The 57,477-nt window shown below is 72.9% G+C and carries 43 protein-coding genes (2 of these 43 only partly in view); 17 read left to right on the forward strand and 26 right to left on the reverse strand.

The annotated features are described in order from the left end of the window. Together AACH11_RS05330 and lysA are read right to left on the reverse strand one after the other, a co-directional pair. Positions 1-27: the start of a GatB/YqeY domain-containing protein gene (locus AACH11_RS05330; protein WP_341373161.1), read on the reverse strand. It extends 423 nt beyond the left edge of the window; only the first 27 of its 450 coding nucleotides appear in the window; it begins with the start codon at positions 25-27; its stop codon lies beyond the left edge, outside the window. Between the two features lie 134 nt (positions 28-161). Further along, positions 162-1,433: a diaminopimelate decarboxylase gene (lysA, locus tag AACH11_RS05335; RefSeq protein ID WP_341373162.1), complete on the reverse strand. Its 1,272-nt coding sequence runs from the start codon at positions 1,431-1,433 to the stop codon at positions 162-164. 76 nt (positions 1,434-1,509) lie between these two features. Between lysA and AACH11_RS05340 the strand changes: the two genes are divergently transcribed. Beyond that, on the forward strand, positions 1,510-2,526 hold the full coding sequence (locus AACH11_RS05340; RefSeq protein ID WP_341373163.1) for a LysR family transcriptional regulator: 1,017 nt from the start codon (positions 1,510-1,512) through the stop codon (positions 2,524-2,526). A gap of 109 nt (positions 2,527-2,635) precedes the next feature. Here AACH11_RS05340 and rpsU read toward each other — a convergent pair whose 3' ends face one another. The 6 genes from rpsU to AACH11_RS05370 all read right to left on the reverse strand — a co-directional run bounded on the left by rpsU (position 2,636) and on the right by AACH11_RS05370 (position 10,888). Continuing rightward, complete coding sequence (gene rpsU, locus AACH11_RS05345; RefSeq protein ID WP_012346814.1) at positions 2,636-2,848, reverse strand: 30S ribosomal protein S21; 213 nt, start codon at positions 2,846-2,848, stop codon at positions 2,636-2,638. A 244-nt stretch (positions 2,849-3,092) separates the two neighbouring features. Further along, entirely contained in the window at positions 3,093-4,094 is a 1,002-nt protein-coding gene (cobA, locus tag AACH11_RS05350; protein ID WP_341373164.1) for a uroporphyrinogen-III C-methyltransferase, read from the reverse strand. A gap of 468 nt (positions 4,095-4,562) precedes the next feature. Continuing rightward, positions 4,563-5,507, reverse strand: a complete 945-nt coding sequence (gene ybiB, locus AACH11_RS05355) for a DNA-binding protein YbiB (RefSeq protein ID WP_341373165.1) — start codon at positions 5,505-5,507, stop codon at positions 4,563-4,565. A 163-nt stretch (positions 5,508-5,670) separates the two neighbouring features. Beyond that, positions 5,671-8,574, reverse strand: a complete 2,904-nt coding sequence (locus tag AACH11_RS05360) for a nitrate reductase (protein ID WP_341373166.1) — start codon at positions 8,572-8,574, stop codon at positions 5,671-5,673. 108 nt (positions 8,575-8,682) lie between these two features. Continuing rightward, complete coding sequence (locus AACH11_RS05365; protein ID WP_341373167.1) at positions 8,683-9,606, reverse strand: type IV pili methyl-accepting chemotaxis transducer N-terminal domain-containing protein; 924 nt, start codon at positions 9,604-9,606, stop codon at positions 8,683-8,685. A gap of 34 nt (positions 9,607-9,640) precedes the next feature. Next, the gene (locus AACH11_RS05370) at positions 9,641-10,888 is read right to left on the reverse strand and encodes an NAD(P)/FAD-dependent oxidoreductase (protein ID WP_341373168.1); all 1,248 of its coding nucleotides are present in this window, start codon (positions 10,886-10,888) and stop codon (positions 9,641-9,643) included. 480 nt (positions 10,889-11,368) lie between these two features. Here AACH11_RS05370 and AACH11_RS05375 point away from each other — a divergent pair, with 480 nt between their 5' ends. After that, on the forward strand, positions 11,369-13,120 hold the full coding sequence (locus AACH11_RS05375) for a bifunctional protein-serine/threonine kinase/phosphatase (protein WP_341373169.1): 1,752 nt from the start codon (positions 11,369-11,371) through the stop codon (positions 13,118-13,120). Here the strand turns inward: AACH11_RS05375 and AACH11_RS05380 are convergent. Beyond that, complete coding sequence (locus AACH11_RS05380) at positions 13,083-14,357, reverse strand: MFS transporter (RefSeq protein ID WP_341373170.1); 1,275 nt, start codon at positions 14,355-14,357, stop codon at positions 13,083-13,085. The two genes, AACH11_RS05375 and AACH11_RS05380, sit on opposite strands and share 38 nt — an antisense overlap. 578 nt (positions 14,358-14,935) lie before the next feature. Here AACH11_RS05380 and AACH11_RS05385 point away from each other — a divergent pair. From AACH11_RS05385 to AACH11_RS05395, 3 genes are all read left to right on the forward strand, one after another. Next, positions 14,936-16,372 (forward strand): ANTAR domain-containing protein, encoded by a 1,437-nt coding sequence (locus tag AACH11_RS05385; protein WP_341373171.1) that lies wholly within the window; start codon positions 14,936-14,938, stop codon positions 16,370-16,372. 196 nt (positions 16,373-16,568) lie between these two features. Next, positions 16,569-17,603 (forward strand): GGDEF domain-containing protein, encoded by a 1,035-nt coding sequence (locus tag AACH11_RS05390; protein WP_341373172.1) that lies wholly within the window; start codon positions 16,569-16,571, stop codon positions 17,601-17,603. Positions 17,604-17,742: 139 nt separating this feature from the next. Beyond that, positions 17,743-19,239, forward strand: a complete 1,497-nt coding sequence (locus tag AACH11_RS05395; RefSeq protein ID WP_341373173.1) for a Do family serine endopeptidase — start codon at positions 17,743-17,745, stop codon at positions 19,237-19,239. A gap of 38 nt (positions 19,240-19,277) precedes the next feature. Here AACH11_RS05395 and AACH11_RS05400 read toward each other — a convergent pair whose 3' ends face one another. From AACH11_RS05400 to AACH11_RS05415, 4 genes are all read right to left on the reverse strand, one after another. Continuing rightward, entirely contained in the window at positions 19,278-20,063 is a 786-nt protein-coding gene (locus tag AACH11_RS05400) for a retropepsin-like aspartic protease family protein (RefSeq protein WP_341373174.1), read from the reverse strand. 7 nt (positions 20,064-20,070) lie between these two features. After that, the gene (locus AACH11_RS05405) at positions 20,071-20,571 is read right to left on the reverse strand and encodes a YajQ family cyclic di-GMP-binding protein (RefSeq protein ID WP_341373175.1); all 501 of its coding nucleotides are present in this window, start codon (positions 20,569-20,571) and stop codon (positions 20,071-20,073) included. A gap of 93 nt (positions 20,572-20,664) precedes the next feature. After that, positions 20,665-23,172: an ATP-binding protein gene (locus AACH11_RS05410; RefSeq protein WP_341373176.1), complete on the reverse strand. Its 2,508-nt coding sequence runs from the start codon at positions 23,170-23,172 to the stop codon at positions 20,665-20,667. 93 nt (positions 23,173-23,265) lie between these two features. Then, positions 23,266-23,877 carry a putative pterin-binding protein gene (locus AACH11_RS05415; RefSeq protein WP_341373177.1) on the reverse strand — a complete coding sequence of 204 codons (612 nt, stop codon included), beginning with the start codon at positions 23,875-23,877 and terminating at the stop codon, positions 23,266-23,268. A gap of 370 nt (positions 23,878-24,247) precedes the next feature. On the opposite strand from AACH11_RS05415, the gene murB reads away from it, so the two are divergent. Then, positions 24,248-25,303, forward strand: a complete 1,056-nt coding sequence (gene murB, locus AACH11_RS05420) for a UDP-N-acetylmuramate dehydrogenase (RefSeq protein WP_423228693.1) — start codon at positions 24,248-24,250, stop codon at positions 25,301-25,303. Between the two features lie 89 nt (positions 25,304-25,392). On the opposite strand, the gene AACH11_RS05425 is transcribed toward murB, so the two are convergent. The 5 genes from AACH11_RS05425 to AACH11_RS05445 all read right to left on the reverse strand — a co-directional run bounded on the left by AACH11_RS05425 (position 25,393) and on the right by AACH11_RS05445 (position 32,285). Then, complete coding sequence (locus AACH11_RS05425; protein ID WP_341373178.1) at positions 25,393-27,921, reverse strand: ATP-binding protein; 2,529 nt, start codon at positions 27,919-27,921, stop codon at positions 25,393-25,395. 215 nt (positions 27,922-28,136) lie between these two features. Beyond that, positions 28,137-30,362 (reverse strand): prolyl oligopeptidase family serine peptidase, encoded by a 2,226-nt coding sequence (locus tag AACH11_RS05430; protein WP_341373179.1) that lies wholly within the window; start codon positions 30,360-30,362, stop codon positions 28,137-28,139. A 63-nt stretch (positions 30,363-30,425) separates the two neighbouring features. Continuing rightward, positions 30,426-30,986, reverse strand: coding sequence for a YaeQ family protein (locus tag AACH11_RS05435; RefSeq protein WP_341373180.1), 561 nt, complete (start codon positions 30,984-30,986; stop codon positions 30,426-30,428). Positions 30,987-31,143: 157 nt separating this feature from the next. Beyond that, positions 31,144-32,028, reverse strand: coding sequence for a segregation and condensation protein A (locus AACH11_RS05440; RefSeq protein WP_341373181.1), 885 nt, complete (start codon positions 32,026-32,028; stop codon positions 31,144-31,146). Between the two features lie 47 nt (positions 32,029-32,075). After that, a complete protein-coding gene (locus AACH11_RS05445) occupies positions 32,076-32,285 on the reverse strand; it encodes a DUF3460 family protein (protein ID WP_341373182.1) in 210 nt (69 codons plus the stop codon). Positions 32,286-32,411: 126 nt separating this feature from the next. Between AACH11_RS05445 and AACH11_RS05450 the strand changes: the two genes are divergently transcribed. Beyond that, positions 32,412-33,419, forward strand: coding sequence for a CYTH domain-containing protein (locus AACH11_RS05450; RefSeq protein WP_341373183.1), 1,008 nt, complete (start codon positions 32,412-32,414; stop codon positions 33,417-33,419). 12 nt (positions 33,420-33,431) lie between these two features. Here the strand turns inward: AACH11_RS05450 and AACH11_RS05455 are convergent, their stop codons facing one another. From AACH11_RS05455 to metG, 3 genes are all read right to left on the reverse strand, one after another. Beyond that, a complete protein-coding gene (locus AACH11_RS05455; RefSeq protein ID WP_341373184.1) occupies positions 33,432-34,019 on the reverse strand; it encodes a hypothetical protein in 588 nt (195 codons plus the stop codon). A 107-nt stretch (positions 34,020-34,126) separates the two neighbouring features. Beyond that, positions 34,127-35,875, reverse strand: a complete 1,749-nt coding sequence (locus AACH11_RS05460; RefSeq protein ID WP_341373185.1) for a SulP family inorganic anion transporter — start codon at positions 35,873-35,875, stop codon at positions 34,127-34,129. A 197-nt stretch (positions 35,876-36,072) separates the two neighbouring features. After that, on the reverse strand, positions 36,073-38,226 hold the full coding sequence (gene metG, locus AACH11_RS05465) for a methionine--tRNA ligase (RefSeq protein ID WP_341373186.1): 2,154 nt from the start codon (positions 38,224-38,226) through the stop codon (positions 36,073-36,075). A gap of 180 nt (positions 38,227-38,406) precedes the next feature. Here metG and apbC point away from each other — a divergent pair, with 180 nt between their 5' ends. Beyond that, a complete protein-coding gene (gene apbC, locus AACH11_RS05470; protein ID WP_341373187.1) occupies positions 38,407-39,504 on the forward strand; it encodes an iron-sulfur cluster carrier protein ApbC in 1,098 nt (365 codons plus the stop codon). 149 nt (positions 39,505-39,653) lie between these two features. Next, positions 39,654-40,712 (forward strand): SGNH/GDSL hydrolase family protein, encoded by a 1,059-nt coding sequence (locus tag AACH11_RS05475; protein ID WP_341373188.1) that lies wholly within the window; start codon positions 39,654-39,656, stop codon positions 40,710-40,712. A gap of 48 nt (positions 40,713-40,760) precedes the next feature. Here AACH11_RS05475 and AACH11_RS05480 read toward each other — a convergent pair whose 3' ends face one another. The 4 genes from AACH11_RS05480 to AACH11_RS05495 form a co-directional block, all read right to left on the reverse strand. Continuing rightward, on the reverse strand, positions 40,761-41,774 hold the full coding sequence (locus AACH11_RS05480) for a recombination-associated protein RdgC (protein WP_341373189.1): 1,014 nt from the start codon (positions 41,772-41,774) through the stop codon (positions 40,761-40,763). Positions 41,775-42,363: 589 nt separating this feature from the next. Next, the gene (gene ahpF, locus AACH11_RS05485; protein WP_341373190.1) at positions 42,364-43,929 is read right to left on the reverse strand and encodes an alkyl hydroperoxide reductase subunit F; all 1,566 of its coding nucleotides are present in this window, start codon (positions 43,927-43,929) and stop codon (positions 42,364-42,366) included. A gap of 296 nt (positions 43,930-44,225) precedes the next feature. Continuing rightward, on the reverse strand, positions 44,226-44,801 hold the full coding sequence (ahpC, locus tag AACH11_RS05490) for an alkyl hydroperoxide reductase subunit C (protein WP_341373191.1): 576 nt from the start codon (positions 44,799-44,801) through the stop codon (positions 44,226-44,228). A gap of 91 nt (positions 44,802-44,892) precedes the next feature. Then, positions 44,893-47,550 (reverse strand): DEAD/DEAH box helicase, encoded by a 2,658-nt coding sequence (locus tag AACH11_RS05495; protein WP_341373192.1) that lies wholly within the window; start codon positions 47,548-47,550, stop codon positions 44,893-44,895. Between the two features lie 153 nt (positions 47,551-47,703). On the opposite strand from AACH11_RS05495, the gene AACH11_RS05500 reads away from it, so the two are divergent. From AACH11_RS05500 to AACH11_RS05520, 5 genes are all read left to right on the forward strand, one after another. Next, positions 47,704-48,411 (forward strand): riboflavin synthase subunit alpha, encoded by a 708-nt coding sequence (locus AACH11_RS05500; protein ID WP_341373193.1) that lies wholly within the window; start codon positions 47,704-47,706, stop codon positions 48,409-48,411. 51 nt (positions 48,412-48,462) lie between these two features. Then, complete coding sequence (locus tag AACH11_RS05505) at positions 48,463-49,215, forward strand: SDR family NAD(P)-dependent oxidoreductase (RefSeq protein WP_341373194.1); 753 nt, start codon at positions 48,463-48,465, stop codon at positions 49,213-49,215. Between the two features lie 133 nt (positions 49,216-49,348). Further along, positions 49,349-50,752, forward strand: a complete 1,404-nt coding sequence (gene nosR, locus AACH11_RS05510) for a response regulator c-di-GMP phosphodiesterase, NosR family (RefSeq protein WP_341373195.1) — start codon at positions 49,349-49,351, stop codon at positions 50,750-50,752. A gap of 55 nt (positions 50,753-50,807) precedes the next feature. Continuing rightward, a complete protein-coding gene (locus AACH11_RS05515) occupies positions 50,808-52,952 on the forward strand; it encodes a PAS domain S-box protein (protein WP_341373196.1) in 2,145 nt (714 codons plus the stop codon). A 20-nt stretch (positions 52,953-52,972) separates the two neighbouring features. Then, positions 52,973-54,307, forward strand: a complete 1,335-nt coding sequence (locus AACH11_RS05520; RefSeq protein ID WP_341373197.1) for an EAL domain-containing protein — start codon at positions 52,973-52,975, stop codon at positions 54,305-54,307. 63 nt (positions 54,308-54,370) lie between these two features. Here AACH11_RS05520 and AACH11_RS05525 read toward each other — a convergent pair whose 3' ends face one another. Next, the gene (locus AACH11_RS05525) at positions 54,371-55,657 is read right to left on the reverse strand and encodes an aromatic ring-hydroxylating oxygenase subunit alpha (RefSeq protein ID WP_341373198.1); all 1,287 of its coding nucleotides are present in this window, start codon (positions 55,655-55,657) and stop codon (positions 54,371-54,373) included. 234 nt (positions 55,658-55,891) lie between these two features. On the opposite strand from AACH11_RS05525, the gene xseB reads away from it, so the two are divergent. The 3 genes from xseB to dxs all read left to right on the forward strand — a co-directional run. Continuing rightward, the gene (xseB, locus tag AACH11_RS05530; RefSeq protein WP_423228694.1) at positions 55,892-56,203 is read left to right on the forward strand and encodes an exodeoxyribonuclease VII small subunit; all 312 of its coding nucleotides are present in this window, start codon (positions 55,892-55,894) and stop codon (positions 56,201-56,203) included. Continuing rightward, positions 56,200-57,120: a polyprenyl synthetase family protein gene (locus AACH11_RS05535; protein WP_423228695.1), complete on the forward strand. Its 921-nt coding sequence runs from the start codon at positions 56,200-56,202 to the stop codon at positions 57,118-57,120. Before xseB ends, AACH11_RS05535 begins: the two co-directional genes overlap by 4 nt. Before the next feature lie 71 nt (positions 57,121-57,191). Then, a protein-coding gene (dxs, locus tag AACH11_RS05540) for a 1-deoxy-D-xylulose-5-phosphate synthase (protein ID WP_341373199.1) crosses the window boundary here: on the forward strand, positions 57,192-57,477 show its start. It continues 1,628 nt past the right edge of the window; only the first 286 of its 1,914 coding nucleotides appear in the window; it begins with the start codon at positions 57,192-57,194; its stop codon lies off the right edge, out of view.

Here is a 57,477-nt window from a genome sequence, read left to right on the forward strand (position 1 = left end):
GGTGATGCGGTCCTTCAGGCTGCTCATGCTTGCGTGCTCCTCGGTGGAATCGGAAATGGAAAACCGCCGATTGTCGCGCGCCGGCCGCCGGGACGTCCGCCTGCGTCATCGGCGGGCCCGGACGGCCTGCGGCCCAGGCGCCGGATCTCAGGCGCCGAATCTCAGACGCCGAGTTCGAGCGCCAGCAGTTCGTCGACCGTCTGGCGCCGACGGATCAGGCGCACGGTGTCGCCGTCGACCAGCACCTCGGCGGCCAGCGGGCGGCTGTTGTAGTTGCTCGACATCGACGCGCCGTAGGCCCCGGCGTCGTGCAGCACCAGGATGTCGCCGACCTGTGCCGCGGGCAGGGCGCGCGTCAGCACCAGGCCGCCGTCGCCCTGCGTGAAGACGTCGCCCGATTCGCACAGCGGGCCGGCGACCACGGTCTCGGCCCAGTCCGCGGCCGCGGGCAGGGCGCGGCCGTCGGCGGCGATCAGGCTCATGCCGTGGTGGGCGCCGTACATGGCCGGGCGCATCAGGTCGGAGAAGCCGGCGTCGACCAGCAGGAAGCGGTTGGCGCCCATGGTCTTGCTGGCGCGCACCTCGGCCAGCAGCACGCCGGACTCGGCCACCAGATAACGGCCGGGTTCGAGCTCCAGGTGCACCGCATGGCCGAGGTGGGCGGCGATGCGCTGGCGCGCGCCGTCCCACAGGCCGAAGTAGTGGGCGGTGTCGATGCGGGCGTCGCTGTCGCGGTAGGGGATCGACAGGCCGCCGCCGGCCGAGATCGCCTGCACGTCGGCGCCCGAGTCGACCACCAGCGCGACCATCGCGTCGCAGACCTGGGCCAGATGGCCGTAGTCCACGCCCGAGCCGATGTGCATGTGCAGGCCGACCAGGCGCAGCCCGTGCTGCGCGATGGCGGCGAGCGCCTGCGGCAGATCGGTGTGCCAGATGCCGTGCTTGCTGTGCTCGCCGCCGGTGTTGGTCTTGCGGCTGTGGCCGTGGCCGAAACCGGGGTTGATGCGCAGCCACACCGGATGGCCGCCGTCGGCGTCCGGCGCGCCCTGGGCGGTGCCCAGCTGCTGCAGCATGTCGATCGAGCCGGCGTTGACCGGCACGCGGTGGCGCACCACCGTCTCCAGCGTCGCGCGGTCGAACACGTCGGCGGTGAAGACGATGCCGCTGGCGCCCTGGGCGTCCACGGCCGCGGTGTAGCCGGCGGCCAGCGCGCGCTCGATCTCGCCGCGGCTGACGGCATCGACCACCACGCCCTGCTCGCGCATCAGGCGCAGCAGGTGGATGTTGGAGTTGGCCTTCTGCGCGAAACGGATGGTGTCGAAGGCGCGCAGGTCGGCGATGCGCTGGCGGATCGTGGCGGCGTCGTACACCCACAGCGGGGTGCCGTGGTCTTGCGCCAGCTGGCGCAGCAGGTCGTCGGCGAACGGGTTCATGGGGCGCGATGATGCCGCGCCCCTGTCATGCCGTGAATTGCTTTTCTGTCGATCAGGCATTCAAAATGGATATGCCATGCCGACCGCCCCACGCCTGACCCACCGCCAGATCGAGCTCTTCCGCGCCGTCATGCGCACCGGCCAGCTCACGCGGGCGGCCGAGCTGCTGCACAGCTCTCAGCCCACGCTCAGCCGCGAGCTGGCGCGGCTGGAGCAGGTGCTGGGCTTCGCGCTGTTCGAGCGCCTGAAGGGCCGGCTGCGGCCGACGGTGCGGGCGCTGGCGCTGCTGCAGGAGGTCGAGGCCTCCTTCGTCGGCCTGGAGCGCATCGCGGCCACCGCGCTGGCGCTGCGCGGCCATGCGCTGGGCCGGCTGGAGCTGGCCGCGCTGCCGGCGCTGACCCAGGTGCTGCTGCCCGAGGCGCTGGCCCGGCTGGCGCGCGACGAGCCCGAGGCCGCGGTGACGATCACGCCGCTGGAGTCGCCGGCCCTCGAATCGGGCTTGAGCGACCAGCGCCACGATCTGGGCCTGTCCGAGCAGCGCGAGGCGCCGGTGGCCTGCCAGCTGCGTCCGCTGCTGGTGGCCGACGAGGTGGCGGTGCTGCCGCCCGGCCATGCGCTGGCGGCCCGCCCGGTGCTGGCGCCGGAGGACCTCGCCGGCCAGCCCTTCATCAGCCTGGCGCCGGCCGATGCCTACCGCCAGCAGATCGACGCGATGTTCACGGCACGCGGCATCGCACGCCATCTGCGGCTGGAATCCCCCAGCGCGGCCTCGGTCTGCGCGCTGGTGCGCCAGGGGCTGGGGCTGGCCATCGTCAATCCGCTGACGGCGCTGGCCTGGACGCAGGCGGCAGCCGAGGAGGCGGGCGGCGGTGGTCTGGTGCTGCGGCCGCTGACGGTCTCGATCCCGTTCCACGTCGCCGTGCTGCGGCCGCAGTGGCGCAGCCGGCATCCCTTGCGCGATGCGCTGGAGGCCGCGCTGGTCGAGGCCGCCGAGGCCTTGGTCGCGCGGTTGCGGCAGGCCGGCGTCGACAGCCGGGTGCCGCCGCCCGATGCCCCGCCGGCCGTGGACGGCGCGGCGGCCGGCCGGCGCTGAGGGCCCGGCGGTCTGGCCGGAAAAAGGAACAGCCCGCAGCGGCGTCCCGCTGCGGGCTGTGTTCCTCATGTACCGTGACGGGCCGCCACCCGAGGTGGCGAAGCCGTGATCAGTACAGCTTCTTCGGCAGCTGCATGCTGCGCACGCGCTTGTAGTGGCGCTTGACGGCGGCGGCCTTCTTGCGCTTGCGCTCGGCGGTGGGCTTCTCGTAGAACTCGCGGGCGCGCAGTTCGGTCAGCAGGCCCAGCTTCTCGATCGTGCGCTTGAAGCGGCGCAGGGCGACATCGAACGGCTCGTTTTCCTTGACGCGAATCGTGGTCATGTAATCGGTGGATCCAGTTGAATTGCGCTCGGTGTTCCAGACTCGGCCGGCCCGTGCCTGCAGCAAGCGTCCCTTCGGCCCACCGGTGATGCACCGATCGGGGTCTGTGGGATGCCGCTGCCGCACAGGCATCAATGCACTCCGGACATGCTCTGGCCGGGGAATCGACACGCGGTTTGCCAGCAAAGCCGGGATCATACAACGGATTCGACGGTTTTGGCAAAAGCGACGGCGGGCGTCCGCCTCAGGCCGCGATGCGGCGTCCGGCGGTGGCATCGATCCACGGTGCGGCCGCCGACGTCGCGGCGCCGCTGGCGTCGTTCAGGGTGTCGCGCGTGGCCTCGACCGGCAGCGCGGCCAGTCCGCGCAGCACGTCGCCGATGATCAGGATGGCCGGGCTGCCCAGGCCTGCGGCCTCGACATCGGCCTCGAGTCGGCCGAGCGTGGTCAGCAGGCGGCGTTCATGCGGCAGGCTGGCGTGCTGCACGACCGCGGCAGGCGTGTCGGCGCTCAGGCCGCGGCGGGTGGGGTCCGTGGCGCCTGCGTGGCCGTCCACGGGTGAACCGGCCAGCAGGCCGGACTGCAGCGCGGCCAGCCGGGCCACGCCCATGTAGACGACCAGGGTCAGGCCCTGGGCGGCGGCGGCGGCCAGCGTCGGCCAGTGCAGGCCGTCGCTGCCGGGCTTGGGATGGCCGGTGACCAGCATCACGCCGTGTGCGCAGTCGCGGTGGGTCAGCGGCACGCCGAGCGAGGTGCCGGCGGCCAGGCCGGCGGTGATGCCGTTGGCGATCTCCACCGTGATGCCCTGGGCGCGCAGGCTCTCGGCTTCCTCGCCGCCGCGGCCGAAGACGAAGGGATCGCCGCCCTTGACCCGCACCACGCGTTCGCCGGCCAGGGCTTCCTGGGCCATCAGCCGCAGGATGAAGGCCTGCGGTGTGCTGGTGCAGCCGCCGCGCTTGCCGACGTGGACGACCCGCGGGGCGCGGCGGCGGCCGCGCAGCGCGAGCGCCAGCACCGCATCGCTGACCAGATCGTCGACCAGCAGCACGGTGGCGCGCCGCATCAGGCGCAGCGCCTTCAGCGTCAGCAGTTCCGGGTCGCCCGGGCCGGCGCCGACCAGCGCGCACCAGGGCGGGCTCGGCCGGCGGCGCGGCCGGCCGGGGGGGATGGCGCGCGGCGGGGCGTCGGTCTGGGCGTCGAACTGGACGTCAAGGCGGGGGCGGTCGCTGGGCAGAGAGGACGTCATGGCGGAGGCGGAAGCTGCGGTGGGCGGGATGGCCGTCAGGTCGGCGCCTGCGGGCCGGGCGGGCTCGGGCGGTCGCGGCACTTTTGCCTGCGGTGGTGTGCGTGCGGCTGTGCGGCGCGATCGCGCGTGGGGCCGATCCGGCGGCAGGAGGGGAGGGCGGGGCCGCCGCTGCGCCGAGGTGGCGCAGGCGCCAGCCGCGTGCACCCATCCGGTGCATCGGCGCGGCCGGTCAGGGCGGGATCGCGGACCCGCGCCGGGCCGGCGTCAGCCGCGGCGCGTTCAGGGCAGGGACAGCGAGGGTCACGGCAGCCACCATCGGGGCCTGGGCCGGGATGGGGGGAGCGCGGTCTGCCGGTGATCGGCGACACCACCACCGTCCCGCAGGCCGGTGGCGTGGCTGGCCACCGCCACAGGACCGCGGTCCGGGACCGTGAGCGGCTCCGGGCCGCGACCGTCGACGGGCCGGGCTCAGGCCGCCGGGCGGCCGTGTCGCAAGGCTTCTAGCAGGAGGCGTGCCTGCGTCTCGATCGGTGCGGGCAGCGGCACGTGGCCGGCCATCACGGCCTGGATGTGGGCCGCGGTGGTGGCCGCGTCGATGGCTGCCGGCAGCACCGGCAGCGTGGCCAGCGGGCCTTCCTGGGCGGGGCAGCCCAGCGGCTCGACCCGCTGGCCGCCGATCCAGGTCTCCAGCTTCGGGCAGCGGCGCGGGTCGGCCACCGCCTCGCCCTCGGTGCCGCGCAGCAGCATCAGGTCGGCGCCGGTGCGCTCGGCCAGCGCGGCCATCAGCAGGCCGAACTCGGGATGGGTGTGGCTGGCCAGGCGCAGCGCCGGCGCGCCGCTGACCGGCTGCAGCAGCTTGGCGATGGTGTGGCCCGAGTTGCGCAGGCCGACCACCCGCCGCACGTCGAGCAGGCCCTGCAGCGGCGGGCACAGCGCGGCGGTGTCGATGAAGGCCGGCTGGCCGGCCGCCCAGGCGCGCTGCACGGCATCGGCCGCATCGGCGCCGGTGGCCGGTGGCAGTGCCAGGGCCTCGAAGATCTCGGCCGTGCTGACCCGCTGCGGGTCGCGCAGCGGGCCGTGCACCAGCACCTGGGCCCCCTGGCGGGCCAGGTGCAGGGCCAGCAGCGGCGTGAAGTTGGGCAGCCGTCGGGCGCCGTTGTAGCTGGGGATCACGACCGTCGGCCGGTCGGTGGGCAGCGGCACGCAGCGGGCATGGGTGGCCTGCTGGAAGCCGGCGAGCTCCTCGCAGGTCTCGCCCTTGACGCGCATGGCCAGCGCGAAGGCGCCGATCTCCAGATCGCTGCAGCGCCGGTCCAGCACCTGGGCGAACAGGTCTTCGGCCTGGGCCGCGTCGAGGGCGCGGGCGCCTTCGGCGCCACGGCCGATCTCCTTCAGGTACGGGGCGATGCTCATGGATCGGGCGATGCGATGGCGAGGTCAGGCGGGCGGTGGGCGGGCGGGCGGCGCCGCACGCACGGCGGGCCGGCCCGCGGTGGCCGTGGCGGGGGAGGGAACGACGGCGCCATTGTGCGCTGCACCGTCGTGCGGGCGCCGCGCCGGCCGGCCGGCGCGCCGATCAGGCCGGCAGTGCGGCGCTGGCGGCGCCGGTCGGCGCGGCCACCACCACCACCGGCACGGCCACCGCCTGCACCAGGCGCTTGAGCGTCGGCAGGCAGGAGCCGCAGTTGGTGCCGCAGCGCAGGCTCTGTTGCAGTGTGGCCAGTCGCTGCTCGTCGCTGCCGGTGCACTGGCTCAGGCAGCCGCGGATCTCCGGCTCGGTGACGTCGAAGCAGGTGCAGATCTGCTTGCCGCGGTCGGCCAGCGCGATGGGGGCTTCGGCGCAGGCCATCAGCAGGCGGTTGCCGAGTGCGTCGACGGCGGTGCGCTGCAGCAGCAGCGGTTGCAGCCAGGCCTGGCTGCGTGCGTCACCGGCGAGCAGGTAGCCGCGCAGGCGGCGGCCGGTCGCCTCGGGCTGTCCCGCCGGGCCGGCGCTGGCGGCCGCCGCGGCCGGGTCGGGGGTCTGCGCCGGGGCCGACCCGCTGGCGGCGGCCTCCTGCAGCGCGACGACACGGCGCTCGCCAGCGCCCGCGTCGTCGTAGCGCAGCAGCGGGCCGGCCGCGCCGTCGAGGCCGAACAGCGCCTGCAGCGCGTCGATCGTCTCGGCCGACGGGGCCTGGGCGGCGGCGGCCCGCAGCAGCACGCCATGGCCGTCATGGCCGAAGGGCACGACGCTGGCATAGCCCCAGCGGTCCAGCTGCTCGCCGAGCGTGCGACGCAGGGCCAGCGCACCGGCCTCGTCCAGCCAGACGGCCGCGCTCAGCTGCCAGGGCAGATCGGCCGGCTGCAGGCTGATGGCGGCGTGCTTGAGCTCGGGCTGCTTGCTGGTCGGGCAGTACGCCGGCACGGTCAGCGCATTGACGCCGGTCTGCGCGCGGCCCGGGCCGTCGCTGCCACCGACCATCTCGTCGCCCCAGTGCATGGCGATGTGGGCGTGGCCGCGCTGCAGGCCGGCGTCGGCGCGCGCCGGCAGCACCAGGCGGCCGCGGCGGCTGCGCACCTCGACCAGCGTGCCTTCGGCCAGCGTCAGGTCCTGCATGGTCTGCGGCGGCAGGTCCAGCGTGGGTTCGGGCTGGTGGCCGAACAGCCGGCCCAGCGTGCCGGTGCGGCTCATGCCGTGCCACTGGTCGCGCAGGCGGCCGGTGTTCAGCGCGTGCGGGTACTCGGTGTCCACCGGCTCGGCCAGCTCGCGGGCCTCGACGTCGACGAAGCGGGCGCGGCCGTCGACGGTCGGGAAGCGGCCGTCGGCATACAGGCGCGCACGGCCGGTGGCCGCGCCTTCGGGCAGCGGCCACTGCTGGGGGCCGTCGCGCTCGATGCGCGCGTAGCTCAGGCCGGTGATGTCGAGGTCGCGGCCGCGGGTGCTTTCGCGGTGCTCGACCCAGACCGATTCGGGCGTCGGGTAATCGAACAGCGACGGCCGGCCGGGCCGCAGCCGGGCCTCCAGGCGGCGGGCGATGTCGACCGCGATCGCCCAGTCGTGGCGGGACTCGCCCGGTGCGGGCACGGCCGGGCGCACGCGGCTGATGCGGCGTTCGCTGTTGGTGACGGTGCCGTCCTTCTCGCCCCAGGTGGTGGCCGGCAGCAGCCAGTCGGCCAGCCGACCGGTGGCGGTGGTGGCGAAGGCGTCCTGCACGATGACCAGCTCGGCGCGTTCCATCGCGGCGCGCACCATGGCCTGGTCGGGCAGGCTGTGGGCCGGGTTGGTGCAGACGATCCACAGCGCCTTGATCTGCCCGTCGGCGGCGGCACGGAACATGTCGACCGCGGTCTTGCCCGGCGTGGCCGGCACCTCGTCGACGCCCCACAGCGCGGCGACCTCGGCCCGGTGCGCCGGGTTGGCCAGGTCGCGGTGGGCGCTCAGCAGATTGGCCAGGCCGCCGACCTCGCGGCCGCCCATCGCGTTGGGCTGGCCGGTCAGGCTGAACGGGCCGGCGCCGGGCTTGCCGATCTGGCCGGTGGCCAGGTGCAGATGGACCAGCGTGGCGTTGTTGGCCGTGCCCTGGCTGCTCTGGTTCAGGCCCTGGCAGTACAGGCTGAGCGCCGGGCCGCCGGTGGCGAACCAGCGCGCGGCGGTCTCGATGTCGGCCATCGCCAGACCGGTGGTCGCGGCGGTGCGCTCGGGCGTCCAGGCGCGCACGCGCTCGCGCAGCGCATCGAAGCCGGTGGTGTGGGCGGCGATCCAGGCCTCGTCGATCCAGCCCTCGCGGATCATCAGGTGCAGCAGACCGTGGTGCAGCGCGACGTCGCTGCCCGGGTTCAGCGCCAGGTGCAGGTCGGCCATCTGGGCCGTCTCGGTGCGGCGCGGGTCGACCACGACCAGCTTCTGCGCCGGGTTGGCGCGGCGCGCGTCCTCCAGCCGGCGGAACAGGATCGGGTGTGCCCAGGCCGGATTGGCGCCCGTCACGAAGACGGTGGCGGCATGGTTGAAATCGTCGTAGCAGGCCGGCGGCGCGTCGGCGCCCAGGGTCTGCTTGTAGCCGGCCACCGCGCTGCTCATGCACAGGCGCGAGTTGGTGTCGATGTTGTTGGTGCCCAGCAGGCCCTTGGCCAGCTTGTTGAAGACGTAGTAGTCCTCCGTCAGCAGCTGGCCGCTGACGTACAGGCCGACGGCGTCCGGCCCGTGCTCGGTGACGAGGGTGGCCAGTTGCGTGGCGATGGTGTCGGCCGCTTCGTCCCAGCCTCGGGCCTGCGGGGCCTGGCCGCGTTGCAGGCGCTGCATCGGCTGCAGCAGGCGCGCGTGCTGGATGACGGCCGGGCTGGCGGTCAGGTGCAGCGTGCTGCCCTTGCTGCACAGGCGGCCGAAGTTGGCCGGGTGGGCGGGGTCGCCGCGCACGCCGGTGATGCGTTCGCCGTCGTGGGCGATCAGCACGCCGCAGCCGACGCCGCAGTAGGGGCAGGTGCTCGGGGTCTCGTGGGTCATGGCAGGCGGTCGGTGAGGGCGGGGGCCGCGTGGGGCGGTCCGTCGCAGGGGTCGGTTCGTGCGGTCGTGCGGTCGGGTGGCCGCGGGTGGGCGTGACGGTGGCGGGCCTCAGCCCAGCCCGCCCTGGCGGGCGAACAGGCGGGTGGCCTCCTCCATCACCTCCAGGATGCGTTCGCTGGTGGTGTAGACGTCGTTGAGCGGGGCCAGGCCGCCGGTGCGCCCGCGCTGGGCCGCGCCGGGCACCGGCTGGCGCAGTGCGGCGTCGAAGAACAGGAACTGCTGGTCGGCCAGCATCAGCAGGCGCGAGATCTGCGGCTGCGCGCGGGCGGCCTCGTGCAGTTCGCGCTGGCCGGTCAGGAAGTCCTGCCGCGCCAGGGCCTGCAGGCGCTCGGCATCGGCGGGGGCGGCATCGATGGCGCGCAGCAGGTAGAGCGTGGCCAGGCGCTGGCTGAGCATGCGCTGGCGACCCGACAGGTTGATGTGGCGCGCCAGCGGCTGGCCGCTGAGCTGTTCGAACTGCACGGTGGCGCGCTGGGCGAGGCTCAGCAGCTCGCTGCTGCGTTCGCTCAGGTGGCGGCCCAGGCGGGCATCGGGCCGCGGCGTCTCGCCCAGCAGCTGGCGCGTGCTCTGCCAGCTGCGCTGCATCTCGTCGTAGGTCTGGCGCAGCTCGGGCGTGGACGCGTAGTCGCCGAGCTCCAGCAGCTGCTCGCCGAAGCGGCGCATCGATTCCTGCTGCACCTGCTGCGGCTGCGGCCCGCGCACCTCCAGCGCCTGCGCGCACCAGGCCTTGAGCATGCGCTGGCTGAGCATGCGCTGGCGGCCGGCCTTGTCGATGGCCTCGGCCAGATCGACCACCTCGGCCTGGGCCGGAGGGGCGGCCAGCAGCATGGCCCCCGGGCTGATGGCCAGGCTCAGCAGGCCGCTGCGCTGCAGCAGCTGGCGGCGCGTCCGGCTGGCGTCCGGCTGGGACAGCGCCATGACCCGCCGTTCACGGGTGGCGGCGAGGGTCGGCAGCGACGTCGGCAGGTTCATGGCGGTGTGGCGGGTGGGGGCGAGGCAGGCCGCCTCAGGCGGTGGCCGGCGGGCCGAACATCAGCTGCGGCCGCAGGCCCTGCGGCAGCGGTGCGGCGTCACGGATCAGTTCCAGGTACCAGGCCCCGTGGGCGGTGTCGCCGTACAGGCAGGTGCCCACCAGGCGGCCGTCGCGCAGCACCAGCTTGCGGTAGGCGCCGGCCGGGCCGTCCTCCAGCGTGATTTCCTCGGTGTCCGGGCCGCCGAGGAAATCGCCGGCCGAGTACAGGTCGATGCCGGTCACCTTGAGCTTGGTGCTGACCTGGCTGCCGCGGTAGCGGCGCGCGCCCAGGCCGGCCAGATGGGTCGCGCAGACCATGGCCTGGTCATAGACCGGCGCCACCAGGCCGTAGGCGGTGCCGCGGTGGCTCGCGCATTCGCCGACGGCGTAGATGCGCGGATCGGTGACGGTCTGCAGCGTGTCGTCGACGACGATGCCGCCGCGGCCGTCGAGGGCGCACAGCAGGCCGGCCTCGCGCGCCAGGGCGTTGGCCGGGCGGATGCCGGCGGCCACCACCACGAGTCCGGCCGGCAGCTCGCGGCCGTCGGCCAGCCGCACGGCGGCCACGCGCGGGCCGTCGGCCGCGGCGACGAAGGCCGCCGTCTGCGCCTGCAGCGCGAAGCGCAGGCCGCGCTGTTCGAGCGCCTGTCGCAGCAGCGCGCCGGCGCGCGCATCGAGCTGGCGCTCCATCAGCCAGCCGCCCAGGTGCAGCACGGTCACGTCCATGCCGCGCTGGGCCAGGCCGTTGGCCGCCTCCAGGCCCAGCACGCCGCCGCCGATCACCACCGCGTGGGTCTCGCGGGCCGCCGCGGCGATCATGGCCTCGGTGTCGGCGATGTCGCGGTAGGCCATCACGCCGGCCAGCTCGCGGCCGGGCAGCGGGGGCATGAACGGGGTCGAACCGGTGGCGATCAGCAGCCGGTCATAGTCGGCGCAGACCTCGCGGCCCTGGTCGTCGATGCCGTGCACGCGGCGCCGGGCGCGGTCGATGCGCGTCACGCGGCAGCCCAGGTGCAGCGTGATGCCGTGTTCCGCGTACCAGTCCAGCGGGTTGAGCACGATGTCCTGCAGCGTCTGTTCGCCGGCCAGCACCGGGCTGAGCAGCACGCGGTTGTAGTTCGGGTGCGGTTCGGCGCTGAAGACGGTGATCGTGTGACGGCCCGGAGCCAGCTTCACCAGCTCCTCGAGCGTGCGCACGCCGGCCATGCCGTTGCCGATCATCACGAGGGAAGTGGGGGTCATCGTCGGAGCGGGGCTTGCAAGGTCGCGGCCGGGCGGGCGTGCAAGGGCCTGCGGGGCACACGGGGTCGGGAAGGGGGAGCCACCGGTGGGCGAGCCGCTGTGCGGGGCCGGCGGTGCATCGGGGGCAGGGCGTGGGTCCACGGCCGGGGGGGATCAGGCGGCGGGCCGTCGTCCGGATGCCGTGCGGGCGGTGGACGACCGTCAGCGGTCGCGGACCGCCGGCCGCGCAGGGTGCGCGCGGCTGTGGCCTGTGGATTCCGGGGCCGGAGGGGCTGTGGAGGCCGACCTCGCGCGCGGCGTCACGCTGCGAGACGCGGGATTCTATGCAAGCGCCATGCCGCGGCCTGGACACCGTTCCGGCGGTCCACGCCGGCCGATCCCCCGTCCTGCGATGCCATCTTGGTGCGTGCCGCACCGGGCTGGGGCGGGCGAGTCGAGGGGGCGGTCGGGCCGTGCGGCGAGCCCCCCACAATCGACGTCATGGCATTCGACATCGATCTCGGCCTCAGCAGCGACATCGGCCCGCGCACCGTCAACGAGGACTGCTGTGCCGCTGCCGCGCCGCCGCGCCACGAGTCCGAACGGGGCTATGTCGCGGCCATCGCCGATGGCGTCTCGGCCGGCGGTCTCGGGCGCACGGCGGCGCAGACGGCGGTGCTGTCGCTGATCAACGACTACCACGCGGTGCCGCCGACCTGGGAGACCTCGGTCGCGCTCGAGCGCCTGATCAGTGCCCACAACGCCTGGCTGGCCGACCACAACCGCCGCCGCAGCGATGACGCCAGCGGACTGAGCACGCTGACGGCCGTGGTGCTGCAGGGCCAGCGCTGGACGGTGGCCCATGTCGGCGACACCCGGGCCTGGCTGTGGCGCGACGGCGAGCTGACCGCGCTGACCAGCGACCACGCGATGAGCCATCCGGATCTGCGCGCGCGGCTGACCCGCGCCCTCGGTCTGGAGGACGTGGTCCGGCTGGACGTGCGTCAGGGCCCGCTGCAGCTCGGCGACGTGCTGCTGCTGAGCTGCGACGGCGTGCACCATCCGCTGGCGCCCGCCCGCATCGCCGAGCATCTGGCGCGCGTGGCCGCCGGCGGCGCGGCCCAGGCCGCGGCCGAGGCGCTGGTCGCCGCCGCGCTGCAGGCCGGCGGGCAGGACAACGCCACCGTCGTCGTGCTGGCCGTGCGGGGCCTCGATGCCCAGGGCCTGGATGACGCCCTGCTGGCCGCCCGGGCGCTGCCGGTGCCCGGGCCGCTGAAGCTCGGCGACGGGGTCGACGGCTACACGGTCACCGCGCTGGTGGCCGACAACGGCGTCAACCGCCTGTACCAGGCGCGCGAGGCCGGCACGCGCCGGCTGGTCGCGCTCAAGACGCTGGCGCCGGGCCGCGCGCATGACCTCGAGGAGCGGGTGATGCTGGCCCACGAGGCCTGGCTGGGCCGGCTGCTGACCGAGCGCCACGGCCGTGTCGGCGAGCCCGGCCATGCCGGTTTCGTCCACGTCCATCCGCAGCCGGCGCGCGCCAGCGCCTTCTACGTCGTCTTCGACTGGCATGGCGGGGCCACGCTGGAGCAGCTTCTGGCCCAGCAGCGGGCCTCGACGACCGAGGATGCGGTGGCCGGCACGCTGGCGCTGCTGCGGGCGCTGGCCCTGCTGCATCGCCAGCGCGTGGTGCACCGGGACATCAAGCCGGCCAATCTGCACCTGGGCGACGACGGCCAGTGGCGCATCCTCGATCTGGGCGCGGCGATCTCCGGCCGCGAGCCGGAATCGGTGCGCCTGCTGCACGCCGGCACACCCAGCTACATGAACCCCGAACAGTGGCTGGAGCCGGGCCAGGGCGAGGGTGCGGCGATCGCCGACGCGATGAGCGATCTCTACGCGATCGGCGTCACGCTCTACCAGTGGCTGACCGGCCGGCTGCCCTACGGCGAGATCGAGCCCTACCAGATCGCCCGCTACCGGCGCGATCCGGTGGCCCCCAGCCGGCTGCGGCCGGAGCTGCCGCTGTGGCTGGACCACGTGGTGCTGAAGGCGGTGGCGCGCGACCGCCGCCAGCGCTTCGAGACAGCCGAGGAATTCGCCCTCGCGCTGGAGCGGGGCGCGTCGCGACCGCTGAACGCGCCGCCGCCCACCCCGCTGGTGCGACGTGACCCGGCCGCGGCGCTGAAGCTCGCGCTCGGGCTGTCGCTGGGACTCAACGTGCTGCTGCTCGGGCTCTGGATGGTGCTGTAGCGGCAGGGGCCGCGCCGCCGACGCGGGCGCGGCCACCCTTCTCGGCCCAGGTGCGGGTCCAGCGGACCTGCATCACGCGCATCAGCACCAGCATCGCCACCGAGAACACCGCCATCACGACGAAGCCGATGAAGAAGCTGCCGGTGTGCTGCTTGACCTGGCCCATCAGCGCCGGCACCGTGCCGCCGCCCAGCGCACCGATCTCGCCGATCATCGAGCCGGCCACCGCGGTGGACATCGGCCAGCGCAGCGGCACCAGCTGGAACAGCGCGCCGTTGCCCGCACCCAGCGCGGCGAAGCAGACGATCAGCAGCAGCGTGGTCAGCACCACCGAGTGGCCGACCGAGCCCACGCCGACCAGCGCGATGGCCACCACCACCAGCACCACGCTCAGCGTGTTGACGCCGCCCCAGTGGTCGGAGATCCAGCCACCGAACACGCGCACCACCGCGCCCATCAGCGCCGCCAGCATCGTCAGCTGGCCGGCCTGCACCTTGGAGACGCCGAACTGGTCGTGGTAGTAGGTCGGCAGGAAGGTGGCCAGACCGATGAAGCCGCCGAAGGTGACGACGTAGATCAGGCTGAAGACCCAGCCGTCCTTCTCCAGCAGGCAGGCCAGGTGCTCCTTCATGTTGGCATGGGTGTCACGGTCCGGCGGCTCCTTGGCCATGAAGGCGACCACCGCCATCGGCACGAAGGAAGCCAGTGCGGCGAAGCCGTAGACCGTCTGCCAGCCGTAGGTCTGGGCCAGCGGCGGCGCCAGCAGCGCGGCCAGCGCGGTGCCGGCGTTGCCCGCACCGACCAGGCCCATGGCCAGGCCCTTGTACTGCGGCGGATACCAGCCCGAGCCCAGCGACATCGCCACGCCGAAGCTGGCGCCGGCCACGCCCAGCAGCAGCGCCATCTTCAGCATGTCGTCATAGCTGTGGACGAAGAAGTAGCCGAAGGCCATCGTCAGCGTGATCAGCGCGAGCTCGACCAGCGTCGCCGTCTTGCGGCCCACGTACTGCGCCAGCAGGCCGAGCGGAAACCGCATGATCGCGCCGGCGATGATGGGAATCGACAGCAGCGTGCCCTTCTGCGCCGGCGTCAGCTGGAACTGCTCGCTGATGAACGGCGCCATCGCACCGTTGAGCACCCAGATGACGAAGGAGAAGGTCAGGTAGAAGAAGGCGGCGAACAGCGTCGGCGTGTGGCCGGAGCGCAGGAAGGCGGAGAAGCTGAACGTGGGGGCCATGGTGCGGGGCAGGTGGCCGCATGACCTGCGCGCGGGCTCGCCGTGGGCTGCGGCGGCGCGAGGTGAGCGGATGGGTCTCGGGCGGAGGCGCTGCTGCCCCGGGGTGGGGCCGGCAGTCCAGGTCAGGGACGGGGCAGGACACCGGGCGGTGCGGCCGTCGTCCTGCAGCTGCGGCGGTGCGCCGCGGGCCTGGGAGCCATGCATCGGACCGGTGCATCGTCACACCGGCATGCAGTCCACAAGCAGGATCGATGCCATCTCGTCGTCCATGGCCGGGCGGTGCTGCCGGACGGATGTCCGGCCACCGTCCGCGGCGGGCCATGGCGCACCACTGCCGCGGTGTCGGCCACGTTCTGGTGCATGGCTGCGCGGCGGTGGTGCGTCCTGCCACGGGGTGCGTGACCGCCGTCACACCGACGGTGGATCGGCGATGATGTCGGCCTGTGCCGGGTCGCTCCGCCACCGGTGCCGAGCGCGCCGGGCCGGCCGTCGCCGAGATCCGGCCTTCGTCCAGGTTTCCGTCCTGCTCCTGTCTTCCTTTTCGACGCCGCCGGCTGGCCGGGGTGTCCTGCCCCCTGATGTCCGACGCCTGCGCTGAGCCCCGGATCCTGATCGTCGACGACGGTGCGCCCGTCACCTGGGCGCCCGCCGTGGCGGCGCTGTTCGAGCCGGCCGCCGGCGGCCGCTTCACGGTCTGCGGCACCTGTCCGGCCGCCGGCCCGCTGGTCCAGACCGTGGTGCGCGAGGCGCCGCAGGTCCTGCTGTGGCTGCTCGGTGCACCCGACCCGGCCCTGCCGGCGCGGCTCGACGCCCTGGCCCAGGCCGCGGCCTTGCCGGTGCTGCTGTGGCCGGTGTCCGGCCTCGCGCCGCCGCCGGACGACTGGGTGGCCGAGCTCGTCGCCCGCGAGACCGCGCTGTGGTGGCCGGCGCCCGCGGCCACCGATGCCGCCGCCGTGGCCGCCACCCTGCCGCTGCAGCTGCGCTGGCAGATGCAGCGGCACGCCCTGGCGCGTGCGCGCCAGGAGGCGCTCGACGATGCGCGCCAGCGGCTCGACGAGCGCAAGTGGGTCGATCGTGCCAAGGGCATGCTGATGCAGCACCAGCAGCTCAGCGAGAGCGATGCCTTCGCGCTGCTGCGCACCGCCTCGCAGCACGCGAACCTGCGCGTGGGCGAGATCTCGCGTGGCCTGCTCGAGGCCGCCCAGGCCGCCGAGGCGATCAACCGGGGGGGACAGCTGCGCATGCTGTCGCAGCGTCTGGTCAAGGGCTGCGCCCTGCAGTCCGGCATGGCGCCGGCGCGGCCGCGTGCCGCCCCGGTGGCGGCGGCGGGGGCGGGGTCGGGAGCCGGGGCGGCCGTGCGCAACTGGGATGCGCCGCTGATCGACGACAGCGTGCAGCGGCTGCAGGCCAATCTGGTGCATCTGGCCAGCCTGAGCACGATGGCTGCCGTGCCGGATGTGGTCGTCGAGCTGCAACGCAGCCAGGAGGCCTGGCAGGCGGTCCAGCTCGCGCTGGAGCCGGCGATGGTCGGCGGCTCAGCTGCTGAGCTGCTGGCCCTCGATGCCCGGGCCGAGGCCTTGCTGGAGGCTGCCGAGGGGCTGACCGCCGCGCTCGAGCGTGCCAGTGGCCGGCGCAGCCTGCGGCTGGTCAACCTCTGCGGCCGCCAGCGCATGCTGTCGCAGCGGCTCGCCAAGCAGGCGCTGCTGGCCAGCCGCTGCGAGGGCGAGGCCGCCGCCCTTCAGGCCGCGGCCGCCGTGCGCACCCTCGGCGAGCTCGAACACGGCCTGCGCACGCTCGAGGCCGCGCCGCTGTCGACCGAGGACATCCGCAGCGCACTGGCGCGTGCGCTGGGCCAGTGGCAGCGTCTGCGCCAGACCCTGGCGGCGCCGGTCGGTGCCGGCAGCGGTGCCGATGCCACCGCGCTGCTGCTGGCCCGCGAGAGCGAGGCCCTGCTGGCGAGCTTCGAGCACCTGACCTCGCTCTACGAGCACAGCATGCAGGTGCTGCTGGGCTGAGCCCGGGCGCGGTGGCCTCGGGCGAGCGGGAGAGGGTCAAGTCCCATCTGAGGGGGGAACACCACGCTGATGTGGGGGCAGGGCCCATGCGTGGTCCGCGGTGCCCTCGCTATCATGCGGGTCCGGGCAAGGGGGGAAGGGTGTCGTGCGCGCACCGCTCCGGCCTGGCCAGTCCGCCGTACCCGATCGTCCCGCGATGCCCGCCGCCCACATGAACCTCGCTCCGATGTCGCCTACCGAACCCGCCCGGGCCCCGTCCGGTGTGGCCGACGCGGCCGGCCTCGGCGGCGCCCTGCTGTGGTCGCTGGCTCAGCAGCAGGGCTGGGGCGTCGCCCTGAAGTCCGCCACCGACGGCCGTTATCTGGCGGTCAACCCGGCGATGGCCCAGCTGCTGGGCCGCGCGGAGGCCGAGATCCTCGGCCGCCACGATGGCGAGCTGCTCGACCCGATGGTCGCCACGCTCCTGCGGGCGGCCGACCACACGGCGGCCGCCCAGGGCGGCGCGCTGGTCAGCGATCACCGGCTCGAGTGGCGGGGGGAGCGCCGTGAGTTCCAGGTCACCCGCTGCCATGGCGTCGAAGGCGGGCAGCCGCGGCTGTGGCTGGTCTGGCAGGACCTGGCGCCCCAGCGCCAGCGCGAGCAGCAGCTGCGCAGCGCCCTCGAACAGCTCGAACAGCAGCAGCGCGCCAATGAGGCGCTGCGCCGCGAGATCGTCGATCAGTCGCTGCGCGACCAGACCAGCGGTCTGAACACCCGGGCCCATTTCGAGGACCAGATGCGCCGCGAGCTGGACCTCTCCAGCCGCGAGCACCGCGAGTTCGCGCTGGTCTACATGGTCATCGATCCGCTGCCCGAGCGTGTGGCGGCCCTCGGCCAGCCGGCGCTCGACCGCATCCATGAGGCGATGGGCCGCCTGCTGCGCGGCAACACCCGCGCGATGGACACCGCCTGCCGCATCGACGAGCACCACTTCGCGGTGCTGCTCTCGGGGGTCGGACTGGCGACCGCCCATTCGCGGATGGAGGGGCTGCGCCGCCAGTGCGCGACGCAGATCGTGATGCTCGACGGCCAGGAGCTGGGCTTCACCGTCGCGATGGGCGTGGCCAGCTATCCGCACACCGCCCACGGTCACGACGAACTGCTCGAATCCTGCACCAAGGCCCTGGCCGAGGCGCGCCGTCGCGGCGGCAACAACGTCGCGCTGGCCAGCATCCGCTTCGACACGAACTGAGCGCGGCCCGGGCCCGGCCCGGCCTGCGCTTCACCGTCGCCTCATCCTGCGCTCACCGGCCGCTCACCTCGGCCCCGCAGACTCCGCATCCATCGGTCGCGCATGCCGCGCGGCCCCGATCCGATCCGGAGTTGCGCAGATGAAGCCCGTTTCCAGCACCCTCAAGCCGATTGCCTGGGCCCTGCTCGGCGGCGGCCTGGCCGTCGTGACGACCGCCGGCGCCACCGGCGGACTGCTCGATTTCCTCAAGCCCCAGCCCGGGGCCGCGGCGGTGCAGGCCGCGGTGGCTCCCGCGGTGGCCGCCACACCGGCGCCGCTGGCCCCCGTGACCGCACCGAACTACCGCGGCATCGTCCAGCAGTACGGTCCGGCCGTCGTCGGCGTCACCGTCGAAGGCCTGCGTCGCACCGCGCTGGAGAGCACCGGTGCCGATGCGGACCCGATGCAGCGCTTCTTCCGCAGCCTGCCCGGACGCCGTGGGGCGCCGATGGTCGAGCAGCCGTTCAAGGGCCAGGGCTCGGGCTTCATCGTCAGCGCCGATGGCCTGGTGCTCACCAATGCCCACGTCGTGCAGGACGCCAAGGAGGTGACCGTGCGCCTGGCCGACCGGCGCGAGTACGCGGCCAAGGTGCTGGGCAGCGATCCGGCCACCGACATCGCCGTGCTGCGCATCGATGCCAAGGGTCTGCCCACGGTCAGCCTGGGGGATCCGGGCTCGCTGATGGTCGGCGATCCGGTGCTGGCCATCGGCGCGCCCTACGGCCTGGAGCAGACGGCCACCGCCGGCATCGTCAGCGCCAAGGGGCGTTCGCTGCCGGGCGATGCCTACGTGCCGTTCATCCAGACCGATGCCGCGGTCAATCCGGGCAACTCGGGCGGGCCGCTGTTCGATGCGGCCGGTCGCGTGGTCGGCATCAATGCGCAGATCTACTCGCGCACCGGTGGCTTCCAGGGCGTGAGCTTCGCGATCCCGATCGACGTGGCGATGAAGGTGCGCGACCAGATCGTGGCCACCGGCCGGGCCCAGCATGCCCGTCTGGGCGTGGTGGTGCAGGACCTGAGCACACCGCTGGCCGAGAGCTTCGGCCTGCCGCGGCCCGACGGCGCGCTGGTGGCCGAGGTCGATCCCAAGAGCCCGGCCGCGCGGGCCGGCCTGCGCAGCGGTGACGTGATCCTGCGCCTGGATGGCCAGCCGGTCACGCAGTCCGGGCAGCTGTCCAGCCGCATCGGCCTGTCGCGCCCCGGCGACAAGGTCGCGCTGACCGTCTGGCGCGATCAGAAGCCGCAGCAGATCGAGGTCACGCTGGGCGTGGCGGGTGACGCGACGGCGCAGGCCGAGGCCACCGCCGGCACACCCGGCGTCGAGCCGGTGCGTCTGGGCCTGGCGCTGCGCCCGCTGAGCGCCGCCGAGCGCCAGCAGGCGCAGATCGACCGCGGCGGGCTGCTGGTGCAGGGCGTGGACGGCCCGGCGGCCAAGGCCGGCATCAGCGAGGGTGACGTGGTGCTGGCGATCAACGGCCTGCCGGTCGAGGGCGTCGAGGACCTGCGCGGCGTGTTGCAGAAGAAGCCGCGCAACGTCGCCTTGCTGGTCTGGCGCCAGGGCGAGCGGCTGTTCGTGCCGGTGCCGCTGGGCTGAGCGCCGACCCGCCCGGGAGGGCGGGCCTCGGGCCGGGCTCAGCGCCGGGTCAGGCGCAGCGTGTCACCGGTGCGCTGCAGCGTGAAACGGTCCAGCGCGCTGTTGCCCAGCAGGGCGTGCGGCATGTCCTGCGGCACGACGACCGCGGCCACGTTGGCCAGCTGCACCTGACCCAGGCGCAGGGCGGTGATCGTGATGCGGGCCACGGCGATGGTGCCGTTGGCCGTGCTCGACAGGGTGCGCGGGGCGGAGCGCCAGTCCAGGCCGAGGGCATCGGCCATCGAGGCGCTCAGGGCCACCGTGGTGGCCCCGGTGTCGACGATGAAGGCCTGGCGCCGTCCGTTGACCCAGCCGTCGACGAGGTAGTGGCCGCCCGCTCCCTGCGGCAGCACCAGCTCCCGGCCGGCATCGGTGGCGGCCGATGCGGCGTCGCCCTGGGTGGCGCCCGCCGGGGCGCTGCCGATGGCCACCGGCTGCTGGCCGAGCTGCAGCCGCAGGCGCTGGCCGCCGACCTCGACCTCGGCCGTACCGCCGGCCTCGACCTTCAGCAGCCTGACCCCGCCTGCGCGGCCGCCGACGGCCAGCGCCTGCGGCTGGCCATCGATGACCAGCAGCGCCTGACGCGTCCCCATCGTGCCCGACAGGGAAATCTGCTGGGCACCGGCCGTGGCCGGCAGCGCCAGGCCCGTCAGCACGGCCGCCAGCCGCCAGACCGCACCGGCACCGGCACCGGCACCGGCACCGGCACCGGCACCGGCACCGGCACCGGCACCGGCAGGCGTGGCAGCCCGCGATGCAAGGCCGTCGCTGCGGCGGGCGGGCATCGCGGCCTCAGTCGCGGAAGTTGTTGAAGCTCAGCGGCAGATCGGTGATGTCCTTGCGCAGCAGCGCGATCGCCGCCTGCAGGTCATCGCGCTTGCCGCCGGTCACGCGCACCGTGTCGCCCTGGATCGCGGCCTGCACCTTGAGCTTGCTGGCCTTGATCGCCTGCTGGATCTTCTTCGCGTTCTCGGCGTCGACACCCTGCTTGACCGGCACCATCAGCCGCACCTTGTCGCCGCCCATCTTCTCGAGCTTGCCGTCGAGCTTGAGGAAGCGGATGTCCACGCCGCGCTTGGTCAGCTTGGCCAGCAGGATGTCCTTGACCTGGTCGATCTGGAAATCGCTGTCGCCGTGCAGCTCCAGCGTGCGCTCCTTGCCCTTTTCGGTGGACTCGATGCGGGCGGAGCTGCCCTTGAAATCGAAGCGGGTGCCGATCTCCTTGTTGCTCTGGTCGACTGCGTTGCGCAGTTCCACGAGATCGGGTTCAAGCACGGTATCGAAGCTGGGCATGGTGGCCGTCTCGGCTGGTTCGGTGGGAGGCGGCGGCATTCTGCCACCGTGCTCCGGCGGCGGGCGGCGGCGGGCCGCCGCAGGCCCCGGCCGTCAGAGCAGGCCCATGCGGGCCAGCAGCGCGCGGCTGAACTCGATGCGCGCGTCGAGCTCGGCCGCCTGCTGGCGGCGATGGGCCGGCGGCATGGTCTCGCCTTCGTCCTCGAGCTGGCGGGCCTGTTCGGCCAGCGCCCTGAGGCCGACGCTGGCGGCAGCACCCTTGAGCGCATGGGCGCGACGGGCGATCTCGCCGGTCACCGGCAGCTCCTGTTGCAGGGCCTCGCGCAGGCCGCGCAAGGTGCCGGCCTCGTCACCGAACAGGCTGGACAGCACGCTGCGCAGGCCCTGCACCGAGATGCCGACGCAGACCTCGCCGATGATGGCCATGTCCAGCGTCTGCCCGACATCGCTGGCGCGGAAGCGCTGGCGTGGGCTGCCGGCCGGCGCCAGGGCCGGGGCCGGGGCGTCAGGGGCGGGTACAGGCTGGCGCTCGGCCGTGCGGACATCGTCGGTGCTCACCCGACCGATGGTAGCCGGCGCTTGACGGACATCGACCACCGAGGCGCTTCGCTTCGTGGGGGAGGCCGCGGGCGGGGCTGCCGGCGTGCCCTGGGAGCGGTCGGCGGGCGGTTGCGTCGCGGTGCCGGCGGTCCCGGTGGCCGGCGCTTCCGGGCGCCGGGCGCGGGCGCGTTCGCCGAACAGCCGGATCAGCAGCTGCTCGATGTCCTCGGGCTGCACGGGCTTGGGCAGGAAGTGGTCCACGCCGGCCTCGTGCAGGCGGTCCCGCGTCTCCAGATAGGCGTCGGCCGTCAGCGCGACCACCGGCACCCGGCCGGCATCGCCCGGCAGCGCACGCAATGTGCGCGTGGCCTGCAGGCCGTCGAGCACCGGCATGTGCAGGTCCATGAAGATCAGGTCCGGTCGGCGCTGGTGCACGGCCGTCACCGCCTCGGCGCCATTGGCCACCAGACGCACGCGGTGGCCCAGGCGCGACAGCAGCAAGGCCATGAACTTGCGGTTGACCGGATGGTCGTCGGCCACCAGCAGCTCCAGGGCCTGCTCGGGTGGCACCGGCGGCAGGCGGGGCGCCGGCGGCTCCGGGGCTTCGGTGGCCAGCTCGCAGGCCGGCAGCGTCAGGCCCAGCGTGAACACGCTGCCGTGGCCGGGCTGGCTCTCGACGGCGATGTCGCCGCCCATCATGCGGGCCAGGCTGCGCGAGATCTCCAGCCCCAGGCCCGAGCCGCCGTAGCGCCGCGAGGTGCTGGCATCGCCCTGCGAGAAGCGCTGGAACAGCCGGGAGCGGACCTCGGGCGCGATGCCGATGCCGGTGTCGCTGACGGCCAGCTTCAGCGGCCAGCCACTGGCGCCGAGCGGGCCGTCCAGCCGCACGTCGAGCCGGATCTCGCCGACATCGGTGAACTTCACCGCGTTGGACATCAGGTTGAACAGGATCTGCTTCAGGCGCTTGCCGTCGGCCACCACCGCGTGCGGCACGTCGGCGCTGATGGTGACCTCCAGCCGCAGGCCCTTGGCCTCGGCCGACAGCGTCATCAGCAGCTGCACCTCCTCGACCAGGCGATGCAGGTCCAGCGGCCAGGGCAGGATCTCCAGCCGTCCGCTCTCCAGCTTGGAGATGTCGAGGATGTCGTTGAGCAGCTCCAGCAGGTGGCGGGCTGACTCGCGGGCGGTGCGCACATGGTCGGCCTGCTCGGCACTCAGGCGGCTGCTTTCGAGCAGGGCCAGCATGCCGAGCATGCCGTTGAACGGCGTGCGCAGCTCGTGGCTCATGTTGGCCAGGAAGGCGCTCTTGGACTGGCTGGCGCTCTCGGCCTCGCGCCGGGCCTCGCCCAGATGGGCGGCCAGCTGCTCGGCCTCGTCGCGGCGCTGGCTGAGCAGGCGGAACTGGCGCAGCGCCAGCCAGGCGAAGGTCAGCGTGAGCAGGCTCTGGAAGGCGGTCAGCGCGATGCCCAGCCGGGTCAGGTCGCGCACCGTGTCGTTGCGGCGGCCGACCTGCTCGGCCACCAGGTGGTTGGCCAGCAGCGAGAGGTCGTGCAACGGCGCCATCTGCCGCTCGAGCTCGTCGAGCGCACGGCGCAGGGTGGCCCGATCCAGCGGCGCGGTCGAGGTCTCGGCCAGCACCGGGTCCTGGTGCTCGACGAAGGCGCGGGCCATGGCCAGCGTCTGCAGGTGGATCGGGCCGAAGTCGACATAGCCGCGGGTGCGTTCGACCTCGATCAGCGGCAGCCGGCTGGCGTAGATCTCGTAGCGCTGGCGCAGTGCCGTGGGGTCGAGGTCGGCCGGCTCGCGCAGGCCCTGGCGCAGCATGTCGCGCAGCTGCATCGTCTCGGCCTCCAGCTGGAAGAAGCCGAAGGCCAGGTTGTCGCCCTGGTAGCGCACGGTGTCCGACAGCATGCCGATCTGGCGCCACTGCAGCCAGCCGACGACGGCGAAGCCGGCCACCAGCACCCCGGCGATGGCCTGCAGCAGGTGGCGGCCACGTCGGCTGCGGGCGCCACGGGCGCGCACCGGACGAGCGGGAGGATCGACGGTCGTGGGGTCCACGGGGCGGGCGGGAGCTGGAGGGGCCGGGAGGGCGACGCAGGGGCCGTGTCAGCCGGCGGGGTGCGCGGAAGGCCGGTGCCGAGGCCGCAGGCCTCAGCGCACGCTCAGCGCGCGCAGCTGCCAGACCGAGCGGCTGTAGTAGCGCTCGCTGCGCAGGTCCGCGCTCTCGTCGTAGGGGTAGATGATGAACAGCGGGCCCTTGTCACGCACCGCCATCGGCTTGCCGTCGAGCCGTGTGGCCACGAGCATCTTGTGCCGCAGCGCGTCGTCGTAGGGGATGTCGGCCTTGTAGTCGTTGAGTGCGGCGGCCGTGATCTGCGTGCCCTGGGCCCGTGCGGCGGCCAGCACGTCGCGCAGCAGTGGCCCGCTGAAACGCTTCGGGCTCTTGAACCAGGGCGTCTGCGTGGTGTAGGCGTGCTGCGGCAGGGACTCCAGACGGGCCATGTCGAACAGCTCCTCGCGCCGGCTGGCGCCTTCGCCGCTGTGCACGGTCAGCAGGACGCGGCCCCGGGGGGGGCGGCTGCCGCCGTCACCACCGGAGGCCGGCTCCGCGACTGGGGTGGCGGTCGGGGTGGCCGGGGTGGTGGCAGCGGCGGTGTTCGCCGCGCCGCCCAGCAGCAGGCCGGCCAGGCCCAGCGCCAGCTGGCGGCGTGTGATGGCGATCGACGGGAGGGCGCAGGGGCGGCAGGCTGGGGCGGGCGGCATCGGCGGACGTGGGCAGCGGACGTGGGCGACAGTCAGTCCGGGGGACGGCCCGGGACGGGGAGGCAGGAAGGGGCAGGGCAGGCCCGGTCCGTTTCCATCCGGTGCCGGGTGGCCCGGGCCGCAGTATCGCCCGCGCCGCCGCCCCTCGTTGCCGTGAACTACCCCGGGAGCCGCAGGCATGTCCGTGTCTGGTGCGGTGCCTGGTGCCGTGTCTGCTGGCCGTGGCCCGGGCCCGGGCCCTGGGGGTGGCGGGCGGTGCCGGGCGCGGTAGGGGTCGCGGTACAGGGCGCGGTACAGGGCGCGGTACAGGGCGCGGTACAGGGCGCGCCCGGCGCGGCCGGCCGGCGGACGCATCGGCGACAATCGTGCGATGGACATCGAGTCGGGCACCGATCTGGACATCGCGCGCGCGATGTCCCTGCGCGAGCTGAACAGCTTTGGCCTGCCCGCGCAGGCCCACACCCTGGTGCGCCTGCGCCGCGATGCCGACGTGCGGCGGATGCTGGCGCTGCCGGAGCTCGGAACCGCGCCCAAGCTGGTGCTGGGTGGGGGCAGCAACATCGTGCTGACGCGCGACCCGCAGGCGGTGGTGCTCAAGGTCGAGGTGCCCGGCGCCCGGCTGGTGGCCGAGACGCCCGAGGCCTGGATCGTCGAGTTCGGCGCCGGCGTGGTCTGGCACGACGCCGTCACCTGGTGCCTGGACCACGGTCTGCCCGGGCTGGAGAACCTGGCCTTGATTCCGGGCACCGTCGGTGCCGCCCCGGTGCAGAACATCGGTGCCTACGGGCTGGAGCTGGCCGACCGCTTCGACAGCCTGGACGCGGTCGACCTGGTGACCGGCCGCAGCGTCACGCTCGACAAGGCGGCCTGCCGCTTCGGCTACCGCGACAGCGTGTTCAAGCAGGATCCGATGGACGGTGGTCTGGCCGGCAAGAGCGTGATCACGCGCGTGCGGCTGCGCCTGCCGCGGCCGTGGCAACCGGTGCTCGGCTACCTCGACATCGAGCGCCGGATGCAGGAGACCGGCATCGCGGCGCCCGACCCCCGGACGCTCTACGACTGGGTCTGCGCGATCCGCCGGGCCAAGCTGCCCGATCCTGGCCGGATCGGCAACGCCGGCAGCTTCTTCAAGAACCCCGTGGTCAGTGCCGAGCAGTGCCGCGACATCATCGCGCGTGACCCTCATCTGGTGCATTACCCGATGGGCGACGGCCGTTTCAAGCTGGCGGCCGGCTGGCTGATCGACGCCTGCGGCTGGAAGGGCAAGTCGATCGGGCGTGCCGGGGTCTACGAGCGTCAGGCCCTGGTCCTGGTCAACCGCGGCGGTGCCACCGGGGCCGAGGTGGTCACGCTGGCACGGGCCATCCAGGAGAGCGTCTACGGTCGCTTCGGCATCCGGCTGGAGCCGGAGCCGGTTCTGCTCTGAGCCCTGGGCTCCGGTGGCCCCGGTGGCCCGCCCCGGCGCCCGATCCGTCGGTGCAGGCGCGGGCCGTCCCGCAGCGGCGTGGCCTGCGTTCAGTGCAGCAGATCGTGCTGCAGGCAGTGCTCGCGGCTGGCCCGCAGCAGACGGGCGAACTCGTGTGCCTGCTGCTGTTCGTGGCCGGGCTGCAGCTGCAGATCTTCACGGCTGAGCCGCTCCGCGCAGGCGCCGAGTGCGGGCAGGCCGAGGTTCAGGGCCGCGCCCTTGACCGTGTGCGCCGCGCGCCGCAGGCCCTGGACGTCGCGTTCCCGACAGGCCTGGTCGATGCGCCGTGCGGCGTCCTCCGCATGTTCGAAGAAGCCGCGGTAGAGCCCTCGTGCGTCCGCCATGCCCAGCAGCGTGCGCAGCCGCAGGCTGGCCTGCTCGTCGAGCAGCACGGGTGACGGTGGCGGGGTGCCGGGTGCACCGCTGTCGGCCGCCCGGCCGGGCGCGGCCGGGGCCGGCGGTGCGCCGGGTGGCACGGGGCCCGGTGGCGCGGCCGTCACCCGGTCCGCCGCGACCGTGGCGCCCGGCGCTGCCCGCTCCGGCGCGGCCTGCACCGCGCGCACGCCGGCATGCCGCTCCAGCGCGGCCTGCAGGACGTCGAGGGACAGGGGCTTGGTCAGCACGTCGTCGGCGCCGGCCGCCAGGCAACGCTCCCGGGTCTGGGCGAACACGTCGGCGGTCAGCGCCAGCATCGGCACGCGGCCGGCGGCCGGCGGCAGGGCGCGGATCGCCTGCATCGCCGCGATGCCGTCCATCACCGGCATGTGGACATCCATCAGCACCAGGTCGTGGGCATCGTCGCGCTGGTGTTCGAGCGCGATCCGGCCGTTCTCGGCCAGTGTGCTGGCATGGCCCATGTGGTCGAGCAGGGCCTGCAGGTACAGGCGGTTGACCGGGTGATCATCCGCCACCAGCACCCGCAGCACCGGTGCGGGGCCGTCCGCGTCCGGGGGGCTGCCCCGTGCGGCCGGGTCGTGCCATGGCAGGGGCGTGGGGGCGATGACAGGCCGGGTCTCGGTCTCGGTCTTGGCTTCGGTTTCGGTCTCGGCCAGGGCCGGTCGCACGGCTGAGGCTGTGGGCGTGGGCGTGGGCCCGGGCACCGGCGCCTGTGCCGCCGCCGTGGCGGGCAGCAGTGGCAGGCGCAGGCGGAAGACGCTGCCTTCGCCGGGCCGGCTCTGGGCGCCCAGCTCGCCGCCCATCAGCAGCGCCAGATTGCGCGAGATGGACAGGCCCAGGCCGTTGCCACCCGCCTGGGCGACCTGCGGGTCGGCCGACCGGCTGTAGCGGCGGAACAGCTGTCGCAGGGTCTGGGCATCGATGCCGATGCCGTGGTCGCGCACCTCCAGCAGCAGGCTGTCCAGGCCGGCGGTGGTGGGCTGCCGCCTGGCACTGATCTCGACCCGGCCCTGGTCGGAGAACTTCAGCGCATTGCTGATCAGGTTGTAGAGGATCTGGCGCAGCCGTGTCGCGTCGCCGATGATCGACGGCGGCAGTGTCGGGTCGAACTGCCAGTCCAGCTGCAGCGACTTGGCCTCGGCCAGCGGCCGCATCAGCTGCACCACCTCGGCCAGCAGGGGCTGCAGCTGGACGGTCTCGCGGGTCAGCGTCAGCGTGCCGGCCTCCAGCTTGCCCAGGTCCAGCAGTTCGTCGAGCAGGCGCTGCAGGTGCTGGGCCGACGCCTGTGCGGTCGCCAGCCATGTCCCGGTGTCACCCGAGGCGGGCGTTGGGGGTGTCGTGGGCGTCGTGGGTGCCGCCGGCGGCTGCCGCAGCAGGGCCAGCAGGCCCAGCAGGCCGTGCAGCGGGGTGCGCAGTTCGTGGCTCATGTCCGCCAGGAACATCGACTTGGCCTCGTTGGCCGTCTCGGCCTCGATGCGGGCCTGACGCAGCTGCCCGGTCAGGTCCAGCAGCCGCCGGTGGGCGCGCTGCAGCGCACGCACCTGACGCAGCACCAGCGCGGCCGACAGCAGCACCAGCGCGGCCAGGACGCCACCGAACACCAGCGTGCTGCGCTGGTACTGCCGCATCTGCTGGGTCCGGTCGCTGACATGGGTGGCGGCCTGCAGCGTGGCCTCGATCATCAGCTGGTGGATGGGCTCGTCGAGGGCCTGCAGGCCGTTGCGCAGTTCGTCCAAGGCGTGGCCGCCGTCCTGGCCGGTCACGGCCACCGGCAGCCATTCGTCGGCCTCGGCGACGAAGGCTTCGAGCTGGTGCAGCAGCGCGGCCGAGCGGGCGCTGCTGTCGAGCAGTGCCCGTGCATGGCGGCCCTCGAACAGGCCGATGCGGCTGACGAAGATGTCGTATCGCAGTTGCAGGTCCTGCGACGGCCCTGGCTCGGCGGCGCCATCGGCCTGCAGCACGGCCGCCTCGCGCAGGCGCAGGTACTCGATCTCGAGCTGGGTCAGCGCGATGACGGCGTAGTCCCGCTCGTACTCGACGACCTTGGAGACCAGCCCGTTCTGGCGCAGCTGCACCATCAGCACCGCGGCCAGCGCGCCCAGGACCAGCAATCCGGCCAGCAGCAGCAGCGAGCGGCGCGGCCCCACGGCGGTGTCGATGCGGCCGCTGTCGGTCGGCTTCATCGCGCAGCGGGGCCGGCCGGCGGTCGATGGCCGCCGCGGGGGGCCGGGCGCAGCGCCACGGCAGCCCGCCGCGGTGCACGCCCACCTGACGGCTTTGATCCAGAGCCCCTGACACCTGTTCGCATGATGTCGCTATGGTAGCGAGTCGGCGTCAGAGGCCCGTCGAGGTCGGGTGACCGCCGGTACGGCGGCCTGAGGGGCTGCGGCCGGAGGGCTCAGGGCCATGGCGTGGCCGCGGCGCGCGGGTCCAGGGCCCGCCACAGGAAGCTGAACTCCAGCGCCATCACGTCGGCCTTCTGGCCGTTGTCGGCCGCGCCGCCATGGCCACCCTCGATGTTCTCCCAGTACAGCACGCGGTGGCCCTGGGCGAGCAGACGGGCGGCCTGCTTGCGCGCGTGGCCCGGGTGGACCCGGTCATCGCGTGTGCTGGTGGTCAGCAGCACCGGCGGCAGGCGGAGGGCGCGGTGTGGCGACGGCACATCGGCCAGACGCGCACCCTGAGGGTCCTCGGCCGGCGGTGCGGCCAGGCCCGGGGCCGCGGGCACGTTGTGATAGGGGCTGTAGCGGCGCAACCAGTCCCAGTGGGCGTCCTGGTCGGGGTCGCCGTACTCGGCCATCCAGCTGGCGCCGGCCAGCAGGCGGTGGTAGCGCCGCATGTCGAGCAGCGGCACCTGGCAGACCACGGCGCCCAGCAGCTCGGGCCGCTGCAGCATCACCGCGCCGACCAGCAGCCCGCCGTTGCTGCCACCCTGGATGCCGAGCTGCGCCGGCGTGGTGATGCCGCGCGCGATCAGGTCCTCGGCCACGGCGGCCAGATCCTCGTGGCTGCGGTGCTTGCCGGCGAGGATGGCGGCCTGGTGCCAGGCCGGGCCGTACTCGCCGCCGCCGCGCAGATTGGCCACCACGGCCACGCCGCCGCGCGCCAGCCAGGCGGCGCCCCAGCCGGCCGCGTACCAGGGCTGCAAGGAGACCTCGAAGCCGCCGTAGGCGTAGAGCAGGGTCGGGCGGGGGCCGTCGATCGTTGCTTCGGCTTCGGCGCCGGCGTTGACCGCACCGTCGACCGCCGTGTCCGGTCTCAGCACGTAGTACGGTACCTGCGTGCCATCGGCCGAGCGGGCGAAGCACTGCTCGGCCCGCACGGTGGCCGGATCGAAGAAGCGCGGGCGCTGCTTGAGCGGCTGGTGCGCGTCGTTGCCGGTGTGGGCCAGCAGCAGGCTGTCGGGCGTCAGGAAGTCGGTGTAGTGCAGCAGGTAGTGCTCGGCCAGCGCATCGTCGGCCACCCAGGGATCGTGCAGCGGCTGGGCCGACAGCGTGCCGGGGCCGGGGGCGTCGATGGTGCGGGTCTGCCAGGCCGTGCCGTCATGGTGGACGGCCCGCAGCTGGCCACTGACGTGCACCAGGCATTCCAGCAGCAGCACCTCGCGCGTGGTCGACCAGCCGGCCAGCGACAGGCCCGGCTGCGGCGTGAACAGCGCCTGCCAGTGCACGGCGTCGGCCGCCCGGCCTGCGCGGGCGGCGGCCAGCACCGCATCGGCCTCGGCCACCAGCAGGCTGCCGCCGGGCCAGGGCGGCGTGGCGTCCGGTGCGCCCGGTGCGCACCAGTCGCTGCGCAGCGACAGCAGCAGCCAGCGGCCCCAGAAGGCCGGCGTGGCGTCCTCGGGCAGCGGCAGCAGCAGCGGTGAGCCGTCGGCCTGCCGCAGCCAGACGCGGTGGCGCCAGAAGTCCAGGCTGCGCCAGAAGGTGGTGCGCTCGAAGCCGGGCGTGTCGTCGACCGCGACCGAGGCCGAGACATCCTGCGCCGCGCCCTCGAAGACCACCGGCGCATCGGCCAGCGGTGTGCCGCGCGCCCAGCGCCGCAGCTGGCGTGGATAGCCGCTGTCGGTCAGGCTGCCGGCGCCGGTGTCGGTGCCGACCCAGATCGCGTCGGGGCCGTCCCAGCAGACATCGGTCTTGGCCTCGGGCAGGCTGAAGCCGCCGTCGACGAAGCGGCGCTCGACGAGGTCGAACTCGCGCACCACGGTGGCATCGGCGCCACCGCGCGACAGGCTCAGCAGCGCACGCCGGTACTGCGGGCCCTGCAGCCGCGCGCCGGCCCAGACCCAGTTCTCGCCCTCGGCCGCGGCCAGCGCGTCGAGGTCCAGCAGCAGGTCCCAGTCGGGCTGCGGCCGGCGGTACTGCTCGAGCGTGGTGCGGCGCCACAGGCCGCGTGGATGGTCGGCGTCCTTCCACAGGTTGTAGAGGAAGTCGCCGCGGCGGCGCACGTCAGGGATGCGCTCACGGCTGTCGAGGATGGCGCGCAACGCGTCGCGGGTGCCGGCGAAGCCCGGCTCGGCCTCCAGCGTGGCGCGGGTCAGGGCATTGCGATCGCGCACCCAGTCGAGTGCGCGGTCGCCCTGCACGTCCTCCAGCCAGGCCCAGGGATCGTCGGTCGAGGTGTCCATGGTCGCGCTCCTGTCGCGGGCGGTCGGTGAGGGCGCGATTCTGGCCCGATCACCGCGCCTGCGTCAGGCGCCGCCCTGCCACAGGGCCTGCGGCTGGATCTCGATCGTGCCGGCGGCGTCGCTGACATACAGCAGGCCGTCCTGGATCGAGATCTGCAGCTGCATCGAGCGGGTGCAGCGGGCGGCCAGGGCCTGGGCCTGATCGGCCGGGATCTGCCAGACGGCCAGGTTGCGCAGCCGGGTGACCTTGTTGGCCATCCCCTGCCACCAGACCGGCGTGCTGCTGGCGTAGGCGTAGATGCTGACCCGGTCGGCCTTGGCGCAGGCCTTGGCCAGACGGCGGTCGTCGGGATGGCCGACCTCGACCCAGTGCACGATCTGGTCCGACAGGTCCTTGTGCCAGAGGTCGGGTTCGTCGGCGTCGGACAGGCCGCGGGCGGACTGCAGCGTGCCGTTGAGGTCGTCGGCCGGCACGTTCAGCGCGTAGGCCAGCACCCGCATCATCAGGCGCTCCTCGGTCTCGCTGGGGTGCAGGGCCAGGGTCAGGTTGTGCTCACCGTAGACATGGCGGTCCATGTCGGAGAGCTGCAAGGTGGCCTTGTGGATGGTGGACTTGAGCGCCATGGCGGTGGGGAAATACGGTCTTGCGGAGCCCGGGCGTCGCCGGGCGAACCGGCCACTGTGCCACAAGCCGGTGGCATCGGCACTCCGCCGGCCGCATCGGACCGCCGCCGGCGGCATCGGCATCCCGCCGCCGGGGCGGCGGCCCGACCGCAGCGTCTCAGTCGGCCTGCACCCAGGTCGACCGGACGTAGATCGGCGCGAAGGCCTCGGCCTGGGTGATCTCCAGCATGCGCTCGCGCGCCAGCTCCAGCATGGCGATGAAGGTCACCACCATCACCGGCGTGCCGCGGCGCACGTCGAACAGGTCCTGGAACTCGACGAAGCGCTGGCCCTGCAGGCGGCGCAGCACGATGGACATGTGCTCGCGCACGCTCAGCTGCTCGCGGCTGATGCGGTGGTGCTGGTTGAGCTTGGCGCGGCGCAGGATGTCGGTCCAGGCGGCGCGCAGGTCGTCCATGTGGACGTCCGGAAAGCGCGGGTTCAGGCTCTGCTCGATGTGGACCTGGGCGCGCAGGAAATCGCGGCCGATCACCGGCACCTCGTCGAGCCGGGCGGCGGCCAGCTTCATCTGCTCGTACTCGAGCAGGCGGCGCACCAGCTCGGCGCGTGGATCCTCGGCCTCGGCGCCGTCATCGGTCTTCTCGCGCGGCAGCAGCATGCGCGACTTGATCTCGATGAGCATGGCCGCCATCAGCAGGTACTCGCTGGCGAGCTCCAGATTGCGCTGGCGGATCTCCTCGACATAGGTCAGGTACTGGCGCGTGACGCTGGCCAGCGGGATGTCGAGGATGTTGAAGTTCTGCTTGCGGATCAGGTAGAGCAGCAGGTCCAGCGGGCCCTGGAAGGCGTCGAGAAAGACCTCCAGCGCATCGGGCGGGATGTAGAGGTCGGTCGGCAGCTGGAACAGCGGCTCGCCGTACAGGCGCGCGAGCGCGACCTGGTCGATCGGCAGCGTGAGGCCTGCGACCTCGGCCGGGGCCGCGGGCAGCAGCGCAGCCTCCGGCAGCGGGCCGGGCGGCAGGTCGGGCGCGTCGTCGTTCATCCGGGCGGCGGCAGGCGGCCGCGGGCGCGCGAACGCCCGCGCGTCCGTCAGCCCTTCTTCGGGCGCGAGAAGTAGACGTAGGGCGACTGGGCCACGCGGGCCGCCTGGAAGTCGGCCTGGGCCTGGGCGTCCTGGGGCTTGTCCCACAGCAGGCCGCGGCCGGCGCGTTGCTCGGCTTCCAGCGTCGGCTTCTTGGCCTTCAGCTCGTTGATGAACTGGGTGGCTTCCGATTGGTAGTGCTTCCAGAAGAGCGGCATGGCGCGGCAGAGCAGGTGGGTGGATCGGCGAAACCCGTGATTGTAGGCGGCGGGGCGCGGGGTGGTCCGGTCCGGCGGCGGCTGCGCGGGCTCGGGGCGGCCGCGCCGGTGGCACCATCGCGGCCCATGAGCATCGAACTGGAACTGAAATTCCGCCTGCCGGCCGGCGCGCTCGAGCGCGTGCGCGCCGCGCTGCAGGCCGGCGATCTGGCCGGCGCCTGCGGGCCCGCGGCCGTGCTGCGGCTGGCAGCCTGTTATCTGGACACGGCCGACCGGGCGCTGGCCCGCGCCCGTGCCGCGCTGCGCGTGCGGTTGGAGGGCGAGGTCTGGGTGCAGACGCTGAAGGCCGAGGGCGCGCTGCCGCTGGAGCGGCTGGAGCACGAGGTGCGGCTGGACGCGCCGGCCGACGGCCCGGTGCCGGCGGTCGATCCGGCCCGCCATGACGGCCATCCGGCCGGAGCGCGGCTGCGGGCGGTCCTCGGCGGTGGGGCCGCGGCCGGCGGTGCGGCGGCGCTGCCACCGCTGCGCGAGCGCTACCGCACCGATGTGCGGCGCACCCTGCGCACGCTGCGTCACCAGGGCGCGACGATCGAGCTGGCGCTCGACGAGGGCTGGCTGAGCGCGGCCGACGGCCAGCGCCGTGCGCCGATCGAGGAACTGGAGTTCGAGCTCAAGGACGGGCCGGTGGCGGCACTGCTCGACCTGTGTGCGCAGTGGGCCGAGGCCCACGGCCTGTGGCTGGACGTGCGCAGCAAGAGCGAGCGCGGCCATCTGCTGGCCGAGGGCCTGGCCCACAGTCCGCCACCGGCGCTGCCGGCCGCCGGCGCACCGCTGGCGGCCTGGCTGCGGCCGCTGCTGGCCTGCGCCAGCGTGCTGGCCGACGGGGCCGCCGCCGGTCACCACGCGGTCTGGGCCCAGGCCTGGATCACGGCCGCCCAGGGGCCGGCGGTCGACGCGCTGCAGCCGTTGCGCGCCGCGCTTGAATCCGTGTCCTCCGTGCCCGGGGTCGCGACCGAGATCGCGCCCGCGGCCGCCGCCGATCCGTCGACCCTGGCCCGGGCCCTGCGTGCGCCGCAGGTGCAGCGGGCCTGGCTGGCGCTGCTGGGCGCGGCTGCGGCCCGCACGCCGGACTGAGCCGGCCGTCGGTCAGAACCCGGCGACGATGCCCAGGCGCAGGTTGCGCACCCAGTGCGAGACCGTGCCCTTGCCGCCACCCGGCAGCTTGGCGTCCTTGTCGCGGGCATGGCCGGCCCAGGCGTCGACGGTGAAGGCCAGGCGGTCCGAGGCTTCCATGTGGACGCCGCCGTACAGGCCGGTCAGCTCGGCATTGCGCCAGATCGTGGTCAGGCCGCCGTACTCGACGCCGACGTGCGGGCGCAGCCACGGCGCCTGCGGCAGCACCGGATCGAAGCGCTTGCGCACGCGCAGCAGGGCCAGCACGCCGTCGGTGTCGTCCCCGCGGTGCACGTTGCCGTAGCCCAGCGAGGCGCCGACGGCGAAGCCGTTGCCCACGTCGTGGTCCCAGGCCAGCGCGCGGTAACGGCTGTCGTCGCTGGACAGGCCGGCCGGCGAGATCTGCAGCGCCAGCTCGTTGCCGGCGGCCGCGGCCGGCAGCACGGTGGCGGCGCCGAGCGTGGCCAGCAGCAGCGGCAGGGCCAGGCGGCGGACGCGGCGCGACCGGGGCCGGCCTGCGCTGGCGGTCGGAAGGTTCAGGGTCAGGGGACGGTTCGTCATCGCGGGTCCAGGGTGTGTGGTGGGATGGGGGCGGTGCGGGGCGGCACCGGGCAGACCCGGATTGTCACCATCCGCGCGGTGTGGGTGGTCTGCGTGGTGCGCGCCGCCTAGTGCCCGTGCGGGAGATCGGCCGCCGGCAGCGGCATCGACGCCGCCTCCCGCAGCGTGGCCGCGATGTGTGCGGCGCCCAGCCGCTGCGCGAAGCCCGAGCGGTGGATCAGCCCCAGCGGCTGCTCCGGCACCTCGGCCAGGCACAGCGCGATGCCGCGCCGGCGCAGCGTGGCATGCAGCTGCTCCAGCGCGTCCAGGCCGGTGGTGTCGATCGAGATCAGCCGGCCCAGGTCCAGCACCAGGCGACGCGTGTCGGCCGGCAGCCGTGCCGGCACCGGCTCCAGCTTGTCGACGGCGCCGAAGAACAGGCTGCCGTGCAGCTGCAGCGCGACCGTGCCGGGCGGCAGCGCGGCCGCGTCCACCGGCGCGACCGGCCGCACCGTGAACAGCTGGCCCATGCGCCAGATGAAGAAGCCGCAGGCCATCAGCAGGCCGACCTCGACCGCCACCGTGAGGTCGAACACCACCGTCAGCACGAAGGTGCCCAGCAGCGTCGCGCGATAGGGCAGCATGAAGTGGCGCAGGCGCGCGAACTCGCGCCATTCGCCCATGTTCCAGGCCACGAACAGCAGGATGCCGGCGAGCGCGGCCAGGGGCACGCCCATGGCCAGCGGCGCGGCCACCAGCACGACGGCCAGCAGCGTCAGCGCGTGCACGATGCCGGCGACGGGGCTGCCGGCGCCCGCGCGCACGTTGGTGACGGTGCGCGCGATGGTGCCGGTGGCCGGGATGCCGCCGAACACCGGCACCACCATGTTGGCCACCCCCTGGGCCATCAGCTCCTGGTTCGGGTCGTGGCGCGGGGCGTCGGGCCGCAGGTTGTCGGCCACGCGCGCGCACAGCAGGCTCTCGATGGCGCCCAGCAGCGCGATCGTCACCGTCGGCATCAGCAGCTGCTTGGCCGAGGCCCAGCTGAAATCGGGCAGATCGGGGCGCGGCAGGGTCTGCGGGATGCCGCCGAACTTCGAGCCGATGGTCTCCACCGGCAGGGCCAGCGCGCGCGCGGCCAGCGTGGCCGCCACCAGCGCCACGATGGTGCCCGGCACATGGGCCGCGAGCCGGCGCGCGTGGTCGTGCCAGCGCAGCGGATGGGCGGGCATGGCATAGCTCTTCGGCCACAGCACGACCAGCGCCAGACAGGCCAGGCCGAGCGCCAGCGCGGCCGGGTTGATCTGGCCGAGGTGGCTGGCGATGACGCCGATCTGGGCGAAGAAGTCCGCCGGCATGCGCGCCACCGGCAGGCCCAGCAGGTCCTTGAGCTGGCTCAGCCCGATCAGCACCGCGATGCCGTTGGTGAAGCCGATGACGATGGACACCGGGATGTGGCGCACCAGCGCGCCCAGCTTCAGCGCGCCCATCGCGAACAGCAGCACACCGGCCAGCGCGGTGGCGATCAGCAGATTGGTCAGCCCGTGCTGCTCGACGATGCCGTAGACGATGACGATGAAGGCACCGGCCGGCCCGCCGATCTGCACCGAGGAGCCGCCGAGGGCGGCGATCAGCAGCCCGGCGACGATGGCGGTGATCAGGCCCTGCTCGGGCTTGACGCCCGAGGCGATGGCGAAGGCCATGGCCAGCGGCAGGGCGACGATGCCGACGGTCAGGCCGGCGCCGATGTCGGCGCCCAGGCGCCGGCGGTCATAGCCGCGCAGGTCGTCGAGCAGGCGGGGGCGGAAGGGGTGCAAGGGCCGGCGGCGTGGCGCGGCGGGCCCGGTCGGGGCGGGCGGGGTACGGGGCAGGGACACGGCGGGCGGGGCTCCGGGGCGCGGGCCGTTCAGGCCACCGGATGGCGGCCGCGGCAGCGGTCCGTGCGCCTCGCAAGTCTCGCACCGGCCGTGGTCCCGGTCAGGCCGGGCCGACCCGGCCGCCGCGGCCGCCCGTGCGGGGATTGATGCGGGTCAATCCCGGCGCAGTGCCCACCGGCCGTGCGGGCCGGCTGGCCTCAGCGCACCCGCATGCCGGGCAGCGCACCGGCGTGGGGCTCGAGGATGAAGACGCCCGGGTGCGCGCCCTCGTCGACATGGCTGGCGGCCAGCACCATGCCCTGGCTGACGCCGAACTTCATGGTGCGCGGCGCCAGGTTGGCCACCATCACCGTGTGCTTGCCCACCAGCACCGACGGATCGGGGTAGGCCGCGCGGATGCCCGAGAACACGTTGCGCGGCTCGGGCTCGCCCACGTCCAGCGTCAGGCGCAGCAGCTTGGTGCTGCCCTCGACGAACTCGGCGTTCAGGATCCGGGCGATGCGCAGGTCGACGGCGGTGAAGGCGTCGATGCCGATCTCGGCGGCCAGCGGCTCGCCGCCGGGGGCGTTCGGGTCGGCCACCGGCGCGGAGGCCTTGGCCTTCTTGCCGGATTTGCCGGCGTTGCCCTCGGCCTTGCCGGCCGCGCCCTTGGCGGCGGTGGCGTCGGCGGCAGCGGCCGGGGCCGCGCCTTCCGGCGGCGCCAGCAGGGCCTCGACCTTGACCGGGTCCACGCGCTGCATCAGGTGCTGGTAGGCGGCGATGCGGTGGGCGCCGAGCGCGCGCTGCGCATCGGCGAACTGCAGCGGCTCGACCTGCAGGAAGGCCTCCACGTCGGTGGCCAGTTTCGGCAGGATGGGCTTGAGGTAGATGGTCAGCAGGCGGAAGGCCTCGATGCAGACCGAGCACACCTCGTGCAGCACGGCGTCGGCGCCTTCCTTCTTGGCCAGCTCCCAGGGCTTGTTCTGGTCGACGTACTCGTTGACCTTGTCGGCCAGCGCCATGATCTCGCGCAGCGCGCGGCCGAACTCGCGGGCGTCGTACAGGCCCTGGATCTCGCCGGCCTGGGCGCGCAGCGCGTCCAGCAGCGTGCGGCCCTCGACGCCGAGCTCGGCCGACAGCAGGCCGCCGAAGCGCTTGGTGAGGAAGCCGGCGGCGCGGCTGGCGATGTTGATGTACTTGCCCACCAGGTCCGAGTTGACGCGGGTGATGAAGTCCTCGGGGTTGAAGTCCAGATCCTCGACCCGGGCGTTGAGCTTGGCGCAGAGGTAGTAACGCAGCCACTCAGGGTTCAGGCCGAGCTCCAGGTACTTCAGCGGCGAGATGCCGGTGCCGCGGCTCTTGCTCATCTTCTCGCCGCTGACCGTCAGGTGGCCGTGGACGTGGACGTTCGTCGGCACCTTGCGGCCCGAGAACTTCAGCATCGCCGGCCAGAACAGCGTGTGGAAGGTGACGATGTCCTTGCCGATGAAGTGCACCTGCTCGCGCTCGGGGTCGGCCAGGTAGGCGTCCAGGTCTTCACCGCGCTTGGCCAGGTGGGCGGCCAGCGAGGCGAGGTAGCCCACCGGCGCGTCCAGCCAGACGTAGAAGTACTTGCCCGGCGCATCGGGGATCTCGATGCCGAAGTAGGGCGCGTCGCGGCTGATGTCCCAGTCGCCGAGATTGACCTTGCCGGCCTCGTCGCGGGTGAACCACTCCTTGACCTTGTTGGCCACCTCGGGCTGCAGCTTGCCGTCCTGCGTCCAGTTCTCCAGGAACTCGACGCAGCGCGGGTCGGACAGCTTGAAGAAGTAGTGCTCGCTGGTGCGCAGCACCGGCGTGGCGCCGCTGAGCGCCGAATACGGGCTCTTCAGCTCGGTGGGCTGGTAGACCGCGCCGCAGACCTCGCAGTTGTCGCCGTACTGGTCCTTGGCCGCGCACTTCGGGCACTCGCCCTTGATGAAGCGGTCGGGCAGGAACATGCCCTTGTCGGGATCGAAGAACTGCTCGATCGTGCGCACCTCGATCAGGCCGGCGGCCTTGAGCGCGCGGTAGATGCCCTGCGCCAGCACATGGTTCTCGGACGCGTCGGTCGAGTGCCAGTGGTCGAAGGCGATGTGGAAGCCGTTGAGGTAGGGCGGACGGCCCGCGGCGATGCCGGCGACGAACTGCTGCGGCGTGATGCCGGCCTTCTCGGCGGCGATCATGATCGGCGCGCCGTGGGCATCGTCCGCGCAGACGAAGTCGACCTGCGCGCCCTGCATCCGCTGCGCCCGCACCCAGGTGTCGGCCTGGATGTATTCCATGATGTGGCCGATGTGGAAGGCGCCGTTGGCATACGGCAGGGCGGTCGTGACGAAGAGCTTGCGGGGCATGGCGGGCCGTCGGCTGGGAAAACGGCGGATTCTAGGTGGCCCCTGTCCGGTCCGGCCGGTGGCGTGGCCGCCGGCGGTCAGCCCCGTGGGGCGCAGGGTCGGGCCGGTCGGCGGTGCGGGGGCTCCGATAGACTCGCGCCCCAGCCATCCGCCCATCTTTTTCTCCCGATTCCGCCCGCCATGTCCCAAGTGACCGAAGCCGCGCTGCTGCAGGCGCTCCAGACCGTCGTCGATCCGCTGACCGGTCGTGATCCGGTCACCGCCCGCCAGGTGAAGCACCTGCGCGTGGCCTCCGGCGGTGATGTCAGCTTCGACGTCGAGCTCGGCTATCCGGCCGCCAGCCAGGTCCCGGCCCTGCGCCGGGCGCTGATCGATGCGGCGCGCCAGGTGCCGGGCGTGACCAACGTCAGCGTCAACGTGACGATGAAGATCGTCGCCCACGCCGTGCAGCGCGGCGTGCAGTTGCTGCCCGGCGTCAAGAACATCATCGCCGTGGCCTCGGGCAAGGGCGGCGTCGGCAAGAGCACGACCGCCGTCAACCTGGCGCTGGCCCTGGCCGCCGAGGGCGCCGCCGTCGGCGTGCTGGACGCCGACATCTACGGCCCCAGCCAGCCGATGATGCTGGGCATCTCCGGCCGGCCCGAGAGCCTGGACGGCCAGACCATGGAGCCGATGCGCGGCCACGGCCTGCAGGTGGCCTCGATCGGTTTCCTGATCGACCCCGACCAGCCGATGATCTGGCGCGGCCCGATGGCCACCCAGGCGCTCGACCAGCTGCTGCGCCAGACCCGCTGGCAGGACCTCGACTACCTGATCGTCGACATGCCGCCGGGCACCGGCGACATCCAGCTGTCCTTGAGCCAGCGCGTGCCGATCACCGGCGCGGTCATCGTCACCACGCCGCAGGACATCGCGCTGCTCGACGCGAAGAAGGGCCTGGCCATGTTCGAGAAGGTGGGCGTGCCCATCCTCGGCGTGGTCGAGAACATGGCCGTCTACTGCTGCCCGAACTGCGGCCACACCGAGCACATCTTCGGTGCCGACGGTGGCAAGACGATGGCGCAGCAAAGCGGTCTGGACTACCTCGGCGCGCTGCCGCTGAACATGTCGATCCGCATGCAGGCCGACAGCGGCACGCCGACCGTCGTGGCCGAGCCCGACGGCGAGATCGCCGGCATCTACACCTCGGTCGCGCGCCAGATCGCGCTGAAGATCGCCGACAAGGCCAAGGACTTCAGCGGCAAGTTCCCCACGATCGTCGTCAGCAAGTCGACCTGAGGTCGCGCGGCCGCCCCCCTTGAACGGGAGGCGGGAAAACCCGCTCCTTCATCCGTGTGGCGGTCACCGTCGGACGCGGCAGCTCCTATGCTCACGGGTTGATGGCACGGCGGTGCTTCGCCGCGCCCCAACCCCTGAAGGGAGCTTCCATGGATCGCATCGGATCGGGCCTGCGCACCGCGCTGCTGGCCGCCTCGCTGGGCCTGTCGGCCGCCGGCGCCCAGGCCTATTCGGCCGTCTACGCCTTCGGCGACAGCCTGAGCGACAACGGCAACCTCTATGCCGCGACCAGCGCCCTGGCCTCCTTGTCGCTGTTGCCGCAGGCGCTGCCGCAATCGGCCGACTACTGGAACGGCCGCTTCTCCAACGGCCCGGTGGCCGTCGAGGTGCTGGCCGGCGAGCTCGGCGTGCCGCTGCTGGACATGGCCTACGGCGGCGCGACCACCGCGCTGACGCCCAGCTATCCCACGCCGCTGGGCAGCTTCAACACCGGCGTATCGGCGCAGGTGAGCGGCTATCTGGGCGTGACGAGCGGGGTGGCCGATGCCAGCGGCCTGTACGTGGTCTGGGCCGGCGCCAACGACCTGCGCGACGCCTTCGCCGGCCTGGCCGACCCGACGTTGACGCTGGCCCAGCTGCAGACCCAGCTGTCGACGGCCTCGTCCACCGTCATCGGCAACCTGGTCTCGTCGGTGACCACGCTGTATGCCGCCGGCGCGCGTGATTTCCTGCTGCCGACGCTGCCGGACTTCGGCCTGACGCCCGAAGGGCAGGCGGCGCAGTCGCTGATCCCGACCTCGGTGTTCTCGCTGTCCGATTTCTCGACCACCTTCGATGCCCAGCTGACGCTGACCTACCAGGCCCTGGAGCTCGCGCTGCCCGGCGCCACGCTGACGGTGTTCGACACGCTGGCCATCCAGCGCGCCGTCTACGCCGATCCGGCCGCCTACGGCATCGGTGACGTGGACACGCCGTGCTTCAGCGGCTATGTGGGCGTGGCCGGCGCGCAGTGCGCGGCCGGCTTCGCCACCGACGCCATGTTCTGGGACAAGGTGCACCCGAGTGCGGTGACGCACGAGGTGCTGGGCGAGGCGATGGCCGCCGAGCTGATGGCTTCGGCCGTGCCCGAGCCGTCGGCCCTGCTGTCGATGGCCGCCGGTGTGCTGCTGCTGATCGGCGTCTCGGCACGCCGCCAACGCCGCAGCTGAGCGGCTCGCCAGCGGCCCGCGCCGGACAGCCCGGGCCGCTCCAGGCGCTCAGCTCGCGCTTTCCCAGGGCGGCAGGTCGTCCGTCGTGCCGGCCGTCACCGGCGCGGCCGCTGGCGTCGCGGCGGGTGCGCCCGCGGGCCCGCCCGTCACGTCGTCACGCGGGGGATTGAGCAGCGACTGCTCGCCGCCCAGCGCGTCGAGCAGGTCGCCGATCAGCGGCGCGAGCTCGCCGGTGGCGATCGCCGCATCGGCATCGAAGCTCTCGCCCTTCTTGACCGGCCGGCCTTCGAACACGCCGTCGAGGAAGGCCAGCTTCTTGATCTGCAGGCCTTCGGTGAGCGTGAAGCTGACGCGGTCGGACCAGGTCAGCGCCAGCCGGGTCGGGCGCTTGCCGGCCTGGATGTGCTCGCGGATCTCGTCGATGTCGAGCAGGTGGCGGGTGTAGCGCACGGTCGGCTTCTCGCCGTCGGCGGCCTTGAGCTCGCAGTCGCGGTCGACGGTGAAGCCTTGCGGCGCTTCGCCGGAGACCAGCCAGTCGGCCATGGCGGTGGCCGGCGACAGGGCGGTGTTGACGGCGTGGGCGGCGAAGCCGGGCAGGGCCTGGGTGAGCAGGGTCAGCACCTCGTCGGCATAACCCTGGCTGCCGGCGTCCAGCGCCAGCAGGCGCTCGGTGGGGGCGATCCAGACGCCGATGACGGCGGTCTTGGTGAAGGCCATGGGCAGCAGCTCGTGCAGGGCCTGCTCCTTGAGCTCCTTGCTGTGCTTCTTGCCGGGTTTGCGGCCGGTCTCGGTCTCGATCTTCTGGGCCAGCTCGCCGACGCGGCGGTTGACGACGGAGCCGGGGACGACCTTGCGTTCGATCTGCAGGCGCAGCAGCCACTGGCCGTCGACGGACTCGATCAGCGGGGCGTGGGCCTCACCGCGGGGTTCGATCCAGCCGGCGGACTGTTGCTGGGTGGCGCCACACTCGACGAAGCGGGCAGCCTGCAGGCGTTCGTCGATCTCGGGCAGGTCGGCTTGCCATTCGGGGACGATGCGGTACAGCAGCAGGTTCTTGAACATGGACGCGGTGCGGGACTCGCTCTTGCGGAAAAGGCGGGGATGGTAGCGGGTCGGGGGCGTGGCCGATCCTGGGTGATGGGTTGCTTCGTTGCTTCGTTGCTTCGTTGCTGCGTTGCGGGGGAAGGGTTGCGCGTGCCGGGGCGGTGGTCCAGGGGCCTTTGCTCCATGTCCCCCGGATGGCCCGGCGGGCCATCCTCCTCCTTGACTTGCGCAAAGGCCCCTGGACCACCGCCCCGGCTGCCACCGGCAGGGCGTGCGGCGAAGCGGTCGCCGCATGCGGGTGCCAGAGCGCTGACGGCCGGGGACGCCGGCTGGGCGGATCGCGCAGGTCAAGGAGGAGGGCGGCCAGCGGCCGCCCGGGGGACACGGAGCGATCCGCCCAGCCGGTGGCCCCGGCCCGCTCGGTCGCCGCAAGCCCCGAGCCCCGAGCCCCGAGCCCCGAGCACCAAGCCCAAGGACGTGCGTCGCACACCGCGTCATCGCGAAACGACAACGGCCACCGCGGGCACGTTCCATCACGAACGCACCCACGGCAGCCGCCGTGACCGGGCCGCGCCAAGACGGCGCCCCGGACCGCCCGGATGATCGATCAGACCGCCGGGTTGCGGATCAGGTGATCGAAGGCCGACAGCGCCGCCTTCGCACCCTCACCGGTGGCGATGATGATCTGCTTGTAGGGCACCGTCGTCGCGTCACCCGCACCGAAGATGCCCGGCACGCTGGTGTGGCACTTGGCATCGACCACGATCTCGCCGAACTTGCTCAGCTCCACCGTGCCCTTCAGGAACTCGGTGTTCGGCACCAGACCGATCTGCACGAACACGCCCGCCAGATCCAGCGTGTGCTCCGCACCACCGACACGGTCCTTGTACTTCAGCCCCGTCATCTTCTGGCCGTCGCCCAGCACCTCGGTCGTCTGCGCATTGACGTGGATGGTCACGTTCGGCAGCGACTTCAGCTTGTCCACCAGCACCTGGTCGGCCTTGAGCTGGTCCGCGAATTCCAGCAGCGTCACCGACCTGACCACACCGGCCAGATCGATCGCCGCCTCGACGCCGGAGTTGCCGCCACCCACCACGGCCACGTCCTTGCCCTTGAACAGCGGACCGTCGCAGTGCGGGCAGTAGGCCACGCCCTTGGTCTTGTACTGCTGCTCGCCCGGCACGTTCATGTTGCGCCAGCGCGCACCCGTGGCCGCGATGACCGTGCGGCCCTTCAACACCGCGCCGTTCTCCAGCGTGACGGTGGCATGACCGCCGACCTGCGCCGCCGGCTCCACCTTGGCCACACGCTGCAGCGTGATCACGTCGACACCGTAATGCCGCACATGCGCCTCCAGCGCGGCAGCGAACTTCGGCCCTTCGGTCTCCAGCACCGAGATGAAGTTCTCGATGCCGAGCGTGTCCATGGTCTGGCCACCGAAGCGCTCGGCCACGATGCCGGTGCGGATGCCCTTGCGGGCCGCGTACACGGCCGCCGCCGCGCCGGCCGGGCCGCCGCCGATGATCAGCACCTCGTAGGGCGCCTTCTCGCTGAGTTGCGCGGCCTCGCGCTTCGCGGCACCGGTGTCGATCCTGGCCAGGATCTCCTTGAGCTCGACGCGGCCGCTGGTGAAGTCGCCACCGTTGAGCTCGGTCTTGGGCACGGCCATGATCTGGCGGCGCTCGACCTCCTCCTGGAACAGACCGCCGTCGATCGCCACGTGGCGGATGCGCGGGTTGAGCACCGCCATCAGGTTCAGCGCCTGCACCACGTCCGGGCAGTTGTGGCAGGTCAGGCTCATCCAGGTCGTGAAGGCGAAGTCGCCGTCGAGCGACTGGATCTGCTCGACCACCTCGGGCTCGACCTTGGGCGGGTGGCCACCGGCCCACAGCAGCGCCAGCAGCAGCGAGGTGAACTCGTGGCCCATCGGCAGGGCGGCGAAGTGCACGCCCATGTCGGCGCCGACGCGGGTGATCTGGAAGCTGGGCCTGCGCTCGAACGTGCCGTCGAAGCGGGCGCTGATCTTGGCCGGCGCGATGGCGGCGATCTCGGTGACCAGCTCGCGGATGTCGGCCGCGCCCTGGGAATCGTCCAGGCTGGCGACCAGCTCGATCGGCTGGGAGATGCGCTCGAAGTAACCAGCCAGTTGCTGGGTGGTGGCAGCGTCCAACATGGCGTGCGTCCTTTCGTCGTCGGGGGTGTCTTCAACAGGCGGGCAGGGTCATCCGGGCCCTGTTGAAAACCCCCGCGGCAGGTGCGCGCCTGCAGGGACTTTCAACCGGGCCGGAGCCGGTGGGGGGCAGGGGCAGGCCATGGGCCTGCCCGGTGCGTCATCGTCACGTGCGTGGCGACAAGGCGAGTGGGAACCGTCGCGAGCAGCCCGAGGTGAGGCGCGAAGCGCGCAGCCGTACTCCCGTACGGCGAGCACTGCAGGCCTCAGATCGGGTTGCGCAGCAGGTTCACGCCGCCTTAGATCTTGCCGACCAGATCCAGGCTCGGCGCCAGGGTCTTGGCGCCTTCCTTCCACTTGGCCGGGCAGACCTGGCCGGGGTTGGCGGCGGTGTACTGGGCGGCCTTCAGCTTGCGCAGGGTCTCCGACACGTCACGGGCGATCTCGTTCGAGTGGACTTCCGCGGTCTTGATCACGCCGTCCGGGTTGATCACGAAGGTGCCGCGTAGCGACAGGCCTTCTTCCGGGATGTGCACGCCGAAGGCGTTGGTCAGGGTGTGGGTCGGGTCGCCGACCAGCGGGAACTTGGCCTTGCCGACGGCCGGCGAGGTCTCGTGCCACACCTTGTGCGAGAAGTGGGTGTCGGTGGTGACGATGTAGACCTCGGCACCGGCGGCCTGGAAGGCAGCGTAGTTGTCGGCGGCGTCCTCGATCTCGGTCGGGCAGTTGAAGGTGAAGGCCGCCGGCATGAAGATCAGGACCGACCACTTGCCCTTCAGGCTCTCGTCGGTCACGGTGACGAACTCACCCTTGCCAGCACGGTTGACGAAGGCTTCGGTCTTGAACGGTTGGACCTGGGTGTTGATCAGCGACATCGGAAAGCTCCTTGCAGCGGTTGAGGAAGTTGGTACGGGATGGATGTTAGGCCCGCCCGAGGATTGTGTGTGTTGATTGAATAAATCTGGGTCATTGGCCTGGGCTATCGGATTCGTCATCGTCCTGACCGATCGGTGACAGCGGGGCCAGCAGCCCGGCCACCTCCTCGGCGCCGAAGAAGGCCAGGCGGTGGCGGCCGGCTTCGGTGGCCACGCTGGCCAGGGCGGCCTTGCGTTGCTGCAGCGCGTGCATGCGCTCCTCGATCGAGCCGGCGGCCACCAGGCGGGCGACCCACACCGGGCGCGTCTGGCCGATGCGGTGGGCGCGGGCGGCGGCCTGGGCCTCGACCGCCGGGTTCCACCAGGGATCGAGCAGGATCACGGTGTCGGCCGCCGTCAGGTTCAGCCCGGTGCCGCCGGCCTTCAGGCTGGCCAGCAGCACGGTGGCCTCGCCGCGCTGGAAGCGCTCGACGAGGGCGCCGCGGTGGGCGGTCGGGGTGTCGCCGGTCAGGCTGAGGCGCGTCAGGCCGAGCGCGTCGAGCTCCGGTTCGAGCAGGCCCAGCCAGCGCCGGAACTGCGAGAACAGCACGATGCGCCGGCCCTCGGCCGCCAGCGTCGGCAGCGTGGCGCGCAGCCAGTCGAGCTTGGCGCTGTGGCCGGCGGGCAGGGGCTGTGCCGGATCGACCGCGGCCTCGGGCTGCAGCAGGCGCGGGTCGCAGCACTGCTGGCGCAGGCGCAGCAGCACCTCCAGCACGGCGAAGCGTGCGGCCTGCCAGCCCATGCGGTCGATCAGCTCGCGCACGCGCTTCTCGCAACCCAGGCGCAGGGCCTCGTAGCGGGCGTGCTGGGCGCCGGTCAGGGGCAGGGCGATGCGCTGCTCGGTCAGCGGTGGCAGGTCGCGTGCGACCTCGTCGCGCTGGCGGCGCAGGATGAAGGGCCGCACGCGCAGCGCCAGCAGCCGGGCGCGCTGCAGGTCGCCGTCGCGCTCGATCGGTGTGCGCCAGTGCTTCTGGAAGGCGCGTGCCTCGCCGAGCAGCCCGGGCAGCAGGAAATGGAACTGCGACCACAGCTCGCCCAGGTGGTTCTCCACCGGCGTGCCGGTCAGGCTCAGGCGGTGGCGGGTGTCGAGGCGGCGGGCGGCCGCGGCCGTGCGGCTGCCGGCGTTCTTGACCATCTGCGCCTCGTCGAGCACCAGCAGATGCCAGCGCTGGCCCTGCAGCGCCAGCACGTCGCGCCACAGCCGCGGGTAGCTGGTGATGACCAGCTCGTGCTGGCCGATCGCGCGCAGCTGGGTGGCGCGGCCGGCCGCCCCGCCGCCGCCGTCGAGCACCAGCACCCGCAGCGTCGGCGCGATGCGCGCGGCCTCGGCCGCCCAGTGCGCGAGCAGCGAGGCCGGCACCACCACCAGCGCCGGCAGATCCAGCCGGCCGGCCAGTTGCTCGATGCGCAGATGGGCCAGCGTCTGGGCGGTCTTGCCCAGGCCCATGTCGTCGGCCAGGATGCCGGCCAGGCCGAGCGCGCGCAGGCCCTGCAGCCAGGCCAGGCCCTGGCGCTGGTAGGGGCGCAGCGTGACGCCCAGGCCGGCGGGCTGAGGGGGCGTGTCGGCACCGTCCGGCACGGGCCGGCCGGGGGCGGAGGTGTCGGGGACGGGGATGTCGGGGACGGGTGTGTCGGCCCGGGCCAGCAGCGCCTGCTGGGACGCGATGGCCGCGGCCAGCGCCGGCAGATCGGCCTCGCCGCGGCCCTGCCAGGCGCGCCAGGCCGACGGATGGCCGGCATCGGGCGGCTCGCCACGGCGCAGCGCCTGGGCCATCTGTCGCTGCAGTTGCTGCAGCCGCAGCACGTCGTGGCGGGGCAGGGCCAGTGTGCGTTCGCGGGCGCGGGCATCGCTTTCCTGCAGCAGATCGAGCAGGGCGCCGCAGATGGCCTTCAGCGGGCCGGCCGGCGCCAGGATGCGGCGGCCGCCCGGCGCGCGCAGGCGCACGGTGGTGCTGTCGGACAGCGCGTCGAGTTCGTCCGGGCGGGTCCAGCGGCGCTCGCGGCGGATCAGCTCGGACAGCATCGGCACCAGGTCCAGCGTCTCGCCCGCGACGACCACGCCCAGGCCCAGCAGCCAGCTCTCGAGCGCGCGCTGGCGGCCGGCGGCGGCGGCCAGCGGGCCGCCGCCGTGCACGGTCGCGGCCGCCTGTGCCGCGGCCTGCAGCCGGGCGTCGTCCGGGGCGGTCAGCAGCAGGCGCCAGTCGTCGACCGGCTGCGGCGCGTGGGCATGGCCGGGATGCACGCACAGCGCATGGCCGGCCGCCGTCCAGGCCGGCAGGGCCGTGTCCCACAGCGCGCCGTGGTCCTCCTCGCGCGGCAGCGTCCACAGCGTGCGGGCGGCCCATTCGGCCGGCGGCGGGCCGCGCCACTGCAGGGCGGACGCGGGCAGCGGATGCAGGCCCTGGGCCTGCAGCCAGTCCGTGGCGGCCGTGGCCGGCCCGCCGTTGGCCGCCTGTGGCGCCAGCCAGGCCACGCTCAGCGGGACCGCGCGGGCGCCGATCACCGGCCGGCGCTGCCCTGGCGGCACCGGGCCGCAGGGGCGCAGGCCGAGCAGGCCGTCGCCACGGTCGAGGGTGCGCAGGTGCAGGGCCGGCCAGCCGGCGCCGGCCCGGGCGTCGAGACCCGGCGCATCGGCCGCTGCGGTGTCGTCGGCCGGGCGGTGGTCGCGGGGGCTGCGCAAGGCAGGGGCGTCGGGCGCGGGGCGGTCCATGGTGGCGCCGGATTGTCGTCGGCGCGGCCGGGCCCGACAGTCGTGGGAGGTGGGGCCCTGCCGCCGCCGCGGCGTGCCGGCGGGCTGTTACGCTTCCGGCCTTCCGTCCTTTCCGGTGGCCGTGCATGTGCGCGGCGCCGACGCTTTCGCACCATGTTCACCGGCATCGTCCAGGGCGTGGCCGAGGTCGTGCAACTGCATGACCGGCCCGGCCTGCGCAGCATCGAGCTGCAGTTTCCCCCCGGCTTCGACCAGGATCTGGCCATCGGCGCCAGCGTGGCCAGCGACGGCGTGTGCCTGACCGTCACCGAGCGCCCGGCACCCGGCCGCGCCCGTTTCGACATCATGCAGCAGACGCTGTCGCTGACGACGCTGGGCGCGCTCACCGTCGGCAGCCGCCTGAACGTCGAGCGCGCGGCGGCCGAGGGCGCCGAGGTCGGCGGCCATGTGCTCAGCGGCCATGTCGACTGCGTGGCCACGCTGCTGTCGGTGCGCCAGCCCGAGCACAACCACGTGCTGCGCATCCGCGTGCCCGAGAGCCACCGCGACTACCTCTTCGCCCGCGGCTATGTCGCCATCAACGGCGCCAGCCTGACCATCGCCGAGGTCGACGCCGCCGCCGGCTGCTTCGAGGTCTGGCTGATCCCCGAGACGCTGCGCATGACCACCTTCGGCGACAAGGCCGCCGGTGCCGCGCTCAACCTCGAGATCGAGCGCAGCACCCAGGTGCTGGTCGACACCGTGCGGCGTGAGCTCGACCGCCGGCTCGGCGCCTGGCTGCCGGCGCTGCAGTCCTGGGCGGCCGAGCGCGGCCTGGCGCTGCCCGGCGGGGCGCCCGGGCCGGACCGGACCGGCGGCTGAGGCGAGCGCCCCTTGTCGATGGCCGCCCCTCGTCCGAACCCTGCCGTGCCGATGGCCCCGTCGCGTCCGCGCGACCGGGTCGTGCTGGTGACCGGCGGCAGCCGCGGCATCGGTCTGGCCTGTGCCCGCGCCTTCGCCCTGACCGGGGCGCGGGTGGCCATCGCCGGCCGCGATCCGGCCCATCTGCATGCCGCGGTCGACCGCCTGCGCGGCGAGGGCCTGCACGTGCTGCCCTTGATGGCGGATCTCGCCCGCTCCGATCAGGCCCTGCAGATGGCCGCCAGCCTGGTCGCCCAGCTCGGCGTGGCGGACGTGGTGGTCAATGCCATGGGGGGCAGCGGGCCGGTGCACGTCGAGGCCGGCGAGCAGCCGCTGGACTGGTGGGATGCGATGCAGGCCCGGCTGCTGCCGGCGATGCAGGCGCTGCAGGCCCTGCTGCCCGGCATGCGGTCGCGCGGTCGCGGCGTGGTCGTCAACCTGGCCGCGGCGCTCGCCCCGGGGGCGGCGGCGCGCGCCATCGACCGCGGCGCCACCGGTCTCGCGGCCGTCGGCACGCTCCCCGTCGGCCCGGGCCGGGTGATGCCGGGGCCCGAGGCCAGTGCGGCCGATGCGCTGGCTCAGGCCGGCGCCGCGCTGGCCAGCCGCGTGGCGGCCGACGGCCTGCGCATCAACACGGTGCTGACACCGGTCCTGACCGGCCCGCCCGACGAGGCGGCGGCCCGGCGGGTGGCCGACTGCGTGCTGTTCCTGGCCGGCCCCGGGGCCGCGGCCGTCAACGGCGCGACCATCGCCGCCGGCGCCTGAGCGATCCGGGATCGCGGGCGCTCCGGCGGAGCGCCTGAGCCGCCGCCATCACCGCGCCGGCCCGCACTTCAGTCCTGGTCGCGGGCGCCGATAAGCCCCTCAGACCCGGCATCGGCGCGGGCAGGAGTCCACCATGTCGGTGACGGAGCAGACCGCCCCCGCCACAACGTCCGCTGCCCCTGAGGCGGCCCGCATGCGTCTGCTGCTGGTCGACGACGAGCCGTCGGTGCTCAACGCGCTGCGTCGCCTGTTCCGGCCACAGGGCTACGCGATCGACATCGCCAACAGCGCGGCCGAGGGGCTGACGCTGCTGCAGGAGCAGCCGGTCGACCTGGTGATCTCCGACATGCGCATGCCGGGCATGGATGGGGCGACCTTTCTCGAACAGGTGCGTCTGCTGTATCCGCAGACCGTGCGTCTGCTGCTGACCGGCTATGCCGACATCGCGTCGACCATCGCCGCGATCAACCGTGGCGAGATCCACCGCTACATCACCAAGCCCTGGGACGACCAGGACCTGCTGCTGGTCGTGCGCGAGGCGCTGCGCCGGCGCGATCTCGAAAACGAGAACACCCGCCTGCTGCAGCTGACGCAGCAGCAGAACGCGGAGCTGCAGGACCTCAACCGCACGCTCGAGCAGCGGGTGGCCTCGCGCACGGCCGAGCTCCACCAGATCAACAGCATGCTGGAGGCGGCCTACGAGGAGATGGAGGCCAACTTCACGATGGCCATCACCGTCTTCTCCGGCCTGCTGGAGATGCGCCAGGGCCGCATCGCCGGCCATGCACGGCGGGTCAGCGACATCGCCGGACGCATGGCCACGCTGCTCGGGCTCGACAGCCGCACGCGCCAGGACGTGGTGCTCGGCGCGCTGTTGCACGACATCGGCAAGCTGGGCTTCGGCGACGAGATGCTGGCCAAGCCGGTGTCCGACTACACGCCGGCCGAGATGCAGCGCTACCAGCGCCATGCGCTCGATGGCGAGGCCGCGCTGCTGTCGATGGACAAGCTGCGCGGGGCCGCGCAGATCGTGCGTCAGCATCATGAGCGACTGGACGGACGGGGCTTTCCCGACGGCCTGGCCGGCGAGCAGATCTGCATCGGCGCGCGCATCGTCGCGGCGGCCAGCGACTTCGATGGTCTGGAATCCGGCACGCTGTCCGAGAAGGCGCTGTCGGCCGATCAGGCCCGCCGCATCGTCGGCGAGGGCGTGGGGACCCGCTATGACGCGCCGACGGTACAGGCGCTGTTCGAGGCCCTGCGTCAGATCGAGAAGGATGCCAGTGCCGACGTCGAGGTCGACGTGCGCGCCCTCAAGCCCCGGATGGTGCTGGCGCGCGACCTGCAGACGCCCAAGGGCGCCATCCTGCTGCCGGCCGGCTTCAAGTTCGACGAGGCGATGATCGTGCGGGTGCACGATCTGGGTGACCGCCTGGGTGCGCGGCTGACGGTGCGCGTGCTGCTCACGTCATTCGACGACGGCGCACGGGCGCGGGCCGCCGACATCGCACGTGCCGGAGGCACCGTCACCGCCTGAGCTGTCCCGCCTGCGACCGCGCCGTGCGCGCACCGCTGTCCCCGAGAGAACACCCATGAGCGACCTGTCGATGCCCTGGAGCGTGGAAGCGCTGGCCTGCGAGATGCTGGGCGCCCTGGCCGTGCCGGCCTGGTGGCATGCACCGGGCCAGCCGCTGCACGCGAATGCCGCGCTGATGCGGCTGTGCGGCCTCGATGCCGAGAGCCTGCTGGCCACCTGTCACCTCGATCTGGTGGTTGCTCAGGACGGTGCGGCCCTGGCCGCGGCCACCCAGGAGTGTCTGGACGGCAGTGGCGAGCCCCCCGCGCAGTCGATGCGGCTGCTCACGCGCAACGGCACCGAGCGCCCGGTGGAGCTGACGCTGCGCCGCGTGCAGTTCGGGCAGCAGCGGGTGGTGCTGGTCACCTGCGTGGATCTCAGCGACTTCCAGCACGTGCAGGGCATGCTGCTGTCGATGGGCAGCATGCTGAGGCAGATCATCGACAGCGCCCCGGTCGCCGTCTACGTGATCGACCGCGAACACCGCGTCACCCACTGGAACGGTGCGTGTGAAGGTCTGACCGGGCTGAGCGCCGACGAGGTGCTGGGTTCGGCCGATCACTGGCGCGCCTTGGGCCCGCAGGCGCGGGTGATGCTGGCCGACAGCATCGTCGATGGCCGCGATCCGGTGGCGGTCGAGGCCGCGCTCGGCGGCCATGCCCAGCCGTCGTCGGTCGGACCCGGCGCCTTCGAGCAGGAGTGGCGCATGCCCTCGCCGCCGCTCAACGGTGCGGACGAGCGCTGGCTGCACATCACCGCCGTGCCGCTGCTGGACGCCAACCGGCAGGTGGCCGGTGCCATCGTCACGCTGCTCGACATCAGCCAGCGCCGCCGCACCGAGGAGCAGCTGACCCGCCGGCTCGAACAGATGGTCAGCGAACGCTCGGCCGAGCTCGCGGCCCATGCCCGGTTGATGGATGCCTTCATCGACAACGCGCCGATGGGCGTGGTCTACACGGTCAACGACCGGGTGGTGCGCGCCAATCGCCGCATGGCCGAGATCTTCGGCGCCGGCCAGGGCGCGGCGCAGCAGGGCGCGCAGGCCATCGGTTATCACGCCGACGCGGTCGACACCGAGCGCCTGCGCGAGCTGGCGCGGCCGCTGTTCGCCCGCATGGAGCCGCTGCACCAGGAGCTGTGGCTGCATGACCAGAGCGGGCGCCAGCTGTGGGTGCAGGTCAACGCCTTCCCGGTCGAATACGGTGATGAGGCCACCGGCGCCTGGTGGATGCTGCAGGACCGCACGGAGGTGCGTGCCGCACAGGAGGAGCTGCGCCACCGCTTCGACGAGCTGACCGAGACCAACCAGCGGCTGGAGCAGGCGCAGAACCAGCTGCTGCAGCAGGACAAGATGGCCTCCATCGGCCAGCTGGCCGCCGGCGTGGCCCACGAGATCAACAATCCCGTGGGCTTCGTCAGCAGCAATCTGCACACCTTGCGGCAGTACGTGGACGCGCTGCTGCAGCTGGTCGATGCCCAGGGTGCGAGCTGCGCGTCACCGCAGGATGACGGTCTGCGTGCGCGCCTGCGCGAGGTCGAGAAGGACGTCGAGCTGGATTACCTGCGCGAGGACCTGCCGCAGCTGCTCGACGAGAGCGCGGACGGCCTGACCCGGGTCAAGAAGATCGTGCAGGACCTCAAGGACTTCTCGCGTGTGGACCAGGCCGACTGGCAGCAGGCCGATCTCAATGCCGGACTGGAGAGCACGCTCAACGTCGTGCGCCACGAGGTGAAGTACAAGGCCGAGGTGGTCAAGCAGCTGCAGCCTCTGCCGCTGGTGATGTGCCTGGCCGCGCAGCTCAACCAGGTGTTCATGAACCTGATCGTCAACGCCTCGCACGCCATCGCCGACAAGGGGGTGATCACCTTGTCCAGCGGGCACCAGGACGGCTGGGTCTGGGTGCAGGTCGAGGACACGGGCTGCGGCATGAGCGAGGACGTGCGTCGGCGCATCTTCGAGCCCTTCTTCACCACCAAGGACGTCGGCAAGGGCACCGGCCTGGGCTTGTCGCTGTCGTTCTCGATCGTCAAGCGTCACGAGGGTCGCATCGAGGTGCGTTCGACGCAGGGCGTGGGCAGTGCCTTCCGTGTCTGGGTGCCGGTCGGTGGCCCGCAGGCCGCCTGCGGGCAGCCGGCGGGTGAGCCGCCGGTCTGGGCCTGATGGCCGTGCAGGAGCCGCCGGTGTCGTCCGGGTCCGATACGTCCGCCCCGGCCGTCGACGTCGCCGACGATGCCGGCATCTGCGCGGCGCTGGCCGGTGCGGCCGCGCGCGGCGAGCTGGCGCTGGCCTACCAGCCGCAGCTGTGCCTGCGCAGCGGCCAGATCGTCGGTGCCGAGGCGCTGATGCGCTGGCACAGCCCGCGGCTGGGCACCGTCTCGCCGGCGCGCTTCATCCCGCTGGCCGAGTCCTCGGGCCTGATCGTGGGGCTGGGCGACTGGCTGATCGACGAGGTCTGCGCGCAGCTCCAGCGCTGGCGCGCGCAGGCCTTGCCGCCACTGCGGGTGGCGTTGAACCTGGCGCCGGCGCAGTTCTCGCACGGTGATCTGGGGGCGGCCGTGCGGGCGGCTCTGGCACGCCACGGCGTGGAGCCCTCGTTGCTGGCGCTGGAGTTCACCGAGGCCGCGCTGGTCGCGGGCAGTCCGGCCAACAGTGCCGCGCTGCGTGCCCTGCAGCGCGAGGGCGTGCAGCTGGTGCTCGATGACTTCGGGACCGGCGCGTCGAGCCTGCGCAGCCTGCGCAGCCTGCCGTTCTCCCTGGTCAAGATCCACGACAGCTTCATCCGTGAGCTGCCGCAGGATCCCGACGGCCTGACCGTCACCCGCTCGATCATCCATCTGGCCCATGCGCTGGGCTATCAGGTGCTGGCCGAAGGCGTGGAGACGCCGGGCCAGCTGCAGATGCTGCACGACGAGCAGTGCGATCAGATGCAGGGTTATCTCTACAGCCCGCCCGTGGCGCCGGAGGCCTTCGTCCGCCTGCTGCGTGAAGGGCGGCGCCTGGCACCGCCGCGCGCGGTCGAGGCCCCGCAGCAGATCCGCACGCTGCTGCTGGTCGATGACGAGCAGCACATCCAGTCCGCGCTCAAGCGCCTGTTCCGGCGCGACGGCTACCGGGTGCTGACGGCCTCGGGCGGGCCCGAAGCGCTGGAGCTGCTCGCCACCCACGCGGTCGACGTCATCGTCTCCGACCAGCGCATGCCGGGCATGCTGGGTACCGATCTGCTGCGTCGGGTGCGCACGCTGTATCCGCAGACCATCCGCATCACGCTGTCGGGCTACACCGATCTGCAGTCGATCATCGATGCGGTCAACGAGGGCGCGGTCTACAAGTTCCTGACCAAGCCCTGGGATGACGAGCTGCTGCGGGCCCACGTCGCCGAGGCCTTCGCGCAGAAGACCCTGGTCGACGACAACCGCCGCCTGCAGGCCCAGCTGGCGGGCGCGACCGCCGAACAGCAGGCACTCAGCCGCCGGCTGGATGAGCTCATCGGGCAGGGTGGCGGCGCGGATGAGTGAGGGCGGGGAGGGCGGGAGGACGGGTGGCCCGTCGCTCCGGCCGGCCTCCGCCGCCGCCGACGCTCACCAGGGTGCGCGGCCCATGCCCATCACGCGCCGGTACCACTCGTGGAAGTGGCGCATGCCGTCCTCCATCGGGCTCTGGTAGGGGCCGGCCTCGTCGTCGCCGCGCTCGAACAGCGCGCGGCGGCCGGCGTCCATGCGCTCGGCGATCTCGTCGTCTTCCACGCAGGTTTCCAGGTAGGCCGCCTGCTCGGCCTCGACGAAGTCGCGCTCGAAGGCGGCGATCTCCTCGGGGTAGTAGAACTCGACGATGTTGGTGGTCTTCTGCGGGCCCTTGGGGTGCAGGGTGGAGACCACCAGCACGTGCGGATACCACTCGACCATGATGTTGGGGTAGTAGGTCAGCCAGACCGCGCCCTGGCTCGGCGCCTGGCCACCGTTGTAGCGCAGCACCGCTTCCTGCCAGCGCTTGTAGGCCGGCGAACCGGTCTCCTGCAGCATCTTGTGGATGCCCACGGTCTGCACGCTGTGGTGGCGGCTGAACTCCCAGCGCAGGTCGTCACAGGTGACGAAATGGCCGAGGCCCGGATGGAAGGGGCCGACGTGGTAGTCCTCGAGGTAGACCTCGATGAAGGTCTTCCAGTTGTAGTCGCACTCGTGGACCTGGACCTTGTCGAGCACGAAGCCGCTGAAGTCGAGCTGGGCCTTCGGGCCGATGGCCTCCAGCTCGGTGACGACGTCGCGGCCGTTGTCCTCGAACAGCATGCCGTGCCACTCGCGCAGCCTGTAGTTGTTCAGGTGCAGGCAGGGGTCGTGCGGGAAGTGCGGTGCGGCCATCAACTGGCCGTGCAGGTCGTAGGTCCAGCGGTGCAGCGGGCAGACGATGGTGCCGCCGGACGACTGCTGCAGGTTGCCGCGCCCGCGCAGCATCACCGCCTGCCGGTGACGGCAGACGTTGCTGATCAGCTCGATGCCCTCGCGCGTGCGCACCAGCGCCCGGCCTTCGCCCTCGTGGGCCAGCGCGTGGTAGTCGCCGACCTCGGGCACCGACAGCGCATGGCCGACGTAGCGCGGGCCGTGCTGGAACAGCAGCTCCAGCTCGCGCCGGTAGAGGTCCTCGGAGAAATAGGTCTGCACCGACAGCTGCGACTGCTCGGGCGCGTGCGCCAGCGGCAGGCGCAGGCCCTGCGGTCCGGCGCCGCCATGGCCCGGTCCGGCACCGGGCTGCCCCGGTTGCCCCGCGTGCGACGCGCCGCGGTCGGTGGATGGATTGAAGCCGGCGGCGCCGTCGCGGGCGCCTGCTTGGTTCGACTTCAGAGCTTCGAGACTGACGCTCAGGTCCGACATGATCCCCGTATCTCCAGGTGAGAGGATGTCCAACCCCCACCCGGTGGCCCCGCGGGTGGGCTGATGAAAGGCCGGCCGCCGCCCAGAGCCCCGGGCGGCACCGACCATGTGAAACGGCCACTCCGGACGGCAGAGGCATCCGGGTGGCCGAACCCGCGAGTGTAGCGCCTGCCTCACGCTGCAGTGCAGCGGCGGCCGACTAGAATCTCCGGCTTGCCAGCAGTGACCATGCGCATGATCAAGAAGACGACTGCCAGCGGCCCGGGGGAGGGCCAGGCCCGCATCGACGGGCTGGACGAGCCGCCACCGTCCGTGGCCGCGACCGCGGCCATCGTGCTGCCCGAACGCTACGAGGACGCGTTGGCCGAACTCGAACGCCTGGTGCAGGCGATGGAGGCCGGCCAGATGCCGCTGGACCGTCTGCTCGACAGCTACCGCCGCGGCGCGGCCCTGCTGGCGCACTGCCGCGCGCGGCTCGACGCGGTCGAGCAGCAGGTGCAGGTGCTGGAGGACGGACAACTCAAGGACTGGGTGGAGGGCGCATGAGCACGCCGACGAACAAGGACGGCGCCCTGGCGTTCAGCCCGTGGATGGGCGCACAGCTCGATGCGGTCGAGGCCGCGCTGTCGGCCTGGGTGCCGGCCGATGCGCCGGCCGGACTCGGCGTGGCGATGCGCTACGGCGTGCTCGACGGCGGCAAGCGGCTGCGGCCGCTGCTGGTGCGGGCCACGGCCGAGGCCGTCGGCGGTGACGCCGGCGCCGCCCTGCGCGCGGCGGTGGCCGTCGAGCTGATCCATGCCTACTCGCTGGTCCACGACGACATGCCCTGCATGGACAACGACGTGCTGCGCCGGGGCAAGCCCACGGTCCACGTCGCCCATGGCGAGGCCACGGCCATGCTGGCCGGCGACGCGATGCAGGCGCTGGCCTTCGAGGTGCTGACCCCGTGCGCGGATGATGTGCATCCGATGCCGGCCACCCGTCAGGCCCGGCTGTGCGCGCTGCTCGCCCGCTCGGCCGGCCACGCCGGCATGGCCGGCGGCCAGGCGATCGACCTGGCGGCCACCGGCAAGCCGCTGGACGAGGCCCAGCTGCGCGACATGCACCGCCGCAAGACCGGTGCGCTGCTGCTGGCCAGCGTGCAGATGGGCGCGGCCTGCGGCGAGGTCGCGCCGGCCGTCTGGCAGGCCTTGACCGTCTTCGGCGAGGCGCTGGGCCTGGCCTTCCAGATCGTCGACGACATCCTCGACGTGACCCAGGCCTCGGACAAGCTCGGCAAGACCGCCGGCAAGGACCTCGACGCCAACAAGCCGACCTACGTCAGCGTGCTCGGCCTCGACGAGGCCCGGCGCCAGGCGCGGGCCCTGCGGGCGCAGGCGCTGTCGGCGCTGGACGCGGCCGCGCTGGCCGACGACAGCCGCCTGCGCGCGCTGGCCGACATGGTCGTCGAGCGCGACTGCTGAGCCGCCGCCGCCGATCGTCCACCGACCGCATCCGCGCGCCCGCCACCGACGTCACCTCCGGAGTCCCCCGCATGAGCACCCCGCTGCTGGATTCGATCGACAGCCCGGCCGACCTCAAGCGCCTGTCGCGCCATGAGCTGCGCCAGCTTGCCCAGGAGTTGCGCCAGTTCGTGCTGCACAGCGTCAGCAAGACCGGCGGCCACCTGTCGTCCAACCTCGGCACCGTCGAGCTGACGGTCGCGCTGCACCACGTCTACGACACGCCGCGCGATCGCCTGGTCTGGGACGTCGGCCACCAGACCTACCCGCACAAGATCCTGACCGGCCGCCGTGGCCGCATGGACACGCTCAAGCAGC

The organism is Pseudaquabacterium rugosum, from assembly GCF_038066575.1.
In the GTDB taxonomy this organism is placed as follows: domain Bacteria; phylum Pseudomonadota; class Gammaproteobacteria; order Burkholderiales; family Burkholderiaceae_C; genus Pseudaquabacterium; species Pseudaquabacterium rugosum.

Bases quoted from the DNA above. Each gene is read 5' to 3' on its own strand.
- lysA (WP_341373162.1), bottom strand. From the start codon at position 1,433: ATGAACCCGTTCGCCGACGACCTGCTGCGCCAGCTGGCGCAAGACCAC.
- AACH11_RS05340 (WP_341373163.1), top strand. From the start codon at position 1,510: ATGCCGACCGCCCCACGCCTGACCCACCGCCAGATCGAGCTCTTCCGC.
- rpsU (WP_012346814.1), bottom strand. From the start codon at position 2,848: ATGACCACGATTCGCGTCAAGGAAAACGAGCCGTTCGATGTCGCCCTG.
- cobA (WP_341373164.1), bottom strand. From the start codon at position 4,094: ATGACGTCCTCTCTGCCCAGCGACCGCCCCCGCCTTGACGTCCAGTTC.
- ybiB (WP_341373165.1), bottom strand. From the start codon at position 5,507: ATGAGCATCGCCCCGTACCTGAAGGAGATCGGCCGTGGCGCCGAAGGC.
- AACH11_RS05360 (WP_341373166.1), bottom strand. From the start codon at position 8,574: ATGACCCACGAGACCCCGAGCACCTGCCCCTACTGCGGCGTCGGCTGC.
- AACH11_RS05365 (WP_341373167.1), bottom strand. From the start codon at position 9,606: ATGAACCTGCCGACGTCGCTGCCGACCCTCGCCGCCACCCGTGAACGG.
- AACH11_RS05370 (WP_341373168.1), bottom strand. From the start codon at position 10,888: ATGACCCCCACTTCCCTCGTGATGATCGGCAACGGCATGGCCGGCGTG.
- AACH11_RS05375 (WP_341373169.1), top strand. From the start codon at position 11,369: ATGGCATTCGACATCGATCTCGGCCTCAGCAGCGACATCGGCCCGCGC.
- AACH11_RS05380 (WP_341373170.1), bottom strand. From the start codon at position 14,357: ATGGCCCCCACGTTCAGCTTCTCCGCCTTCCTGCGCTCCGGCCACACG.
- AACH11_RS05385 (WP_341373171.1), top strand. From the start codon at position 14,936: ATGTCCGACGCCTGCGCTGAGCCCCGGATCCTGATCGTCGACGACGGT.
- AACH11_RS05390 (WP_341373172.1), top strand. From the start codon at position 16,569: ATGCCCGCCGCCCACATGAACCTCGCTCCGATGTCGCCTACCGAACCC.
- AACH11_RS05395 (WP_341373173.1), top strand. From the start codon at position 17,743: ATGAAGCCCGTTTCCAGCACCCTCAAGCCGATTGCCTGGGCCCTGCTC.
- AACH11_RS05400 (WP_341373174.1), bottom strand. From the start codon at position 20,063: ATGCCCGCCCGCCGCAGCGACGGCCTTGCATCGCGGGCTGCCACGCCT.
- AACH11_RS05405 (WP_341373175.1), bottom strand. From the start codon at position 20,571: ATGCCCAGCTTCGATACCGTGCTTGAACCCGATCTCGTGGAACTGCGC.
- AACH11_RS05415 (WP_341373177.1), bottom strand. From the start codon at position 23,877: ATGCCGCCCGCCCCAGCCTGCCGCCCCTGCGCCCTCCCGTCGATCGCC.
- murB (WP_423228693.1), top strand. From the start codon at position 24,248: ATGGACATCGAGTCGGGCACCGATCTGGACATCGCGCGCGCGATGTCC.
- AACH11_RS05425 (WP_341373178.1), bottom strand. From the start codon at position 27,921: ATGAAGCCGACCGACAGCGGCCGCATCGACACCGCCGTGGGGCCGCGC.
- AACH11_RS05430 (WP_341373179.1), bottom strand. From the start codon at position 30,362: ATGGACACCTCGACCGACGATCCCTGGGCCTGGCTGGAGGACGTGCAG.
- AACH11_RS05435 (WP_341373180.1), bottom strand. From the start codon at position 30,986: ATGGCGCTCAAGTCCACCATCCACAAGGCCACCTTGCAGCTCTCCGAC.
- AACH11_RS05440 (WP_341373181.1), bottom strand. From the start codon at position 32,028: ATGAACGACGACGCGCCCGACCTGCCGCCCGGCCCGCTGCCGGAGGCT.
- AACH11_RS05445 (WP_341373182.1), bottom strand. From the start codon at position 32,285: ATGCCGCTCTTCTGGAAGCACTACCAATCGGAAGCCACCCAGTTCATC.
- AACH11_RS05450 (WP_341373183.1), top strand. From the start codon at position 32,412: ATGAGCATCGAACTGGAACTGAAATTCCGCCTGCCGGCCGGCGCGCTC.
- AACH11_RS05455 (WP_341373184.1), bottom strand. From the start codon at position 34,019: ATGACGAACCGTCCCCTGACCCTGAACCTTCCGACCGCCAGCGCAGGC.
- metG (WP_341373186.1), bottom strand. From the start codon at position 38,226: ATGCCCCGCAAGCTCTTCGTCACGACCGCCCTGCCGTATGCCAACGGC.
- apbC (WP_341373187.1), top strand. From the start codon at position 38,407: ATGTCCCAAGTGACCGAAGCCGCGCTGCTGCAGGCGCTCCAGACCGTC.
- AACH11_RS05475 (WP_341373188.1), top strand. From the start codon at position 39,654: ATGGATCGCATCGGATCGGGCCTGCGCACCGCGCTGCTGGCCGCCTCG.
- AACH11_RS05480 (WP_341373189.1), bottom strand. From the start codon at position 41,774: ATGTTCAAGAACCTGCTGCTGTACCGCATCGTCCCCGAATGGCAAGCC.
- ahpF (WP_341373190.1), bottom strand. From the start codon at position 43,929: ATGTTGGACGCTGCCACCACCCAGCAACTGGCTGGTTACTTCGAGCGC.
- ahpC (WP_341373191.1), bottom strand. From the start codon at position 44,801: ATGTCGCTGATCAACACCCAGGTCCAACCGTTCAAGACCGAAGCCTTC.
- AACH11_RS05495 (WP_341373192.1), bottom strand. From the start codon at position 47,550: ATGGACCGCCCCGCGCCCGACGCCCCTGCCTTGCGCAGCCCCCGCGAC.
- AACH11_RS05500 (WP_341373193.1), top strand. From the start codon at position 47,704: ATGTTCACCGGCATCGTCCAGGGCGTGGCCGAGGTCGTGCAACTGCAT.
- AACH11_RS05505 (WP_341373194.1), top strand. From the start codon at position 48,463: ATGGCCCCGTCGCGTCCGCGCGACCGGGTCGTGCTGGTGACCGGCGGC.
- nosR (WP_341373195.1), top strand. From the start codon at position 49,349: ATGTCGGTGACGGAGCAGACCGCCCCCGCCACAACGTCCGCTGCCCCT.
- AACH11_RS05515 (WP_341373196.1), top strand. From the start codon at position 50,808: ATGAGCGACCTGTCGATGCCCTGGAGCGTGGAAGCGCTGGCCTGCGAG.
- AACH11_RS05525 (WP_341373198.1), bottom strand. From the start codon at position 55,657: ATGTCGGACCTGAGCGTCAGTCTCGAAGCTCTGAAGTCGAACCAAGCA.
- xseB (WP_423228694.1), top strand. From the start codon at position 55,892: ATGATCAAGAAGACGACTGCCAGCGGCCCGGGGGAGGGCCAGGCCCGC.
- AACH11_RS05535 (WP_423228695.1), top strand. From the start codon at position 56,200: ATGAGCACGCCGACGAACAAGGACGGCGCCCTGGCGTTCAGCCCGTGG.